At 40.2% G+C, this 57,671-nt stretch carries 54 protein-coding genes and 1 pseudogene (2 of these 55 cut by a window edge); 28 read left to right on the top strand and 27 right to left on the bottom strand.

Going from position 1 to position 57,671, the window contains the following annotated elements; translation table 11 throughout:
* From FY048_RS09855 to FY048_RS09845, 3 genes are all read right to left on the bottom strand, one after another.
* A protein-coding gene (locus FY048_RS09855) for a solute carrier family 23 protein (RefSeq protein ID WP_446091004.1) crosses the window boundary here: on the bottom strand, nt 1-313 show its 5' portion. 983 nt of this gene lie to the left of the window's left edge; only the first 313 of its 1,296 coding nucleotides appear in the window; its start codon is at nt 311-313; its stop codon lies beyond the left edge, outside the window.
* A 297-nt stretch (nt 314-610) separates the two neighbouring features.
* Nucleotides 611-3,295, bottom strand: a complete 2,685-nt coding sequence (gene ppc / locus FY048_RS09850) for a phosphoenolpyruvate carboxylase (RefSeq protein ID WP_446091003.1) — start codon at nt 3,293-3,295, stop codon at nt 611-613.
* Nucleotides 3,296-3,465: 170 nt separating this feature from the next.
* Nucleotides 3,466-4,089 (bottom strand): TetR/AcrR family transcriptional regulator, encoded by a 624-nt coding sequence (locus tag FY048_RS09845; RefSeq protein ID WP_446091002.1) that lies wholly within the window; start codon nt 4,087-4,089, stop codon nt 3,466-3,468.
* A gap of 147 nt (nt 4,090-4,236) precedes the next feature.
* Between FY048_RS09845 and FY048_RS09840 the strand changes: the two genes are divergently transcribed.
* The 4 genes from FY048_RS09840 to dnaJ all read left to right on the top strand — a co-directional run bounded on the left by FY048_RS09840 (nt 4,237) and on the right by dnaJ (nt 10,195).
* Entirely contained in the window at nt 4,237-5,343 is a 1,107-nt protein-coding gene (locus FY048_RS09840) for an efflux RND transporter periplasmic adaptor subunit (protein ID WP_446091001.1), read from the top strand.
* Complete coding sequence (locus FY048_RS09835; RefSeq protein ID WP_446091000.1) at nt 5,340-8,465, top strand: efflux RND transporter permease subunit; 3,126 nt, start codon at nt 5,340-5,342, stop codon at nt 8,463-8,465. Before FY048_RS09840 ends, FY048_RS09835 begins: the two co-directional genes overlap by 4 nt.
* Nucleotides 8,466-8,604: 139 nt before the next feature.
* Nucleotides 8,605-8,982 (top strand): hypothetical protein, encoded by a 378-nt coding sequence (locus tag FY048_RS09830; protein ID WP_016139760.1) that lies wholly within the window; start codon nt 8,605-8,607, stop codon nt 8,980-8,982.
* 103 nt (nt 8,983-9,085) lie between these two features.
* Entirely contained in the window at nt 9,086-10,195 is a 1,110-nt protein-coding gene (gene dnaJ / locus FY048_RS09825; RefSeq protein ID WP_446090999.1) for a molecular chaperone DnaJ, read from the top strand.
* A 114-nt stretch (nt 10,196-10,309) separates the two neighbouring features.
* Here dnaJ and FY048_RS09820 read toward each other — a convergent pair whose 3' ends face one another.
* Nucleotides 10,310-10,672, bottom strand: coding sequence for a hypothetical protein (locus FY048_RS09820; protein ID WP_446090998.1), 363 nt, complete (start codon nt 10,670-10,672; stop codon nt 10,310-10,312).
* 184 nt (nt 10,673-10,856) lie between these two features.
* Between FY048_RS09820 and dapB the strand changes: the two genes are divergently transcribed.
* Nucleotides 10,857-11,678, top strand: a complete 822-nt coding sequence (dapB, locus tag FY048_RS09815; protein ID WP_016139763.1) for a 4-hydroxy-tetrahydrodipicolinate reductase — start codon at nt 10,857-10,859, stop codon at nt 11,676-11,678.
* Between the two features lie 50 nt (nt 11,679-11,728).
* Nucleotides 11,729-12,382, top strand: a complete 654-nt coding sequence (locus FY048_RS09810) for an START domain-containing protein (protein ID WP_004790231.1) — start codon at nt 11,729-11,731, stop codon at nt 12,380-12,382.
* 40 nt (nt 12,383-12,422) lie between these two features.
* Here FY048_RS09810 and FY048_RS09805 read toward each other — a convergent pair whose 3' ends face one another.
* Entirely contained in the window at nt 12,423-13,613 is a 1,191-nt protein-coding gene (locus tag FY048_RS09805) for an MFS transporter (protein ID WP_446090997.1), read from the bottom strand.
* 4 nt (nt 13,614-13,617) lie between these two features.
* A complete protein-coding gene (dkgB, locus tag FY048_RS09800) occupies nt 13,618-14,421 on the bottom strand; it encodes a 2,5-didehydrogluconate reductase DkgB (protein WP_446090996.1) in 804 nt (267 codons plus the stop codon).
* A gap of 120 nt (nt 14,422-14,541) precedes the next feature.
* Here dkgB and FY048_RS09795 point away from each other — a divergent pair, with 120 nt between their 5' ends.
* Entirely contained in the window at nt 14,542-15,444 is a 903-nt protein-coding gene (locus FY048_RS09795; protein WP_446090995.1) for a LysR family transcriptional regulator, read from the top strand.
* Here the strand turns inward: FY048_RS09795 and FY048_RS09790 are convergent.
* Complete coding sequence (locus FY048_RS09790) at nt 15,428-15,802, bottom strand: hypothetical protein (RefSeq protein ID WP_446090994.1); 375 nt, start codon at nt 15,800-15,802, stop codon at nt 15,428-15,430. The two genes, FY048_RS09795 and FY048_RS09790, sit on opposite strands and share 17 nt — an antisense overlap.
* Nucleotides 15,803-15,892: 90 nt before the next feature.
* Here FY048_RS09790 and FY048_RS09785 point away from each other — a divergent pair, with 90 nt between their 5' ends.
* Nucleotides 15,893-17,317, top strand: coding sequence for an aminotransferase-like domain-containing protein (locus tag FY048_RS09785; protein ID WP_446090993.1), 1,425 nt, complete (start codon nt 15,893-15,895; stop codon nt 17,315-17,317).
* 2 nt (nt 17,318-17,319) lie between these two features.
* Here the strand turns inward: FY048_RS09785 and ahr are convergent, their stop codons facing one another.
* The 8 genes from ahr to FY048_RS09745 form a co-directional block, all read right to left on the bottom strand.
* The gene (ahr, locus tag FY048_RS09780; RefSeq protein WP_446090992.1) at nt 17,320-18,348 is read right to left on the bottom strand and encodes an NADPH-dependent aldehyde reductase Ahr; all 1,029 of its coding nucleotides are present in this window, start codon (nt 18,346-18,348) and stop codon (nt 17,320-17,322) included.
* Between the two features lie 38 nt (nt 18,349-18,386).
* Nucleotides 18,387-18,947, bottom strand: a complete 561-nt coding sequence (locus tag FY048_RS09775) for a DNA-3-methyladenine glycosylase I (RefSeq protein ID WP_446090991.1) — start codon at nt 18,945-18,947, stop codon at nt 18,387-18,389.
* 32 nt (nt 18,948-18,979) lie between these two features.
* Nucleotides 18,980-19,225, bottom strand: a complete 246-nt coding sequence (locus FY048_RS09770) for a hypothetical protein (protein WP_001287364.1) — start codon at nt 19,223-19,225, stop codon at nt 18,980-18,982.
* A 9-nt stretch (nt 19,226-19,234) separates the two neighbouring features.
* Entirely contained in the window at nt 19,235-19,771 is a 537-nt protein-coding gene (locus FY048_RS09765) for a M23 family metallopeptidase (protein ID WP_446090990.1), read from the bottom strand.
* A gap of 47 nt (nt 19,772-19,818) precedes the next feature.
* A complete protein-coding gene (mutY, locus tag FY048_RS09760) occupies nt 19,819-20,853 on the bottom strand; it encodes an A/G-specific adenine glycosylase (protein ID WP_446090989.1) in 1,035 nt (344 codons plus the stop codon).
* Between the two features lie 141 nt (nt 20,854-20,994).
* Complete coding sequence (locus FY048_RS09755) at nt 20,995-21,357, bottom strand: HIT family protein (RefSeq protein WP_005300389.1); 363 nt, start codon at nt 21,355-21,357, stop codon at nt 20,995-20,997.
* Nucleotides 21,358-21,540: 183 nt separating this feature from the next.
* Complete coding sequence (locus FY048_RS09750; protein ID WP_446090988.1) at nt 21,541-22,278, bottom strand: dienelactone hydrolase family protein; 738 nt, start codon at nt 22,276-22,278, stop codon at nt 21,541-21,543.
* Nucleotides 22,279-22,448: 170 nt separating this feature from the next.
* On the bottom strand, nt 22,449-22,607 hold the full coding sequence (locus FY048_RS09745) for a DUF1328 domain-containing protein (protein ID WP_002053759.1): 159 nt from the start codon (nt 22,605-22,607) through the stop codon (nt 22,449-22,451).
* Nucleotides 22,608-22,800: 193 nt separating this feature from the next.
* Here FY048_RS09745 and FY048_RS09740 point away from each other — a divergent pair, with 193 nt between their 5' ends.
* The 3 genes from FY048_RS09740 to FY048_RS09730 all read left to right on the top strand — a co-directional run bounded on the left by FY048_RS09740 (nt 22,801) and on the right by FY048_RS09730 (nt 25,911).
* Nucleotides 22,801-23,259 (top strand): YcgN family cysteine cluster protein, encoded by a 459-nt coding sequence (locus tag FY048_RS09740; protein WP_446090987.1) that lies wholly within the window; start codon nt 22,801-22,803, stop codon nt 23,257-23,259.
* A 108-nt stretch (nt 23,260-23,367) separates the two neighbouring features.
* On the top strand, nt 23,368-24,540 hold the full coding sequence (locus FY048_RS09735) for a PQQ-dependent sugar dehydrogenase (protein ID WP_446090986.1): 1,173 nt from the start codon (nt 23,368-23,370) through the stop codon (nt 24,538-24,540).
* A gap of 102 nt (nt 24,541-24,642) precedes the next feature.
* A complete protein-coding gene (locus FY048_RS09730; RefSeq protein WP_446090985.1) occupies nt 24,643-25,911 on the top strand; it encodes a replication-associated recombination protein A in 1,269 nt (422 codons plus the stop codon).
* A 104-nt stretch (nt 25,912-26,015) separates the two neighbouring features.
* Here FY048_RS09730 and FY048_RS09725 read toward each other — a convergent pair whose 3' ends face one another.
* The gene (locus FY048_RS09725) at nt 26,016-26,585 is read right to left on the bottom strand and encodes a LysE family translocator (protein WP_446090984.1); all 570 of its coding nucleotides are present in this window, start codon (nt 26,583-26,585) and stop codon (nt 26,016-26,018) included.
* 132 nt (nt 26,586-26,717) lie between these two features.
* On the opposite strand from FY048_RS09725, the gene FY048_RS09720 reads away from it, so the two are divergent.
* Complete coding sequence (locus FY048_RS09720; RefSeq protein ID WP_446090983.1) at nt 26,718-27,185, top strand: Lrp/AsnC family transcriptional regulator; 468 nt, start codon at nt 26,718-26,720, stop codon at nt 27,183-27,185.
* Nucleotides 27,186-27,241: 56 nt separating this feature from the next.
* Here the strand turns inward: FY048_RS09720 and purC are convergent, their stop codons facing one another.
* The 3 genes from purC to dapA are packed head-to-tail and all read right to left on the bottom strand — an operon-like array spanning nt 27,242 to nt 29,511.
* Nucleotides 27,242-27,961, bottom strand: a complete 720-nt coding sequence (purC, locus tag FY048_RS09715; protein ID WP_016139778.1) for a phosphoribosylaminoimidazolesuccinocarboxamide synthase — start codon at nt 27,959-27,961, stop codon at nt 27,242-27,244.
* 35 nt (nt 27,962-27,996) lie between these two features.
* Nucleotides 27,997-28,602, bottom strand: a complete 606-nt coding sequence (locus FY048_RS09710; protein WP_446091013.1) for a lipoprotein-34 precursor (NlpB) — start codon at nt 28,600-28,602, stop codon at nt 27,997-27,999.
* A gap of 15 nt (nt 28,603-28,617) precedes the next feature.
* Entirely contained in the window at nt 28,618-29,511 is an 894-nt protein-coding gene (gene dapA, locus FY048_RS09705; protein ID WP_446090982.1) for a 4-hydroxy-tetrahydrodipicolinate synthase, read from the bottom strand.
* Between the two features lie 328 nt (nt 29,512-29,839).
* Here dapA and pncA point away from each other — a divergent pair, with 328 nt between their 5' ends.
* Both pncA and FY048_RS09695 read left to right on the top strand, forming a co-directional pair.
* The gene (pncA, locus tag FY048_RS09700) at nt 29,840-30,484 is read left to right on the top strand and encodes a bifunctional nicotinamidase/pyrazinamidase (protein WP_446090981.1); all 645 of its coding nucleotides are present in this window, start codon (nt 29,840-29,842) and stop codon (nt 30,482-30,484) included.
* A 40-nt stretch (nt 30,485-30,524) separates the two neighbouring features.
* Nucleotides 30,525-31,487: a bile acid:sodium symporter family protein gene (locus tag FY048_RS09695; protein ID WP_446090980.1), complete on the top strand. Its 963-nt coding sequence runs from the start codon at nt 30,525-30,527 to the stop codon at nt 31,485-31,487.
* 4 nt (nt 31,488-31,491) lie between these two features.
* Here FY048_RS09695 and FY048_RS09690 read toward each other — a convergent pair whose 3' ends face one another.
* A complete protein-coding gene (locus tag FY048_RS09690; protein ID WP_446090979.1) occupies nt 31,492-31,962 on the bottom strand; it encodes a DUF523 domain-containing protein in 471 nt (156 codons plus the stop codon).
* A gap of 528 nt (nt 31,963-32,490) precedes the next feature.
* Here FY048_RS09690 and hppD point away from each other — a divergent pair.
* Nucleotides 32,491-33,546, top strand: coding sequence for a 4-hydroxyphenylpyruvate dioxygenase (hppD, locus tag FY048_RS09685; protein ID WP_446090978.1), 1,056 nt, complete (start codon nt 32,491-32,493; stop codon nt 33,544-33,546).
* 66 nt (nt 33,547-33,612) lie between these two features.
* On the opposite strand, the gene FY048_RS09680 is transcribed toward hppD, so the two are convergent.
* The 4 genes from FY048_RS09680 to fahA form a co-directional block, all read right to left on the bottom strand.
* Nucleotides 33,613-34,392, bottom strand: a complete 780-nt coding sequence (locus FY048_RS09680) for an IclR family transcriptional regulator (protein WP_003654237.1) — start codon at nt 34,390-34,392, stop codon at nt 33,613-33,615.
* 294 nt (nt 34,393-34,686) lie between these two features.
* A complete protein-coding gene (locus tag FY048_RS09675; protein ID WP_004790185.1) occupies nt 34,687-35,235 on the bottom strand; it encodes a VOC family protein in 549 nt (182 codons plus the stop codon).
* A gap of 17 nt (nt 35,236-35,252) precedes the next feature.
* Entirely contained in the window at nt 35,253-35,885 is a 633-nt protein-coding gene (maiA, locus tag FY048_RS09670; protein WP_446090977.1) for a maleylacetoacetate isomerase, read from the bottom strand.
* Nucleotides 35,872-37,179: a fumarylacetoacetase gene (gene fahA / locus FY048_RS09665; protein WP_446090976.1), complete on the bottom strand. Its 1,308-nt coding sequence runs from the start codon at nt 37,177-37,179 to the stop codon at nt 35,872-35,874. Before fahA ends, maiA begins: the two co-directional genes overlap by 14 nt.
* Before the next feature lie 354 nt (nt 37,180-37,533).
* Here fahA and FY048_RS09660 point away from each other — a divergent pair, with 354 nt between their 5' ends.
* From FY048_RS09660 to zigA, 3 genes are all read left to right on the top strand, one after another.
* On the top strand, nt 37,534-38,922 hold the full coding sequence (locus tag FY048_RS09660) for an amino acid permease (RefSeq protein ID WP_446090975.1): 1,389 nt from the start codon (nt 37,534-37,536) through the stop codon (nt 38,920-38,922).
* Between the two features lie 165 nt (nt 38,923-39,087).
* Nucleotides 39,088-39,771 carry a D-Ala-D-Ala carboxypeptidase ZrlA gene (gene zrlA, locus FY048_RS09655; protein ID WP_446090974.1) on the top strand — a complete coding sequence of 228 codons (684 nt, stop codon included), beginning with the start codon at nt 39,088-39,090 and terminating at the stop codon, nt 39,769-39,771.
* A gap of 142 nt (nt 39,772-39,913) precedes the next feature.
* Nucleotides 39,914-41,179, top strand: coding sequence for a zinc metallochaperone GTPase ZigA (gene zigA / locus FY048_RS09650; RefSeq protein ID WP_446090973.1), 1,266 nt, complete (start codon nt 39,914-39,916; stop codon nt 41,177-41,179).
* A 32-nt stretch (nt 41,180-41,211) separates the two neighbouring features.
* On the opposite strand, the gene FY048_RS09645 is transcribed toward zigA, so the two are convergent.
* A complete protein-coding gene (locus tag FY048_RS09645; RefSeq protein ID WP_446090972.1) occupies nt 41,212-42,324 on the bottom strand; it encodes an acyltransferase family protein in 1,113 nt (370 codons plus the stop codon).
* Nucleotides 42,325-42,677: 353 nt separating this feature from the next.
* On the opposite strand from FY048_RS09645, the gene hutC reads away from it, so the two are divergent.
* The 9 genes from hutC to murI all read left to right on the top strand — a co-directional run bounded on the left by hutC (nt 42,678) and on the right by murI (nt 54,220).
* Entirely contained in the window at nt 42,678-43,430 is a 753-nt protein-coding gene (gene hutC, locus FY048_RS09640) for a histidine utilization repressor (protein WP_017391094.1), read from the top strand.
* Complete coding sequence (locus tag FY048_RS09635; RefSeq protein WP_446090971.1) at nt 43,427-44,002, top strand: HutD/Ves family protein; 576 nt, start codon at nt 43,427-43,429, stop codon at nt 44,000-44,002. The genes hutC and FY048_RS09635 overlap by 4 nt, the downstream gene beginning before the upstream one ends.
* A 250-nt stretch (nt 44,003-44,252) precedes the next feature.
* Entirely contained in the window at nt 44,253-45,932 is a 1,680-nt protein-coding gene (gene hutU, locus FY048_RS09630) for a urocanate hydratase (RefSeq protein ID WP_446090970.1), read from the top strand.
* Nucleotides 45,933-46,019: 87 nt separating this feature from the next.
* A complete protein-coding gene (gene hutH / locus FY048_RS09625; RefSeq protein WP_003654215.1) occupies nt 46,020-47,558 on the top strand; it encodes a histidine ammonia-lyase in 1,539 nt (512 codons plus the stop codon).
* A 64-nt stretch (nt 47,559-47,622) separates the two neighbouring features.
* Complete coding sequence (locus tag FY048_RS09620) at nt 47,623-49,035, top strand: amino acid permease (protein ID WP_045433907.1); 1,413 nt, start codon at nt 47,623-47,625, stop codon at nt 49,033-49,035.
* A 51-nt stretch (nt 49,036-49,086) separates the two neighbouring features.
* A complete protein-coding gene (gene hutI / locus FY048_RS09615) occupies nt 49,087-50,292 on the top strand; it encodes an imidazolonepropionase (RefSeq protein WP_446090969.1) in 1,206 nt (401 codons plus the stop codon).
* A 10-nt stretch (nt 50,293-50,302) separates the two neighbouring features.
* Entirely contained in the window at nt 50,303-51,223 is a 921-nt protein-coding gene (gene hutG / locus FY048_RS09610) for a formimidoylglutamase (protein WP_446090968.1), read from the top strand.
* A gap of 254 nt (nt 51,224-51,477) precedes the next feature.
* Entirely contained in the window at nt 51,478-53,304 is a 1,827-nt protein-coding gene (locus tag FY048_RS09605; RefSeq protein WP_446090967.1) for a DUF885 domain-containing protein, read from the top strand.
* 115 nt (nt 53,305-53,419) lie between these two features.
* A complete protein-coding gene (gene murI / locus FY048_RS09600; RefSeq protein WP_446090966.1) occupies nt 53,420-54,220 on the top strand; it encodes a glutamate racemase in 801 nt (266 codons plus the stop codon).
* A 55-nt stretch (nt 54,221-54,275) separates the two neighbouring features.
* On the opposite strand, the gene FY048_RS09595 is transcribed toward murI, so the two are convergent.
* Nucleotides 54,276-55,478, bottom strand: coding sequence for a hypothetical protein (locus FY048_RS09595; protein WP_446090965.1), 1,203 nt, complete (start codon nt 55,476-55,478; stop codon nt 54,276-54,278).
* 1,092 nt (nt 55,479-56,570) lie between these two features.
* On the opposite strand from FY048_RS09595, the pseudogene FY048_RS09590 reads away from it, so the two are divergent.
* Nucleotides 56,571-56,865: pseudogene (locus FY048_RS09590) on the top strand (hypothetical protein).
* Between the two features lie 239 nt (nt 56,866-57,104).
* Here the strand turns inward: FY048_RS09590 and glmS are convergent.
* Nucleotides 57,105-57,671 carry the end of a glutamine--fructose-6-phosphate transaminase (isomerizing) gene (gene glmS, locus FY048_RS09585; RefSeq protein WP_446090964.1) on the bottom strand. The gene runs 1,272 nt beyond the window's last position, so 567 of the gene's 1,839 nt are visible here — the last part of the coding sequence; its start codon lies beyond the right edge, outside the window; its stop codon occupies nt 57,105-57,107.

Below are 57,671 nucleotides of genomic sequence, written 5' to 3'. Positions count from 1 at the left end.
CGCCCGAACCCGTAATATGCCCAGTTGCTGCTGCAACCACACCAATAAATGCAAAACTTGAACCTAAATAACTCGGAACACGACCACCCGTAATTAAAAAGAACAGGATGGTACAGATACCAGACATTAAAATAGCAAGGTTAGGATTAAAGCCCATGAGTAATGGGGCTAAAACAGTTGCTCCGAACATCGCAAACGCATGTTGAATACCTAAAATAGCACTTTGAACTGGAGGAAGATATTCATTGGTAGAGACTGGCCGATGGTCAATATCACCTTGGTAAGGCTGCCATTTTGGAAACCAATTGGACATAAAATAAGCTCGTTATTCTTTAATTGCTGCAATGATACTCTTTCTTGAGAATGCATTTAATCTCTAGAGAGAAGTATGTTAGTGAAAAATAATTATTTTTTAACGATTGGTATAATTTTATGAATTCTAAATATAAGGAATTAGTTATTTTTTTCTCATAAAGACTCATTTTTTGATTTTAAAAAAATATTCTAAAAAATAGAAAATCGAGGAAAATTTAAGAAAAATAGAGAATTTTGCAAGTAAAAAGCAGCACATCGAGATGTACTGCTTTGTCAAACGATCGGTAAAATCAGCTTAGCCTGTATTACGTAAACCAGCAGCAATACCTGCAATACTCACCATAAGTGCATGGTCAACAGGAGTATTTTCTGCCTGACGTTCAGCAAGATAATCACGGCGGCGTTTCATGAGTTCAGCCTGTAAAAGATGCAAAGGAAGTAAGTAAGGTTTACGAACCTGCATTGATTGATCAAGAACTTCGTTATTGCTAAGAAGCTTTGATTCATCTTTCAATTTAAGTAGTGTTTCAACAGCATCTTTTAAGCGCTGACGTAATTGATTACCGAGCACTTTTAAATCTTCATCTTCAGTCAAATGAGACTCGTAATAGAGTGCAATGTTGGCATCGGATTTAGACAATACCATTTCCAGCATATCAATCAGCGTCTGGAAATAAGGCCACTGCTGGAGCATTTCATCAAGCGTTGCTTTTTGCTGATCGGCAATCACTTCATTAATTGCAGCACCAGTACCTAGCCATGCAGGTAACATCAAACGGATTTGAGTCCATGCAAATACCCATGGAATCGCACGTAAAGACTCAATACCACCACTCACTTTACGTTTTGCTGGACGTGAGCCTAAAGGCAACATTTGTAATTCAAGTTCCGGCGTAACGGTCCGTAAATACTTCACAAAATGTGGGTTTTCACGCACTGTCTGACGATAAACCTTCACAGAATGATCGGTCATACGGTTCATGATTTCACGCCACTCGGCTTTAGGCTCTGGTGGCGGTAATAAGGTCGCTTCGAGTGTTGCAGCGGTATAGATTTCAAGGTTTTGCATGGCAATTCCTTCTAGACCGAATTTGAAGCGAATCATTTCACCTTGTTCTGTGACTCGGATTGCACCAGAGATAGAACCCGGCGGCTGTGAAAATAGAGCCTGTTGTGTTGGAGCACCACCACGACTAATTGAACCACCACGGCCGTGGAACAGCGTCAACTGTACGCCGTGTTTTTGAGCAATTGCAGTGAGCTCTTCTTGAGCACGATATTGCGCCCAGTTAGCTGACATGAAACCAGCATCTTTTGCAGAGTCGGAGTAACCGATCATGACTTCGTGTTTACCCTGAATATGCTGCTTATACCAATGCATATTGAACAGCGTATTCATGGTCGTTGCAGCGCCATCTAAGTCTTTTAAAGTTTCAAACAGAGGAACTACACGTAAAGGATGCTGAATACCTGCTTCTTTTTGCAATAACAACACAGCTAAAACATCACTTGGATATTCAGCCATCGAAATAATATAGGCCCCTAAAGATTCAGGCGGTTGGTCTGCCAAAGTACGCATGGTTGCAAATACTTCTTGGACATCTGGGTGTCCAATCAAACTACCTTCAGGTTCATTAATATATTTCGGTAAAAGCGGGCGCTTGCTCTGTAATTCCTGAATCAGGAAGTTTTGGCGCGCTTGTTCAGTCCAAGACTCAAAATTACCTAAACCTAAATATTCAGTAATTGCTGAAATCGCTTGGCGATGGCGTCCTGATTCTTGGCGAATGTCGAGTTTAAGTAGTTCAATACCAAAACAGTTCACACGGTAAATAAAGTCGAGAAGTTGACCATTCGCAATTTCAGGTAGGTTACTGTCGATTAAAGAGCGATAGCACAGCAATAATGGTTGTAAAAGCTCATCTTTACTTTTAATGACATTGCTGTCGTCTGCTTCTAAGCCTTGTAAGCGTTGAGCTAACCAGTGGCGAGTCGCTTTTAAGCGTTCGCGTGTTGCACGTAAATATTCACGATAAGGTTCTGCATGTTGGTTACCAATGGCCTGAATCATTTCTTCAGAACAGGTTTGGATCGAAAGCTCCCAACGTAAGTTTTCGATATCTCTTAGGTAAAGGTCGGCAGCCTGCCAGCGTGATAACCACAGCACTTCTTGGGTAATTTGATGAGTAACATTTGGGTTGCCATCGCGATCTCCACCCATCCAAGATGCGAAACGCACTGGTGCAATGCTAAGGGGTAGATCTTGTTGGCAATTTTCTTGTACCAACTCATTTAACTCACGAACAAATTTAGGTACAGCATTCCAAAGAGTTTGTTCAATGGTTGCAAAGCCCCATTTTGCTTCATCAACTGGAGTCGGGCGGTGCTGACGAATTTCGTCTGTTTGCCAAGCTGAACTAATTTGTTGCTTTAAGTTGGCAAGTGCACTTTGACGTTCACGTGGAGTGAGTTTTTGCTGATCAAGCTGAGACAAACACGCATTGATATCATCATATTTTTGAATAAGTGTACGGCGGCTGACTTCGGTTGGGTGCGCGGTAAGCACTAACTCAATATTGAGATCGCAAATTTGCTGGAACAGTTTTTCTGTCGAAATACTTTTGTCTTTAAATTTTTCAAATAGGTGAACAAGTGGATTTGGAGAATTAGCCTCCGAATCGAATTCTGCCTGTCTGCGGCTACGTACCACATGATATTGCTCGGCAATATTGGCAAAATTGAGGAAATGAGAAAAAGCGCGAGTAAGAGGGAGTAGCTCTTCATCGGGCAATTCTAAAAATAATTGTTCTAGTTGCTTTTCGGCTTCAGCTTGACCATCACGTGCACCTTTAGCAAGCGCACGGATTTGCTCGATCTGATTAAACAGTTCTTGTCCTGCATGTTGTTTTAGGGTTTCACCTAACAAATTGCCAAGTAAACGGACATCCTCACGCAGTGGCGCATCGATTTGCTGAACCATGCTATTTTCTCCTGTTCTTATTCTTATCGAATATAGCGCGATTAACAAACATTCCAAGCTGTGAGCGTAAGAAAATGTGAATTTTTGCTTAAAAAATAACATTTAATTCGCTTATTGCGTCTTAAAAGTAGACATGCACTCAGTGCAACTTTTGGCAATCGGACTTTGGTTTAATTCCGATATTTGAGCAAGAATAAATTAATCGCATCTCTAATAATTTGTTCTAGCTCTTGTGCATTAGGCACAGCAATAATTCTAAGTAGAACCTTATGGTGACGTACACCAAGCAGCAAAGTTAAAAGAAGCTCTGTTTGATAAATTGGATCATCTGCTTGGATAAAACCTAATTCAGCTGCTTTTTGGAAGAATGCGGCTAACTGATTTTGAAGTCGCGTATGCGATGCAGTAAAAAATTGTTCAGCTAAAGGGCTTTGTTCTGCTGCGAGTTCAAATAATACATGCTCGAGTTTAAGCGCTTCAGGTGAATAAATAATCTGCAAGGCGCGTGAACACACAATAAACAGTGCTTGATAAAAGTCTGCCGATGCATCTAATTCAAACTGTTTAGTGCAAAGCGATTCTTCACAGGTTTCTGTAATCGCACAGATAAATAAGTTCGCTTTGTCTTGAAAGTGATTATAAACCGTGAGTTTAGTGACACCTGCTTCCTGTGCAATCTGGTTCATGCTGGTACCGTGATAGCCAGATTTTAAAAAAATAGCTTTCGCGGCTTGTAAGATACGAGCACGTTTTTCCAGATCTTTGGGGCGCCCACTTTGATTAACTGTTTGCACAAAATCCTCTGATAAAAATTTAAAAAAAACGATTTATAAGTTTTTCTTTAATTAATGTACCCATGAGTATATTAATTAAAAAGTAAACAATTTATGATGCAAGCATATTGTGCCTTAAAAAATCAGTTTGAATAAGAGCGATAAGATATGAATCTGTTAAAACCTCTCATCATGAGTATGGTGATTGTTTGTACGGTCACATTAATGGGGTGTAGTAAAGAAGCCCCAAAAACAGAAGAAATACCCTATGTGATGGTGGCTCAACCCTTGACCACACTCAATGAACAAAAAAGCTATGCAGGGGATGTGCAGGCCAGACAACAAACGGCTTTAGCATTTCGGGTCGGTGGACAAGTTACAGCACGTTATGTAGATGTCGGTGATCGAGTTAAAGTCGGACAAGTTTTAGCAAAGCTTGACGTGGCAGATGCCCAGCTACAATTAAATGCCGCTAAAGCCCAACTGGACAATGCACAAGCTTCAGCAAAAACAGCAGCAGACGAACTTAAACGTTTTCAGCAATTATTACCGATTAATGCGGTGAGCCGTTCGCAATTTGATACGGTAAAAAATCAATATGACGCGGCGCAAGCGGCTCTACAGCAAGCTCGTTCTAACTATGAAGTTTCTGCGAACCAAACTGGTTATAACCAACTCGTTTCTAATAAAAACGGGGTAATTACTGCACGAAACATTGAGATTGGACAAGTGGTTGCTGCGGGCCAAGCGGCTTATCAACTGGCCATTGATGGAGAGCGTGAAGTTGTCATTGGCGTGCCAGAACAAGCGGTTGCCGAGATCAAGGTTGGCCAAGCAGCTTGGGTGACTTTATGGTCTAAACCGAATGACCGATTTGCTGGTTATGTGCGTGAAGTTTCCCCAGCGGCAGATCAGTCTCGTACATTTACAGTGAAAGTTGCACTCAAAGAAGGTCAATCTACTATTCAGCTTGGACAAAGTGCACGTGTATTTTTTAGCTCAACTCAAACCAATGTGATGAGTGTGCCACTTTCAAGTGTTTCAGCAACAGATAATCAACCTTATGTGTGGGTGGTTAATGCGAATCAGACTTTGCGTAAAGTACCTGTAACGATTGGTGCATATGGCAAAGATAGCGTACCTGTGTTATCTGGCTTAGCTCCAAACGATTGGGTCGTGATTGGCGGCGTACATTTGCTACGTGATAAACAGAAGATTCATCCGATTGATCGTGAAAACCGTGGGGTGAAAATTCAGGGAGCAACCCAGCCATGAAATTCAATCTCTCGGAATGGGCATTAAATAATAAAGGCATTGTCCTTTATTTTATGCTGTTGCTTGGCATTATCGGTGCAATCTCTTATTCAAAATTATCACAAAGTGAAGATCCACCATTTACCTTCAAGGTCATGGTGGTGCAGACCTACTGGCCTGGGGCGACTGCCAAAGAAGTTTCTACTTTAGTTACGGACCGTATCGAAAAGGAACTCATGACAACAGGGCAGTATGACAAGATTATGGCTTACTCCCGTCCAGGCGAGTCATTGGTCACTTTTGTAGCGAAGGATTCGCTGACTTCTGACAAGATTCCCGATGTTTGGTACAACGTTCGTAAGAAGGTAAATGATATACGCCATGAACTACCAAACGGCGTACAAGGTCCATTTTTCAATGACGAATTTGGAGACACTTACGGTAATATTTATGTACTGACAGGCAAAGACTTTGACTATGCGCTTTTAAAAGAATATGCAGATCGTTTGCAATTACAGCTTCAACGCGTCAAGGATGTTAGTAAGGTTGAACTCATTGGTCTACAAGATCAAAAAATCTGGATTGAGATTTCTAACACCAAAGCGGTACAGCTTGGTATTCCAGTTACAGCGATTCAAGATGCCTTACAAAAGCAAAACAGTATGGCAAGTGCAGGTTTTTTTGAAACAGGCACAGACCGCATTCAGATTCGGGTAAGTGGTCATTTACAAAACATTGATGAAATTAAGAAAATGCCTTTATTGGTAGGTGATAAAACCATTCAGCTCGGAGATGTCGCTGATGTCTACCGTGGTTTTAGTCAACCAGCTCAGCCACGTATGCGTTTCATGGGTGAAAATGGCATTGGTATTGCTTTATCGATGCGTAAGGGCGGTGACATTATTGCCTTAGGTAAAAATCTCGACACAGAATTTGCCCAACTGCAAAAAACTTTGCCTTTAGGGATGAAGCTCCAAAAAGTTTCTGACCAACCTGTAGCAGTACAACGCAGTATTCATGAGTTTATAAAGGTACTCGCTGAAGCAGTTATTATTGTCTTGTTAGTGAGTTTTTTCTCTTTAGGTTTCCGCACGGGATTGGTTGTCGCTTTTTCTATTCCTTTAGTTTTAGCAATGACCTTTGCGGGTATGAGTCTATTCGATGTTGGCCTACATAAGATTTCACTGGGTGCCTTGATTCTGGCGCTAGGTCTGTTGGTCGATGACGCCATTATTGCCGTTGAGATGATGGCAATTAAGATGGAGCAGGGTTATAGCCGGATTAAAGCCGCCGGATTTGCGTGGAAAACAACGGCTTTTCCAATGCTCACCGGAACATTGATTACTGCGGCTGGTTTCTTACCCATCGCTACGGCTCAGTCTGGTACGGGTGAATACACTCGCTCTATCTTTCAGGTGGTAACGATTGCCTTATTAGTGTCTTGGGTCGCGGCAGTTTTATTCGTACCTTATTTAGGTGAAAAGCTATTACCTGATTTTACCAAAACAGGTCATCAGGCCCCTTGGTATGCCCGTTTATGGGCGAGATTAACCAAAAAACCGCAACCGCAAACTGTGGCCATTTCACAGGACCATCACTACGATCCTTATCAATCTAGCTTCTATTTACGTTTTAGAAAGATGGTCGAGTTTTGTGTGACTTACCGTAAAACCGTAATTGCGACTACGGTGGGTATTTTTGTGCTATCTGTGTTGATGTTTAAGATCGTTCCTCAGCAGTTTTTCCCACCTTCGAACCGTGCCGAGATTTTAGTTGATTTAAAACTTGAAGAAGGCGCTTCTTTAACAGCGACAGAACAAGCTGTGAAAAAGGTTGAAAAATTCCTGTCTAAACAAAAAGGTATTGATAACTATGTGGCTTATGTCGGTACAGGTTCACCACGTTTTTATTTACCGTTAGACCAGCAATTACCGCAAGCCAGCTTTGCGCAGTTTGTTGTACTCGCATCATCGCTTGATGATCGTGATGAAATTCGACGCTCATTAGACACACAAATTAAGCAATTACTTCCGCAAGTTCGTACTCGCGTGTCATTACTAGAAAATGGGCCACCTGTTGGTTATCCATTGCAATATCGTGTGTCAGGCGAAGATCAAAATCTGGTACGTCAAGAGGCACAAAAAGTCGCTAAATTAGTTGGCGAAAACCCGAATACTACCAATGTGCATTTAGATTGGGGTGAGCCGAGTAAGATTATTTCAATTCAAATTGACCAAGATCGTGCTCGACAAATGGGTGTCTCTAGTGTCGATTTAGCGAACTTCATTAATGCATCAATTACAGGTAGCGCGATTGAGCAATATCGTGAAAAGCGTGAACTCATCGAAATCCGTTTACGCGGCGATCAGAGTGAACGAGTTGAAGTGGCTTCACTGGCAAGTTTAGCTGTACCAACGACCAATGGAACGACTGTGCCTTTAGCCCAGATTGCTAAAATTGAATATAAGTTTGAAGATGGTTTAATTTGGCATCGTAACCGTTTACCGACCATTACTGTTCGCGCAGATATTCGGACTCAATTACAACCCGCTACCGTGGTTGGCGAGTTAGCAGAATCAATGGATAAGTTACGTGCTGAATTACCAAGTGGTTATCTTGTTGAAGTCGGTGGAACTGTAGAAGAGTCTGCACGTGGGCAAAACTCTGTTAATGCGGGTATGCCACTGTTCTTAGCTGTAGTCATGACATTACTGATGATTCAGCTCAAAAGCTTATCTCGCGCGACCATTGTGTTGTTAACAGCTCCGCTGGGTTTAATTGGTGTGGTTTTATTCTTACTCTTATTTAACAAACCATTTGGCTTTGTGGCGATGTTGGGCACAATTGCACTATCTGGGATGATCATGCGTAACTCGCTTATTTTGATTGATCAAATTGAACAAGACAGGCAAGCAGGGCATCCAACATGGGAAGCGATTATTGAAGCGACAGTGCGTCGATTCCGTCCGATTATTTTGACTGCATTAGCCGCAGTTTTGGCCATGATTCCACTTTCACGAAGTATTTTCTTTGGTCCGATGGCAGTTGCGATCATGGGCGGCTTGATTGTTGCCACCTTACTGACATTATTTTTCTTACCTGCGCTCTACGCAGCGTGGTTTAAGGTGAAAAAAACCGCATAAAATACATAAATTTTTTGTGAATAAAGGTGCGAAATATTGAAAACTCCAATATAGTAGCACCTGTCTTTACACAAAAAATACAGGATTATTTCACTGCATAAAAAATAGGCTAAGTGCAGTGAATTGAGGTGAAATACAGATGGGGCAAGACCATATCGAACAGCATCGCCGTTATATAGTAATTTCTTATGCGTTCATGTTTCTTGCATTGTTTACGGTTATTTTTGCGGCCTTTGCTTATTTGGTCGCTCGTAAAGTGGCGGTTGTAGATAATGCAGAAGTTTGGATTCATGCGCATGCACTATGGATTATGCGAAACGGGATTCTATTTCTTTGTATGGCAATTTTTGCTGCGGTCTGGTTTATTCCGCTCTTCTTTTTTGCATGGGACAGTAACCTTTGGGTAACCGCCTCTACGGTTGCTGGTGTGGTATTTAGCGCTATTGCGTGGTTATTTCTATTAAATGCATGGTTAAAAGGCTTGTCTAAATATTTAAAAAATAAGGCAGTTTTTTAATATATCTATTTTTTAAATATTTTACCCTTGTAAATTCGGCTAAAGCCCCCCATTTAGTCGGCAATAGAGTATTGATAAAATTCCGTGAGGAGCACCGCCAAAAATGGCTAAACGTGATTATTATGAGGTTTTAGGCGTTTCAAAAACCGCAAGTGATGATGAGATCAAAAAAGCCTACCGTAAATTGGCGATGAAATATCATCCAGATAGAAACCCTGACAATGCCGAAGCTGAAGATAAATTTAAAGAAGCTGCTGAAGCTTATGAAGTTTTATCGGACAGCGAAAAGCGCAGCATGTACGATCGCATGGGTCATAATGCGTTCGAAGGCGGCTTTGGCGGCGGTGGTGGTGGTTTCGGCGGATTTAGTGCAGAAGACATTTTCAGCCAGTTCGGTGATATCTTCGGTGGTGCATTCGGTGGTGGGCGTCAACAGCGTCAACGTCGCGGATCAGATTTACGTTATGTAATGGAACTTACCCTTGAAGAAGCTGTAAAAGGGGTGAAAAAAACCATTACTTTTACTGCTCCAGCACCATGTGATGTGTGTGATGGTAAAGGCTCTAAAAATCCAAAAGATGTTGAAACCTGTAAAACTTGTCATGGTTCAGGACAAGTGCGTATGCAGCAAGGTTTCTTCTCTGTACAACAAACATGTGGTACTTGTCGTGGCCAAGGTAAAATTATTAAAAACCCTTGTCAGGCATGTCATGGTTCAGGTGTAGCCGATCGCCAGCAAACGTTGGAAGTTACAATTCCAGCGGGTGTGGATAATGGTGACCGCGTTCGTTTGAGTGGTAAAGGCGAAGCAATTCGTGATGGCCAATCAGGTGACTTGTACGTTGAAGTGGTTGTTCGCGAACACGAAATTTTCCAACGTGATGGTGCCGATCTTTATATGGATGTACCAGTAAGCATTGCTGATGCTGCACTTGGTAAAGAGCTTGAAATTCCAACATTGGAAGGTCGCGTTAGCTTGAAGATTCCTGAGGGAACTCAAACAGGCAAATTATTCCGTTTACGTGGCAAAGGCGTTCGTCCAGTACGTAGCAGCATGGTAGGTGATTTACTCTGCCGTATTGTGATTGAAACACCGGTCAACTTAAATTCTCGTCAACGTGAATTACTTAAAGAGTTGCAAGCTTCTTTTGATGGCGAAGACAGTGCTTCTTCACCAAAGAAAAAATCATTCTTTGATCGTTTGTTCGATTAATACTTGATTAGATAAGAAATTAAAAAGAAGGCGGATATTGATAAAATATCCGCCTTTTTATTGCGCTGATTCATCTTATTATTTTTATTCTGCTTAAAAGTAAATTACCTCTGCTTACTCTGTAGGGTGAGCAACATCGATGTCGTCAACACTTACAGTCGGTTCGCTAGAAGCAAGAGTCGGAGCACTTTCGATCACTGGTGCGGCTGCTGTTACTGCCTGTACGGCTACTTTAGGTACTTCTGCTGTTGTTTCGCCAATAATCGGGTCAATATCTTCAACTTTAACGTCAGTATTGGCATCGGTTGCTACGCTCGTTTGAGCTGTAGGCGTTGCTGCTTGAGTATTTACGTTAGTTGTAATACGTGCTTTAGATAAGCTTTCTAATGTGTCTCCTGGCTGGATTGCAGGCTCTGCAAACGCCACTGAACTCATAATCCCCATCATCACTGTGAAGCCAATAATTCTCGAATGCATGCTGAACTCCTTATAGTCATCTTTTTCTCATTCGTGGCTGAGTAGTGTGCCGATCAATTCTTTAACTTTTGTGAAAACAGATTAAATTTCAGCTGATATTAAAAAATAATTTTTACTTTTTATCGTGAGCAAAGAGTTTTGATATAGTAGACAAATTACGTAAAACAGAAGATTGGAAAGGATTATGTCAGCAGCTCCACGCATTGGTGTTTTAGGTGCAGGCGGTCGTATGGGCCGTACGCTTATTCAAGCAGTTCAACAGGCAGGCTATCAATTGGCTGCTGCAGTAGAGCGTCCGGAAAGTAGTTTGGTCGGCACTGACGCAGGTGAGCTTGCTGGTATTGGTTCAGTGGGTGTGAAGGTTTCAGGAAGCTTGTCAGATGTTCTGAAAGACTGCGATGTAATTATTGATTTTACTGCGCCGGTTGCGACTGCTCAGCATTTGAAGCTTTGCCGTGAAGCTGGGGTTGCCATGGTTATTGGCACAACAGGTATGTCAGATGAGCAAAAAGCTGAGTTAGACGAAGTTGCGACTCATACACCTGTGGTTTACGCTGCGAACTATTCGGTAGGCGTAAATGTATCAATCAAGTTACTTGAGCTTGCAGCAAAAGTATTTGGCGATACAGTAGATATTGAAGTGATTGAAGCTCATCACCGTCATAAAGTAGATGCGCCATCAGGTACAGCGTTAATGATGGGTGAAGCGATTGCAGATACTTTAGGCCGTAACCTAAAAGAAGTTGCTGTTTATGGACGTGAAGGACACACAGGCCCGCGTGACCGTCAAACGATTGGTTTTGAAACCATTCGTGGTGGTGATATCGTTGGTGAACACACAGTGATGTTCATTGGTGAAGGTGAGCGCGTTGAAGTGACTCATAAAGCAACGAACCGTATGAACTTTGCTGCTGGTGCAGTGCGAGCTGCGGCATGGGTTGTGGGCCGTGAAGCGCGTAAATATGACATGAAAGATGTTTTAGGATTGAACGACGTACAGGTTTAAAACCCTGTCCGTATTCCATGTGTAGCGAGAAAAACAAGATAGAGCAGAACATGAATAAAAAACAAATTGCCTTGACCACTCTTCTTTGCTTAAGCAGCCTCTGGACGGGGGCTGCTTCTACGGAAAAAGCTAAACTCAGCTTAGACCGTAATAATATTAAAGTCTGGACCTATCAAAAGACTGATAATCCAGTCTTTCAATATAAAGCTGAAACGACTTTTGATGTGCCACTTGAACGCGCTGTTGCTGTGATTTTAGATGTAAATCGTGCCGATCAGTGGGTCCCTTATATGGGCAAGGTTCAGATGTTGTCTCAAGATGAGAAAAAGGGTGAATTCACACTCTATATGCTGTTAGATTTTCCTTTTCCTTTAAAAGATCGCGATGTGGTTGTGAAAGGAAAAATGAGTAAAGCGGCTAATGGCCTCATTACCATTAAGAACACGGCGATTAATAGTAATTATCCGATACAACCTGATGTAGTGCGCTTAACACGCTATGAAGGGGATTGGACCTTCCAGAAATTAGCGAATAACAAAGTTAAAGTAACCACAAGTGGTTATGCTGACCCAGCTGGTGCGATTCCGCTGAGCTTCGTAAATATGTTTGTTCAACAACAGCCTTACCAGATGTTGCTGAAAATGAAACGGGAAGTGACGAGTCCGATTTATGAACAACCGAAATTACCAGATATTTTAAAATAAAGAATTTAAAAAAAGCGCCTGATTTCAGGCGCTTTTTTTATTAATCTGAACACTGCTGTAACGTTTGGGCGGGACTACTTTCGCGCTTGATCTGGAATAAAACCAATAACAAACCTAACCCTGCTAGCAATGCACCAGCAAATGACACTGCACTATAACCCCAACCTAAATCGAGCACTAACGCACCTGCTGCTGCGCCTACTGCGTTACCTAAGTTAAAGGCACCGATATTTACTGAAGAGGCAAGGCCTGGTGCTTCGTGAGCGACTGACATTACGCGCATTTGTAATGGTGGAACTAAAGCAAAAGTTGCAGCACCCCAGATTACTAATGCAATGGCTGCTCCAATCTGGCTTTGGGCAAGGATTGGGAAAGTCACCATCATCACAATTAACAGAACCAAGAAACCAATCAGAGTTTTGTTAATGGACAAATCTGCAAAGCGACCGCCTAAATGGTTACCCACTGAGAAACCGACACCAATCAACATCAGCATAAACGTAATGAAGGTTGGTGAAGCATGGGTAAACTCAGTCAAACTTGGCGCGATATAGGTGTAGAGCGTAAACATTGCGCCTGAACCGAGTACCGTAGTGAGTAGCGCAAGGATTACAGGAGTGCGCGTTAACACTTTCAACTCAGCTCTTACATTTGGTTTTTGGGCAACCATACCTGATGGCAGAGCTTTCCATAACGCCAGCATGGTAATCACACCAAGCAAGGAAATCGCAAGGAAAGACATACGCCAGCCAATGTTTTGTCCAACCCATGTTGCCAACGGTACACCACCAATATTGGCAATGGTTAAGCCCATAAACATGGTTGCTACAGCACTGGCCTGTTTATGTGCGGGCACAATGCTTGCTGCTACAACTGAACCTATCCCGAAGAAAGCACCGTGGTTAAGGCTTGTGATGAGACGCGCACCTAATAAGCTCATATAGCTTGGTGAAAACGCCGCTATCAGGTTACCTACCGTAAAGATCGCCATCAGAAAGATAAGCGCATTACGTCGTGCAAAACCGCCAAACCATAGGGTCATAAACGGAGCACCTAGCATGACGCCAAGTGCATAGCCCGTAATTAACATTCCGGCCGTTGGAATTGAAATCCCTAAATCATTAGCGATATTTGGCAACAATCCCATTGGTGAGAATTCCGTGGTGCCAATGGCAAAGGCACCAATTGCCAATGCCAATAACGAGAACGCCGTATTTGATTGAGTGTTCATGAGTTTAGTCCCAAACTGGTGCCCATGGCTCTGGGCTAACTTCACGACTGTTACGATCAAGTTCGGCAATCATTTGCATTTCAGCTGAAGTTAACTCGATATCCTGTGCTTTTAAGTTGCTAATCAGGTTTTCACGTTTAGTCGAAGATGGAATAACTGCAAAACCACGTTGCAATGCCCACGCAAGTGCAATTTGCGCTGTTGTTGCTTGATGTGCTGCTGCAATTTCAGCTAAAACAGGGTCTTGAAGCACTTTACCGTACGCAAGTGTCATATATGAAGTGACATCAATATTCTTCTCTTGTAAGAAATTTACAAGTTTATGGTTTTGAAGATAAGGGCTTAACTCAATCTGGTTGGTTGCAATATTTTCAGCACCAATTGTATCAATTGCTTGTTGGGTAAGCTCAATATTGAAGTTTGAAATACCAATTTGTTTGGTAAGGCCTTGTTGTTTCGCTTCAAGTAAAAGCTTCATGATTTCAGGAATCGAAACGCCTAAATCTGGTGCTGGCCAATGAATCAAAGTTAAATCGACATGGTCAGTACGAAGCTTTTCTAAGCTCTCTTTTAAGCTTGGAATAAACTTATCTTGAGCAAAATTATCTACCCAGATTTTTGTAGTTAGAAATAAGTCCTGACGTGATACACCGCTTTCGGCAATGGCTTGGCCAATTGCTGCTTCATTGTCATAAATTTGAGCAGTATCAATTACACGGTAACCTACATCTAGCGCATTTTTAACAGAATCAATGACTGCTTGTTCTTTAAGACGGAAAGTACCTAGACCAAAACGTGGAATATTCATGTGTTTACCTAAATTTGAATAATCATTTAACTTGATGTGCATTTTGCTTTTTTTATTGTTGCGAAAAAATAGATGAATAAGCAAAATATCTTTGATCATTAGTCAATAATTGAATAAGACATGAAATCAACCATTGAAGAACTCGTCGCGTTTATTGCAATCGTTGATACGGGTTCTTTTGTTGCGGCAGCAGAGCATTTAAAACAAACACCTTCGGGAGTTAGCCGATCTTTAACACGTTTGGAAGCGAAGTTAGATGTGACTTTGTTAGAACGAACAACGCGTAAATTGAAACTCACTCAAGAAGGGCAACAGTTTCTGGTAAAGGCCCGTAAAATCTTAAATGAGCTAAATGCGGCTGAAGAAGAACTACAAAAATCTGATCAGGGCACCGCGGGACTCATTCGTATTGATTCAGCAACGCCGTTTGTTTTACACGTGATTGCGCCGTTAATGCATAAGTTTCGTGAGTACTATCCAAATATTGAAATTGAGTTAAATAGTAATGATCAGGTGATTGATCTATTACAGCAAAAAACCGATGTGGCATTTCGGTTTGGGGAACTTAATGATTCGAGTCTTCATGCCAAACTGGTGTGTAAAAGTCGTTTATTTATTGTTGCGAGTCCAGAATATTTAGCGATTAAAGGAACACCAACACAACCTGAACAACTCGAACAGCATGATCTGATTGGTTTTACCAGACCTGCCTATATTAATAGCTGGCCGATTAAAGTCGGCGATGAATATTTTTTCGCACAAGCAAACATTAAAGCTTCTAGTGGTGAGACGGTACGCCAACTCACGATTAGAGGCCATGGTATCGCACGACTATCTGAATTTGAAATTTGGAAAGATATTCAAGAAGGCCGATTGATTGCATTATTCGAAGACCAAATTGAACATCAATATCAAAGCATCCATGCTGTGTATTATCAACAAGAGCATCTACCAAAACGAATCCGTTTATTCATTGAGTTTTTGGTAGAACAGTTAAAAGATGGTTTTAAAAGCGCTCTCTAAAAGTAGCATACCCATCAGTTGGAAAATGAACTTCTAAAATTGGAGTGATTTGTCCCTCTGATAAATGCTGTGCCAGAAAATAGCTTTTTTGCTGTTGTCGGCAAGTAAAATATAGTTTGGAATAGGCCGAATTCACCATGACAACTTCATTTGAGCTATTACGCTGATATTGATAATGAGAAATCGTACTAGACTCATCATCAGTGCGCTGCTCCATTTTATAGTCTTGTTGATTGGTTATTTTTAAATAACCTTCAATCAGGCTTTGGCAAACGGTATGTCTGTACTGCTCGTTTTGTGGCTCAGTTTGGCAACCTGCTAAAACAACAGTAAATAACAATATAGCTTTTAATTTCATGATCTTGCTACTATTTGAGTTGATTTATATAGCGTAAAGGTGTTCTATAAACCAGTACAGATACAGAAATTTTTAAAAAAGCAGCACAGAATGACTTTTCAATATCAGGTTCTTGCGAATCAATTAGCACATCGAATTTATCAAGATGAACTCAAGCCTCATCAAAAGCTGATTTCGTTACGAGATTTCGCTCGTCAGCACACTATTAGCTTAAGCACGGCAAAAAGTTGCTATGAATTGCTTGAGGCGAGGGGGCTTATTTATGTGAAGCCGAAGTCGGGTTATTTTGTGGTTGCTCGTACCCAGTCTAGCCCTATTCCGGATAGCCCAGACTTTTTGTCTTTACCTCGGCAAGTCTCAAATCTAGAGTTGCATAACCAAATTCAAGAAGCAGCCTTACAAAGCCATCTTGTACCGTTGGGTTCGATTCAGTTGACGCCGCATTTTATTCCCATAGAGGGTTTACGTCGTTCTATTCAACGAGCTTTAAAAAATTGTCAGCCACAAGACTTTCTCTATTGTAATAAACAAGGGCATGAGCAATTAAGAAAAGCGCTTTCTGATCATTGGCGCGAAGATGGAATCTTCATTGCAACGGAAGATATTTTCATTACCAATGGTTGTATCCCTGCTTTGTCTTTAGTGATTCAGCACCTAACAGAAGTAGGTGATAGTATTTTGATTCCGACACCTACTTTTAATGGGCAGCTACAGCTTTTAGCCAGTTTAAAACGGCAGATTATTGAAATTCCAGCGCATCATCGTGGCATTGATCTTGAACGTTTAGAGTCATTGATGCAGCAGGGTTTGGCAAAGGTTTGCCTGATGACAGCCAATTATCAGAATCCTTTAGGATATTGTTTAAGTAATGCAGAAAAACAAAAGATTGCTGAATTAGCTGCAAAGTATCAGTGCTTTATTATTGAAGACGATATTTTTGGTGAATGTGGTTACAGCAATGAACGCCCGCTACCGATTCGCTATTGGGACCGCGAAGGCTATGTCATTTGGTGTGGGTCAGTTTCTAAGTCGCTGTCGAGTGCATATCGGGTAGGGTGGTTTTGTTTAAGCTCAAAGCTACAACATTTAAGACTGGAGTTACTGGCAAGTAATATTGGCGTAAATACACCGCTACAATTAGGCCTAGCCGATTTTATTTATAGCCGTGGTTATCGAGAGCATTTAGAGCAGCTACGACCCAATCTAATGCGACAGGTCGAGCAATATCGCAGTTGTATTTTAAGAGCCTTTGAGGGCCTTTCGATTGCGTTAAGTCAGCCAGAAGGCGGCTATGCACTTTGGATACAGTTACCAAAGGAAGTAGATACCTTAGCGTTGTATTACACTGCCAAAGCTCAAGGAATTACCGTGGTACCGGGCCATGTTTTTGGTGAGGATGAACGATATCGACATTTCATTCGTTTAAATGCTGGGCATGAATTAACAGCAGATGTCCGCCAAGCAATTAGTGACTTGGCGGACTGGTCACGACGACAGATGAAAACGATGAGTTAGTTTTATTCTGCAAAGTCTGCTTTCAACACAATCCGGTAGCGTGCCTGACCTGAGTGTAAACGTTCAATTGCTTCATTGAGCTGTGACATTGGAAATAGCTCAATTTGAGGCGCAATTTTTTTGCGTGCCGCAAACTTCAAAAGTTGACGCAGGGCAGCTGGTGAACCCGTAGGTGAGCCTGTCACTGACTTAGCACCACTAATAAGTGAACCTACAGAGACAGGAACAGGTTCAAGGGTAAGCCCCAAGAAATGCAACGAACCGTTTGGTGCTAGCGTAGAAATGAAAGCACGCCAATTTAAAGTCACGTTTACTGTGCTGAGCAATAAATCAAATTTCCCTTTTTGTGCTGTTACCGCGTCTGTATCGCGGCTATTCACGACATGATCGGCTCCCATTGCTTTAAGTTCCTCTGTTTTATCAGGGTTGGAACTAAATGCAGTGATCTCACAGCCCCAAGCTTTAAGGAGCTTAATGGCGATATGACCTAAGCCACCAATGCCAATCACACCGACATGATGTGTTGCTTGAATCTTATGTTTAAGGAGTGGGGCAAAAACGGTAATGCCGCCACAAAGTAAAGGACCAGCACTTTCAGCGTCTAAATCTTCAGGGAGGGGAATAGCCCATTGCCAGCCTGCACGGACCTTATCGGCAAAGCCTCCAGCATGCCCCACGATTGTTGCAACACTTCCGCCAGTACAAAGTACTTGCTGTCCACCAATACATTCATCACAGGCTTGGCAACTTTCCGCGGTCCAGCCAATGCCGACACGTTGCCCAATTTGTAGACCTTTGGCTTCTGAACCCAAAGCAACAATTCGTCCAATAATTTCATGGCCTGCAACTACAGGGTACGCAGTTGAACGCCATTCATTGTTTAAAACAGAAACATCAGAATGACATAAACCACAGTATTCAACTTTTACCTCAACTTGATGCGGCTGCAATTCACCTGCGTCAAATTGGTAAGGAACCAGTTTCTCACCTGCCTGCATTGCAGCATAAGCCTGAATCGTATTATTGCTCATCGGAAACTCCTTAAGCGGATTTGAACCGTTATGGTGGGTTATGAAGCTTTAAATTGACAATCGTTTTCATGATCATCGACCATGCCTACTGCTTGCATAAAAGCATAACAGGTGGTTGGCCCAACGAATTTGAAACCATTCTTTTTAAGCGTTTTGGAAAGTTTTAAACTCAGTTCAGTCTGAGCAGGAGCTTGGCGGTAATCTTCAACATCATTGTTTTGTGGAGCTGCATCTACAAACTGCCAAAGCCAAGTAGGAACGTCGCCAACTTGTACTTTAAGTGCTTGCCAAGCAATCGCATTGTCACGAATGGCTTTGAGTTTACCTAAGTGACGAATTAAGCCTGCATCAGATAGTTTTAGTTCTAAAAAGTCATCTGTAAATGCAGCAATGTCTGCAATAGAGTGATTAAAAAAGTGTTCTCGGTAGCTTTCTCTTTTTTTCAGTACAGTAATCCAAGATAAGCCTGCTTGCTGGCCTTCAAGACAAAGCATTTCAAATAGTCGAGCTTCGTCATGTTCTGGTTTGCCCCATTCTTCATCATGGTAAGCAATATAGAGAGGATCGTTGGAACACCATCCGCAGCGTTGAGTTTTCATGTGATGATGCTCCTTATATTTATCTTAGAATTTTAAAGTTTAAACAGCACCCATTCATTTGGGCGCGTATCCCAATAATACAGTTCAGCTTGAGTTAAGTCTTCAAACTTTAGCCAAAAGTCTTTACCAACTTTATCTGAAAAACCGGTACTGATTAGCAGGGCATCATCACTGATTTCCATGATCCAGCCTTGATAGCTATTGCCATTTAAAATGATCTTTTGCTGATTGCCTGACTCGGCAAACTCTACTAAGCGATTGATCAGCGCTTCCGACATAAAGTGTTCCTAGCGTAAATAAGAATAAGGGTTAACAGCACCACGTCCTTTACCATCTAGATAAAGTCCGTAATGAAGATGTGGTGAAGTATAACGTGCATTGCCCGTATTGCCGACATAACCGATTAGATCACCTTTTTTGATGTAGTCACCTACATTTAAGCCACGTTTGTGACCATCAAGATGAGCATAATAATGCCATGTTCCCGCTGGGCCTAAAATCCAGATGACTTTGCCACCTAAATTATTATTACGAAGATCGGCAACGAGTCCTTCAGTTGCACTGTACACTTTGGTTCCACGTGGAGCCAAAATATCAATTCCTTCGTGACTACGACCCTGACTGCGAGCAGCTCCCCATGTGTCTTTTAATTCGTCTCGATCGACACCTTTCACTGGTACAGGCAGTCGATTTGGAAGCTGCATACTTTTGAGCTTGATGACTTGAACGGGTGGAAGAGGGGCAGGTTTTTTGGGTGCACTGGCACAGGCAGCCAATAGAAGAATCAGAAAACCAAGTGAGAAATGAGAAACAAAACGTCGCACAAAATACTCCCTGTCACAGCCATATCAAAATTATTTTACCCACTATGTCACGAACGACTCGTCGAGATCAATTTTTTCATAGCTGTTGGAACACCTTTAGCAATAGCTTGTTCTGGGCTTAGCCATTGGCCTTCAAGTTCAATTGCCAGATGTTCTTTTTGGTCAGGTTCCACGTGGAACGTGTGAGCATTAAGTAGCCATGTAAAGTGAGTGAAGCTATGACTGATTTGGAAGGTCTGCGGTTGAGGTTGCAGTTTAAATTGCTGACTTAAGCTCAGTCGCTCATGTTCCTTTTCTAAAATGGGTAAACAGATTAAACCGCCCCATAGACCATGAGCTTGGCGTTGTTGCCAAAACCATTCGTCTTCGCACTGAATAATAAGAACATCTGCGGTTCTAACAGGAGGTGTTTTTTTCGGTTTCTTAAAAGGTAATTCTTGTTCTAAACCTTGCTTGTAAGCTTGGCAATGTTCTTGCATTGGACAATATAAACATAGCGGTTTTTTGGGCGTACAGATAGTTGCACCCAAGTCCATAATGGCTTGAGTATAGTCATGGTTACGATGAGTAGGGCAAAGCTCTTCAGCGAGTTTCCACATTTCACGTTCGTGTAGAGGTTTGCTTAAATCATCTTCAATAGCAAAAAAACGGGCTAATACGCGTTTTACGTTGCCATCCATAATGACGCCGTACTGACGTAAACCCAAAGACATGAGTGCACCTGCGGTAGAGGGACCAATGCCAGGTAGTGCAATCCATTCTTCTAGTGTTTCAGGAAACTTGCCCTGCTGAGTAACAAGACCAGCTGCTTTATGCAAATTGTGCGCACGAGCATAATAGCCAAGACCTGCCCAGTAAGGCGCTACTTCATCCCAAGTTGCATGACCTAACGTCTCTACAGTGGGAAAGCGCTCCATAAAGCGGTCAAAATATTGCAGAACCGTTTTCACCTGAGTCTGTTGTAGCATAATCTCAGAAACCCAAACTTTGTACGGATCATCTGCAACTTGCCAAGGCAAATCATGACGACCATGTTGATCGAACCAGTTTAAGAGGGCATCAGAAAAAGAAAATTCAGGCATGAACAGCTATAGAAGAGAAGTAAGGGTTAAATTATAGCTGAAATTTAGATGAAATTTTGTTTAAAGCAAGCGAACAGCGAGAGTATGTTAAAACAGAGATTACCTGATAATGAACAATCTCTGTTTCATGTATAAAAAGGATTAATCCTTTTGTACACCCCAACGTTGGTCAAGTTTCAACGGTTGGTTTTTGTAGTATGGAATGACATGAATGTGGAAATGATCTGAATTTTGTCCGAATACTTCACCATCATTGAAACCAATATGGAAACCGTCTGGTTGATGGCGAAGTTGTGTTTCGTGGCGCGCAATTTCAAGAAGTGTAAGTAAGCCTTGATGTTCTTTAGAAGTGATATCAAAAAAAGAACGAACATGGCGTAGTGGTGTTACCACACAGTGGCCTTTAGATAGCGGATTAGAATCAGGCAAAATTACAGCAAATTCATTCTTATCAATGATGTCATATTCATCAAATTCGCAATACGGACATTTCTTGTCAGTCATTGTTGTATCCTCTCATGTTATTCCATTAAACCCCGAGTGCGGGAAATAAGACTAGGCTTTGCTCTAGCTCAACGGGAGTATAGTTATTGAAGTATGGTTTAAAAAATACAGTAAAAATATTGCAAAGTCATAAACATTTAAGGGAGCAAATGCGAAAAAACATTTGCTCCAAATTGGCTTCTTTTATTTTAAAGTACGATCTAACAACGCGTACATTTTAGCAAGGCCTTGTTTTTCAGCTTCGCTATTGTAGCCAAGGTCTACACCGTTTGCTTTCGCTTTTTCATCTGCAAGCGGGTTACTAAAGCCATGTTTAGCACCTTCTAAAACCACTACTTCGTGTTTAACCTCAGCAGCTTGCATCTCTTTTTCAAAATTAGCAACATCTTCTAAGGTGACCATGCTGTCTAGTTCACCATGTAGTACTAAAACTTCACCTTGAATGCTGCCTTTTTGAGCAGGTGCTTTCGGAGCTAATGTAGCATGGAACGTTATAATTGATTTAAGTGGCGCACCTGAGCGAGCAAGGTCTAATACGACTTTACCACCATAGCAAAAGCCAATTGCAGCAAGTTTTTCACTATTTACTTCTGGCTGTGCCGCTAGAGTTTGAAGCGCTGTATTGGCACGATCGGTAACCGTGTCTAAATTTTCAAATGTCTGCATCATCCATTCATAGGCTTGAGCGGCAGTCGAGGTCACTTTTTTATCGCCATACATATCAATTGCAAGCGCAGCATAGCCATGTTCAGCAAGCTCACGTGCACGTTGTTCAGTATATTCGTTACGACCCCACCATTCAGGACCAACAATCACACCCGCAACAGGTGTTTCACTATCTGGAGCCGCAAAGTAACCAATTAAATGGCTGCCATCTGGTGCAGTATATTGAATTTCACGGGTTTTAATTGCTGTACTCATGACCTTAATCCTGAAATTTAAAGAGATTTAAACACGCTTGATTAAAGCATAAAAAGATAAAAGTAATATCAATAACTGTGTAAGAATCTACATCAAAACAAAAGATAGAAAACTTCATGCAATAAAAAAGAAGGAAACTAGTTCCTTCTTTTTAGGTGATCATGATTAGGTTACGTTCTGCCTCGCGAAATGAATCCAATTACGGCGAGAATTACAGCCACAACTAATAAAATCACGGCAAAGTCTTTAGATAACCCTGCAACACCACCAAACCCTAATAGACTGGCAATGAGTGCAATCACTGCAAAAATGATAGCCCAACGGAACATATGCTGTTCTCCTTATTTTTTCATTGTCGTTTTACTATATAGCGTGTTTTTTGCACCGAATGTGTCGTTTATGTGGTTGAAATGTATATTAAACAATCATTTTGTGATGTTAGGAATACAGCTTCTTTTTTCGTAAGGATCACTTCAATGTTATACTTAGACACTGTTTTATCTCATCAGCTGCTAAAAAATTATGTCTACCGAGACCTCACTTCGTCCACTCTTCTGGAAAAACTATCCACTAGAGCAACTTACTCAAATTGAGTGGGAAGCTTTATGCGATGGGTGTGGTTTGTGCTGTCTGGTTAAGCTTGAAGATGAAGATACTCATGAGGTGGCTTATACCAAAGTGGCGTGCAAGTTACTTGATTGTGGTACAGGGCGTTGTTCAGACTATTCAAATCGTCAGCAGCAAGTACCTGACTGCCTGCAATTAACGGTTGAATCTTTAAAAACAATTCACTGGTTACCATCGAGCTGTGCTTATAAACGTTTGAATGAAGGTAAAAACCTACCTTCTTGGCACTATTTGAATACAGGCTCTAGACAAAGCGTAGTTAACGCAAAAAAGTCAGTTGCAGGACGTTGTATTTCTGAAGTCGATGTTCATGAAGATGATTTTGAAGATTACGTTGTAAGATGGGTGCGTTAACATGCTCGTGATGGGCATTTTTAATTACAACGTATTATAAAGTAACATTTTATCGTAAATTTTTTGCTCATCTCCGTTATATAACAATAAAAACAAAAGGAGATAAAAATGATGAGACGACTAACAGCCTCTTTATTATGTAGTAGCTTTCTTTTGTTAATGGCGTGTGGGTCTAATAATACAAATTCAAAAAACCTTGAACAAAATACGGCTGCAAAAACAGAGCAGACCGCCTTAACCAAACAACTTTATCAAACTGAAATATTTGCTCAATTCAATCAACCTTGGGCGATTATCAGCTTGCCTGATCAGCGTTTATTAGTAACTGAACGGCAAGGTAAATTAAAAATTTTTAATCCTAAAAATAAACAAATGCTGGATGTTCAAGGCATTCCAGCGGTTAATTATGGCGGACAGGGCGGTTTAGGGGATGTAGCTTTACACCCAGACTTTGCCAAAAATCACTGGATATATCTCAGTTATGCAGCCAAAGGGCAAGGCGGATCTGGTGCTGTTATTTCACGTGCTAAATTAGATTTATCTAATGCCAATCAGCCAAAACTTACAGATGTGAAGCAGATTTGGCAGCAAGTACCTAAAGTTTCAGGACAAGGCCATTATGGACATCGTATGCTTTTTGGCGCAGACGGTAAGCTTTGGGTCAGTTCAGGTGAACGACAAAAGTTTGACCCTGCTCAAAATATGAAAAGTAACTTGGGTAAAATCTTGCGTTTAAATGAGGATGGTTCAGCGGCTGTAGATAACCCTTTTTATAAGCAAGGTGGGGTCACTGCTGAAATATGGTCGCTTGGACACCGTAATCCCTTAGGTATGGCTTTTGACCGCCAAGGACAGCTCTGGGTGGTTGAAATGGGGCCTAAAGGTGGTGATGAGCTTAATATCATCGTAAAAGGTCAAAATTATGGTTATCCAATCGTTTCAAATGGAGACCATTATTCAGGCCAACCTATTCCAGATCATCACACTCGCCCAGAATTTAAAGCACCTGAAATTGACTGGACTCCCGTAATCTCTCCATCGAGCCTAATCATTTATCGCGGACAACAATTTCCTGCTTGGCAAAATAAAGCCTTAATTGGCGGGTTATCTTCTGAAGCCATTATTGTGGTGGATTTACAGCAGAAACCCGTGAAAGAAGTGCAAAGACTAGATATGAAAAAACGCATTCGCGGGTTACATGAAGCACAAGATGGCTCGATTTGGGTCATTGAAGACGGTTCAAATGCACGATTACTGAAGCTGAGTAAGAAGCCCTCTTAATGCCAACCAGCCTGTAAATAACGGACGTGTCTCATAGATTCAAATTGTAGATTTCTGTGAGACACAATAGACTATAGTGAAAAGACGATAAAGCCATTTGAGATGTCAGACACCCATATTCCACTTCCTGAACGCCTGCGCCCGAGAGACTTGTCTGAAATTATTGGGCAAGATCATTTGTTAGGTGAACATGCGCCCTTACGTCAAATGATTGATCAGGGGCATTTGCCTTCTATTATTTTTTGGGGGCCACCTGGCGTTGGTAAAACAACAATTGCTTTGCTTTTGGCTCAGGCGATAGATCGCCCATTTGTGAGCTTATCTGCGCTGAATACGGGTGTAAAAGAATTACGTGAAATCATCGCAGAAAGTGGTGATTTACTGACACCTGTGGTTTTTATTGATGAAATTCATCGATTTAATAAATCACAGCAAGATGCTTTATTGGGTGCAGTTGAAAAAGGCAAAATTACTTTAATTGGAGCGACCACTGAAAACCCATCTTTTGAGGTGAATAGTGCGCTTTTATCTCGCTGTCAGGTCTATACCTTAAATAGTTTAGACAGTGAGGCAATTCAAACACTCCTTAATAATGCACTTCAAACCGATAAATTCTTAAAAGATCGTTACATTCATGTTGAAGAATATGATGCTCTCATTCAGTTTGCAGCAGGTGATGCGCGTAAAGCACTGAATTTACTTGATCTGATTGCCAGTACCTTTGAACCAGAAATTGAAAACACGATTACCAATGCAGTTGTGGTGAAAGTTGCTCAGCAAAATATTGCGCGTTATGACAAATCTGGTGAGCAGCATTACGATTTAGTTTCAGCCTTTATTAAATCAATTCGTGGTAGTGATCCAGATGCAACCCTGTATTGGATGGCACGTATGCTCAAAGGCGGAGAAGATCCGGTTTTTATTGCAAGACGTATGCTGATTGCAGCCTCAGAAGACATCGGAAACTCTAACCCTAATGCGCTATTGCTAGCAGGTGAGTGTTTCCGCTCTGTACAAGCGGTAGGGATGCCTGAGGCTCGAATTATTTTGGGTCAAACCGCGGTTTACTTAGCAACGAGTGCAAAAAGTAATAGTACTTATTTAGCGATTAATAAGGCCTTGGAACTTGCTGAAAAAACGGCAAATTTACCTGTGCCTTTGCATTTGAGAAATGCGCCGACCAAGCTTATGAAACAACAAGGCTATGGAATTAACTATCTCTATCCGCACGATTACCCTGAACACTTTGTACTGCAAGACTATTTGCCACCTGAGTTAAAGGGAAGCAAACTCTATGAGTCTGCAAGAAACAAGCGTGAGGTTGAAGGTGAGCGCTTACAGCAAAGACGTTGGCAGCAACAACAGCAATAAAAAGCTAAATTTTGATTTGTCCTTTGTCTAATGATTCAGAATTGGGCTGCTCAATAAGCATGTTGGAATTGTTTTATGATGTGATGAATTTACTTTTAGTATGGCTAAATTACTATGTTCATTATCTGTAGCGCTGCAGGTAATACGGCGATTAATAAGGTAATTGCCATTGTGATATTAAAGGTTAAAGCAAATATGGGTTTTATCAAGAATTGCCGTAAGAAAATACCACCAACAGCCCATATTGCAACACATGGAATAGAAACGAGCATCAAAATAAGAGCAGCATTGATGAGATCGCTTAAGTGACTGTTGAAGGAGATATAGGTTGCGATTGTGCTAATGGCAATAATCCATGCTTTGGGATTGATCCATTGAAAAATTGCACCTTGTACAAAGCCCATAGATGGTTTTTGTTCCAACTCTATGTTTAGTGGACCGCTAGATGCAATTTTCCATGCTAACCAAATAATATAAATAAAGCTGATTAAGCTTAAAATAAATTGAAACTGTGGGTAAACATGAAAAATTTGTTTCATCCCTATGCCAATAGCTACAAGTTGAATACCAATACCAAAAGCAATACCTAAGACTAAAGGGAAGGTTCTGAGTATGCCAAAGCGAGCACCAGAAAGCATTACTAATATATTATTTGGACCAGGAGTACATGTCATAACGATACAGAACAAAAGATAAGATACAAAAAGTGAAGAGTTCATGAAGTTAGTGAAATAATTAGGATAAATATAATTTTATTGTTTATTCTGCGCAATTTGATTGTATATTAATCATAAAAATAGAGTTTAATGCAATTAATGATTGAATTGGATCGATTGGACCGAAAGATATTGTGTGAGCTTGAGCGAGATGCACATTTAACTAATATTAAGTTGGCTGAACGGGTTGGTTTATCTCCCTCAGCTTGCTTACGAAGAGTTCAGGAATTAGAAAAAGTTGGAATCATTCAAGGCTATAAAGCGATTATTGATTATTCACTTTTAGGCATTGGATTTATTGTATATGTAACCATTGGGCTTTCTAATCATTCAAAAGCATCTTTAAAATATTTTGAAGAAGTGATTTTGGCTTCACCTGAGGTGACAGAATGTCATACCATTACTGGTTCTGTTGAATATTTACTTAGGGTAGAAGTGGCCGATATTAAGGCCTATAAAAAGTTTCATACAGATGTCTTAGGGACTATTCCATCGATTACATCAATTACCAGTTTTTTAGTGATGGATACCACTAAAAATAAATACACTCATATATAAGATATTGAAAAATAAAAAACCGGGCTAAAGCCCGGTTTTTCATAAAGTTTGAACGATTAGATAGCAGATAAATCTACGCCTAAACGAGCAGCAACTTCTTCATAAGCTTCAACAACACCGCCTAAACCTTGACGGAAACGGTCTTTGTCGAGTTTCTTCTTAGAATCTTTATCCCATAGACGGCAGCCGTCTGGAGAGAATTCGTCACCAAGCACAATACGGTCATGGAAAACACCGAATTCAAGCTTGAAGTCTACCAAGATCATGTTGCCTTCAGCAAATAATGCTTTTAATACATCGTTTACTTGGTAAGTTAACACTTTCATTTGCTCTAATTGTTCAGCAGTCGCCCAATCTAAAGCAATCGCTTGAGATTCGTTAACCATTGGGTCGCCTAGACCGTCATCTTTATAGAACAATTCAAATGTAGGAGGAGTTAACTCTTTGCCTTCTTCTACACCTAAACGACGGCATAGAGAACCAGCTGCGTAGTTACGAATTACACATTCAACTGGAATCATTTGAAGTTTTTTAACAAGCACTTCAGTTGGAGAAAGTAATTTTTCAAAATGCGTTTCAATACCCGCAGCAGCAAGTTTTTCCATAATGAAGGCGTTAAAAAGGTTGTTCACCTTGCCTTTACGATCTAGTTGTTCGATTTTTTCGCCGTTGAACGCAGAGGCATCATCACGAAAGACTAAAATCAGATGGTCGGCATTGTCTGTTTCATATACAGATTTTGCTTTACCAGTATAGAGCAAGGTTTGTTTTAACATGAGGGAACCTTTTAAAAAAAATGCCTAGTAAACGACTAGGCTGGCCAATTTTGGTAAATCTGGTTTAACACTTCAGCAGCCACATCTGGGCTTGCAAAAGTATTGTCTACATTAAATAGAGCAAGAGTATGACTTGAACCCACACCAGTGAGTTTAAGCACATAAGTATTGTCATTTACTTTAATCGTCGCCTGATTACTACCTTGAGCGATGATGTTGTAATTTAAAGTACTTAATGTCGCTTTGGTGTATTGCCAGATCTCGGTCGTATTCCCATCAACTTTTAATAATGGGTTTTTATTACCGTCGGTCACAAGCTGAGGACGTCCAAGCGCAGTTGTCGTTTGAGCAGATGTATCTGCTGTTGCATTGTTACCCTGAGTTTGTTCAGGGCGTGGCAATGCAAAACGGTTACCACGCTGGTTTTCAAACTTCGGCGCGTGCTCGATAGCGAGCTGGTCAACAGTTGGTGCAGGGTACAAAGGCGTCACTGGTCGTACAGTTGCGTCGGCAGGATACTCAAGCGGGGCAAGTTGCTTGGCATTTTTATAATCTAAAGAGTGATTATTAATTGCGAAGCGACCACAACCAGCTAAACTCAAGGCTGAAACTGCAAGGACTAAACCAAGACGTAATTGCATCATAAATTGCTCTTATTAAATAATTCCCGCATCTTTTAGGGCATTGCGGAGAGGTTCGCGATATTGCTCAGCGAGAGGAGTGAGTGGTAAACGAATACCAGTATCAATCAGTCCCATCTCATGTAGTGCCCATTTCACAGGAATTGGGTTTGATTCGCAAAATAGAATATTGTGTAAATTTGCAATCTTATTGTTAATCGTCTTCGCTTCTTGTTCATCTTTGGCAATTGCAAGAGCACATACTTCGCTCATTGCTTTAGGCGCAACGTTTGCTGTCACAGAGATATTACCGTCTGCACCAAGAAGCATAAGTTCCCATGCAGTATCATCATCACCTGAATATACAGCCATCTTGCCGTTTAAAGCCTCGATTAAAGCTTTACCACGAGGTACATCACCTGTTGCATCTTTAATACCGACAATATTAGGGATCTCTGCTAAACGTACAGCTGTATCATTTGCAAGATCTACACCCGTACGGCCAGGTACGTTATAAAGAATAAGTGGTAATTCTACGGCTTCAGCAATCGCTTTATAGTGTTGGTAGAGGCCTTCTTGAGTTGGCTTATTATAATATGGTGTAACAAGTAGGGCTGCATCTGCGCCAAGATCTTTAGCCGCTTTAGTTAGTTCGATTGCTTCACGGGTTGAGTTTGCACCAGTACCGGCAATAATTGGAATACGTTTATTGGCTACACGAATAATTTCTTTAATAACCTGTGTGTGCTCTTCCATGCTCAATGTTGAGGCTTCGCCGGTTGTACCGACGGCTACAATACTGTTTGTACCTTGTTCTATGTGCCACTCAACCAGCTTCTCAAGACCCTTCCAATCTACACCGCCGTCTTTCAACATAGGTGTGACGATTGCGACGATTGAGCCTTGAATGGTCTGTGCTTGCTGAGTCATTTTTAAAAATATCCTATTTATCCATCCGAATCTAAGGTAAGAAAAACAAAATGTGGGATGGTTGCAGTATTTTGATTGTCCAGTTCTAACAATAACAGATTGTTGAATGACAATTATGCAAATTATGACTGATCAGACGCATAAGAACAATACGCCTAACGGATAATCGCGATGTAAACTTGAGGAAAAGATAGGATGTGTTGGTATTGCAGGGGTGAGAAGGGTCAGTAAATATAACAATACGGCTTGATTCGACTGAGCCTTACTTAATATGGGCTTTTTTTATGGCAAGATAGAATGCAATTTCCCGATTGGGATTGAAGATGACATGAAAATGAATAAACAGCCAAAAAATGCGGTTTTAATCGTAGTTGATGTACAAAATGGTTTTACACCGGGTGGAAATTTAGCAGTTGCCGATGCTGACACAATTATTCCAGCGATTAACCAACTTTCTGATTGTTTTCAAAATGTTGTTCTAACGCAAGATTGGCATCCCGATAATCATATCTCTTTTGCACAAAACCATTCGGGCAAGCAGCCATTTGAAACCATTGAACTCGACTATGGACCACAAGTGCTTTGGCCTAAGCATTGTGTACAAGGCACCCAAGATGCCGAGTTCCACCCGAATTTAAATATTCCGAAAGCTCAACTGATTATTCGAAAGGGCTTTCATGCTCATATTGATAGCTACTCGGCTTTTATGGAAGCAGATCATGCCACAATGACGGGTTTAACGGGTTACTTAAAAGAGCGTGGCATTGATACGGTTTATGTAGTCGGAATTGCGACGGACTTTTGCGTGGCATGGACTGCTTTAGATGCAGTTAAGCAAGGTTTTAAAACTTTAGTGGTTGAAGATGCTTGCAAAGCTATTGATTTAAATGGCTCGTTGGAACAAGCATGGCAAACCATGCAGCAACAAGGTGTTGACCGCATTCAATCGATTGATCTGTTGAGTGGGCGCTAAGTCTATTGGTCTAGTATTTTAATTTTTAGGGATAGAAAGTATGTCTGCATTACTGCGCTTTACCCAATTTATTCAAAAAACGTTTGCCCTATGGGTGATTGTTTTTGCAACACTAGCGCTATGGCAGCCTGATTTTTTTGTTTGGCTCAAAGCATACATTCCAGGGATTTTGGGCATTATTATGCTTGGTATGGGAATGACCATGACTGTAGATGACTTTAAAGGTGTATTGCAAAGCCCTAAAGCTGTGTTGATTGGGGTTGTTGCCCAGTTTGTGGTGATGCCCGGTTTAGCATATGTTCTATGTAAATTATTTAATTTGCCCCCTGAAATTGCGGTGGGTGTGATTTTGGTGGGTTGTTGCCCAGGTGGAACGGCTTCAAACGTGATTACCTACATGGCCAAAGGCAATGTGGCTTTATCAGTAGCCTGTACATCGGTATCTACGCTTTTAGCACCCGTATTAACACCTGCTATTTTCTATCTGCTTGCTAGTCAGTGGTTAAAGATTGATGCAGCTTCGATGTTTATTTCGATTTTGCAGGTGGTGTTGCTTCCTATTGTCGTTGGTCTAATTTTAAGAACATGGCTCAAGCGTCAAGTCGAATCCTATATTCAAGTCATGCCATTAGTTTCAGTGATTGCAATTGTAGCGATTGTGGCAGCCATTATTGGTGGGAGCAAAGCAGCCATTCTACAATCGGGCTTGCTCATTTTGGCTGTAGTGATATTGCATAATGGATTTGGGTATTTGTTAGGTTTTGCAGCAGCACGGTTCTTTAAATTGCCTTATGCGGACAGTAAAGCCATTGCCGTTGAGGTAGGGATGCAAAACTCAGGTTTAGGTGTTGCGCTCGCAGCAGTACATTTTGCGGCTTCCCCGATTACCGCAGTGCCAAGCGCGATTTTTAGCCTTTGGCACAATATTTCTGGGCCTGCACTGGCGACTTATTGGGCAAGTCGTACGCAGGTAGACAAACCCATTCAAGTAAAAGCTGACTAATTCATTAAAGAGGATGGGTTACTAACCAATCTTCAATCTCATTTTCAGAAATCACCTCAAAACCATGGCGCTGTAAAAGCGCTGTGGTAATCCCAACTCCCGAAATTTTCTCTCCTTGAAAAGTCCCGTTATAAATTTTTTGACTACCACAAGAAGGGCTATTTTCTTTTAAGACGACACAGCTTGCTTTTATGTGCTGTGCAATTTCTAGAGTGCGGTAAGCACCTTTTAAATATAACGTTGTTACATCTAAACCAGATGAATCGGTAATTTTTGCTTTGCCATCTAGAACATCTTGTCCTGTACCTCCCACAATTTCTGCGGGTAAGCGCGGAGTGGTAAAACCACCTAATAACTCTGGACAAAGAGCATGAGCTTTTTTATTGATTAACAGCTGCTTAAGTAAAATATTTAGGCAAGATTTACCGTCATAACGAACAGGTTCGCCAATTAAACATGCGCTGATTAAAAGCATAGTTTTCCAAACTCAAAGCAGGTGAGATTTTTGAAGATTAAGAATCATAAACAGAATATGGAATATGACAATTCATTTTAAAAACAGACAAATTAAAAGATTACTAAAATTATGCAATTCATAATCAAGTTATGTATTGCATAATTTAATTGTTTTTAGTAGCATCTGTTTTAAGGTAAATGGCCATTGGAGATCCAACAAGGATGTTGGTCTCCATAAATCTATAAATGATTTTTAGGAAAAGACGATTTTTAAGGGTTTAGTGAAAAATCTCAATCGTACTTTTAGATAAGAAAGGACAGTGTATATGGAAAATAAACACCAAATGGAACGGGAATTAATCATCAAAAGCTTCACGCTCATCATATCTTCGTTTTAGTGATTCGTTTTTTTCTCATAGGATGCGTTGGGTTAAGGCATTTTGACGGTTCAAAGACCTAGCCAATAAATACGTATTCTATAGAGAAAGGAGCTGAATTGATCAGCAATAGAGATAAACGGAACAGGTAATCACCCGAGGGAAACTAGATGGATATTTTAGAGAACCCATTAGAATTATGCGGTTTTGCATTTATTGAGTTTGTTTCAAAAGAAAATGAATTAGATCCAGTTTTTGAAACAATTGGCTTTTCAAAAGTAGCCAAGCATAAATCGAAAGAAGCGTACTTATGGCGTCAAGGAAATATCAATATTATCCTGAATTATCAGCCAGAATCTTATGCTTCATTCTTCTTTAATGAACATGGTCCATCGGCTTGTGCGATGGGCTTTAAAACACATGATGCAGCAAAAGCTTTCCAGAAAGCAGTAGAGCTTGGTGCTGAACCGATGTATTCAAAAGTTGGGCCAATGGAGCTTAACATTCCCGCAATTAAAGGTATTGGTGGCATGCCAATCTTTTTAGTTGACCGCGATATTTATGAAAATGACTTTGTTTTCTTTGATGATGCCCAAAGACATCCAGTGGGTGCAGGCTTAAACGAGATTGACCATTTAACTCATAATGTCTACAAAGGCCGTATGGAGTATTGGGCAAACTTCTATGAAAAAATCTTTAACTTCCAAGAAATTCGCTACTTTGATATTAAGGGCGAATATACAGGCTTAACGTCTAAAGCATTAACAGCGCCAGACGGCATGATCCGCATTCCGTTAAACGAAGATTCAGACAAAGGAAACGGCCAAATTGCAGAGTTCTTGTCTGATTTTAATGGCGAAGGTATTCAACATATCGCGTTTATTTGTGATGACTTAATTTCGACTTGGGATAAGTTAAAGGACCTTGGTCTGAAATTTATGACACCGCCGCCAAACACCTATTATGAAATGCTACCAGAACGTTTACCTGAGCATGGTGAGCCGACTGACGAGTTAAAACAGCGTGGTATTTTGCTAGACGGCAATACTAAAGATGGTCAGAAGAAACTGTTATTGCAAATTTTCTCTGAAAACATGATTGGTCCAGTCTTCTTCGAATTTATTCAACGTAAAGATGATGATGGCTTTGGTGAAGGTAACTTCAAGGCGTTATTTGAGTCAATTGAACGTGACCAGATTCGCCGTGGTGTTCTCGAAACTAAATAAGCTGAGCTTTGTTTCTGATCTAAAAAAACCAAGAGTTTGATCTCTTGGTTTTTTTATAGCTGTTAATTAGCGACTTTTAATATATTGATTGATGAGCTTCACTTCATTTTTTAAGATTTCAATCGTTTTACTTTGTGGGTCAACTGGTAAAAACATTTCGCTATCAAGCGCAACAATACAAAACTCGATGCTCTGATTCGAGTTGAACACAGGTAAACCAACAGCGTTAATGCCTGTTAATAAATCACCTTTCGCTGCTGACATTTCTTGCTGGCGAATAGTTTCTTTAAGCTCTGTAAATGCCTGCCAGTTTTGTGGCGCAATGTTAAGACCAAGTTCTTGATGCTTTTGCCATTCTGCTTCCATTAAGGGGCGAACAAAATGCTCAGGAAGATAAGAAGCAAATAAACGTCCCGCAGCAGAATTGACTAAAGGCATGATCGAGCCGACTTTAGTGACAATTGAAATAGGATGGTTTGATTCAATCGATTGAACAACTACAGGACCTTTCGGCGACCATTTACTAATTTGTATGCCGCAACCAATTTTGTTTTGTAGGTCGTAAATTAAATGCTGTACTAGCTGTAGTGTGTCGCTATGCTGAACACAGTTGAGACCTAAGCGCCATGCCTGATCACCTAAAGCATATTGCCCATCATCAAGTTGTTTTGCATATTCCATGCGAATAAGGCTGACTAGATAGCGGTGCACTTTGGCAGGATGCATTTCTAGCTTGCTCGACAGATCTTTGAGAATAATAGGTTGATTGTGCTCTAAAAGGGCGTTTAGTACAGATAAACCGACTTCAAGTGATTGAACCCCCCCAGATACTTTTTCTTCAATCATTTAAATACCCTTAATAAAGTTACTTCAGCTGTTAAACAGCGCTGTTCAAAACATAAATTGAAATTGCTGCGATTTACATCATGCCTGAGCCCAGTGAGAAATAGAAATCACCTTTTTCTATTAGCGAAATTGGCATGTTTAATAATCAACAATTTTCTAAAGTCACGGCACTCTCATTTATAGCGCGATTTTCTAAAAATTTAGCAGTTTTAAATAATATAAATCGGCATTGATATAGAACCGTTCATTCAAACAATTCTAATCAATGCCGACTTTTTAGTTTGCTCTTTTAAATTAGGTTCCTAACTCTGCTTCATGTAAGAAATGAGTGTGGTGTGGAGCGCGTTTGGTTTTGCTCCATTCCTCTAGCATTTCAGCTTTCATTTCTTCAGTAATTTTTGCAATTTTTTCTTCAGCATGAACATCGTTATAAGTCAGTTCTAAACGATGACCATTTGGATCGAAGAAGTAAATTGAGTGGAAAATGCCATGGTTGGTTACGCCCAAAACTTTCACGCCATTTTCTTCTAAATGTTGCTTGGCAGCCATTAGGGCATTTAAGTCTTCAACTTCAAAAGCAATATGTTGTACCCATTGCGGGGTATTTTCGTCTCGGCCCATGTCTGGTTGAGTCGGCAATTCAAAGAAAGCCAAAACGTTGCCTTGTCCTGCATCTAAGAATAAATGCATGTAAGGGTCAAAGGCTTTAGTTGAAGGCACATGGTCTTCAGCAAAAGCTAAAATAAAGTCCATGTTGAGCATTTTTTTATACCACTCAACAGTTTCTTTCGCATCCTTACAACGATATGCAACGTGATGTATTTTTTTAATGGCAAATGTCATATTAAAACTCCTTTTTACTATTCCCAATCTGGTTGTTGTTCTGGTGCCGCGTTATAGAAGGCTGGGATAGACAAACAATGGTGATAAATCGATTCAATTTTTGGAAACGCAGATAAATCAATCTTGAAGCGTTTCGCGTTGTAAACCTGTGGAATCAGACAGCAATCGGCAATTGTTGCTTGATTTCCAAAGCAAAATTGTCCATTTGAATCTTGAAGTATCTGTTCAAGATTTTGAAAGCCTTCAATAATCCAATGCTGATACCAATAATTTTTCTGCTCATCTGAAACATTTAAGTCATTTTTTAAATATTTCAGTACACGCAGGTTGTTTAATGGGTGAATATCGCAAGCGATTGCTTGGGAAAAAGCACGGATTTTGGCTCTCTCTTGCACATCACTTGGAAGTACTTTGATTTCTGGATATTGCTCATCCAGATATTCCAAAATACTTAACGATTGAGACAAGGTTAAATCGCCGTCAATTAAAGTCGGAACGAGAGCACTACGGTTTAACTTTAAATAGTCTTCGCTTTGCTGTTCGTTTTTTACCAGATGAACTGGAACAGTCTCATAAGCTAAACCTTTAATATTTAGACCAATCCGTACTCTGTAGGCTGCAGAGCTACGAAAGTAACTATACAGCTTCATAGTCTGGCTCCGAAGTTTCTGCAAAGTCGAAAGTTAATGCAGGAAGAACCGTGTTTCGAACTTCACCAAAGCCAATGCGAATACCATTTTTCTCACTGTGACCTTTCATGATGAGCGTATCGCCGTCTTGTAAGAAACCACGAGTTTCGCCATTAGCAAGTGTCAGAGGTTTAGTCGTGTTCCATGTAAGCTCAAGCAAACTGCCATAAGAGTCAGGTGTAGAACCTGAAATCGTGCCTGAACCCATCAAATCACCTACTTGAACGTTACAGCCTCCAATGGTGTGGTGAGTGAGCTGTTGAGACATAGACCAATACATATATTTAAAATTGGTTTTACAAATCACATCGCTTTGTGCGGATTTCGGACTTTGAATTTCAACACTCAAATTAATGTCGTAACTATTCGCGATATTTTCTTGTAAATAAGCTAAAGGTTTAGGTTCTTGTTTTGGGCCTTCAACTTTAAATGGTTCAAGTGCTTCAAGTGTTACCACCCAAGGTGAGATCGCACTGGCAAATGATTTTGAATTGAATGGACCTAGAGGAACATATTCCCATTGCTGGATATCGCGTGCTGACCAGTCATTGAGTAATACCATTCCAAAAATATGGTCCCAAGCATTTTCAATCGAGATCGGCTGGCCAAGCCCCGTCGGTTTACCAATAACAAATGCTGTTTCAAGTTCAAAATCGAGTTTACGCGATGCAGAAAAAACTGGGCGCTCTTCATTTGGAAGTTTAATTTGTCCAGACGGACGCACGACTTGAGTGCCACTGACTACAACAGAGCTAGCACGACCGTTATAACCAACAGGTAATTCAGTCCAGTTTGGCAGTAAAGCATTTTTAGGGTCGCGGAACATACAGCCTACATTGGTCGCATGTTCTTTAGAAGAATAGAAATCGGTATAACCAGGCACTTGAAGAGGTAAGTGCAAAGTAACGCTGTCTTGTTTAACTAAAACTTCTTGGCGTAATGCTTCATTTTCTTGAAGTGTTAAATTTTCAACTGAAAGAAGAGACTGTAGTGTCTTACGAACTTTTGACCAGTTAGCTTTGCCAGACTCAATAAATTTATTCAGTGTCGGTTGATTAAAGTATGTGTCTTGTTCTGAGAGTTTTAAAAGACCGTGCTTTTCAAGAGCAGCGAGATTAATCACCCAATCACCAATAGCTACACCAACCTGACGCTCACCATCAGCTGTTTTACTAAAGATACCATAAGGCAAATTATGAATAGTGAAATCTGATTGAGGTGAAACTTCAATAAAAGAGTTTAGTTTTTGTTCCATTTTCGCGTCCTTGTCTTTATCTCGGGTCTTATACAAATAAAAGTTCGGTCTAGGACTGAGCTACTCAATAAGTTTTTAACCTTTGCTTAGATCATCTGTCTTATGAGTTTGATATAGACCGAGCACAACCAATTGCTTCATGTCTCTATAATACTGAATTCATAAAATTACGCAATACATAATTTAATTACACATTTCATAATAATTGTCATTTCTTGTATTTTCTGTTTTCATTCGCGGTCATGAGAAAAGTCACGCAATTATTTTTTCATGAATCTCTATGAAAGTTTGATTAATTTATGATATACGTAATTTATTGGAAGAAAATTACGTGACAAGGATGAGAATAATCATATGTCAGCACAAGAGCAAGGAAACCTGAAACATGGTTTGAGTAATCGGCACATCCAACTTATTGCATTGGGTGGGGCGATTGGTACAGGGCTTTTTCTTGGTATATCACAATCGATTAAATTAGCAGGTCCATCGGTCATCCTTGGCTATGCAATTGCAGGATTTATTGCTTTTTTAATGATGCGTCAGCTTGGTGAAATGGTGGTTGAAGAGCCTGTAAGTGGGTCTTTTAGTCATTTTGCCTACAAATATTGGGGACCATTTGCTGGGTTCATGTCGGGATGGAACTATTGGGTACTCAATGTCCTCGTCTGCATGGCTGAATTAAGTGCAATTGGTCTTTATATTCAATATTGGTGGCCACAAATTCCAACGTGGGCATCTGCTTTAACCTTCTTTGTCTTAATTAATGGCATTAATCTGCTACACGTTAAGTTTTTTGGCGAAATGGAATTTTGGTTCTCTATTGTCAAAATCTTGGCGATTGTGGGAATGATTGGTTTTGGTTCATATTTACTTGCAACCGGTACAGCAGGTCCACAAGCAAGCATTTCTAACCTTTGGGCACTTGGTGGTTTCTTCCCATTTGGTGTTGAAGGTTTAGTTATGGCAATGGCTGTCATTATTTTTGCTTTTGGTGGTATCGAACTTTTCGGTATTACTGCGGCTGAAGCACGTGACCCTGATAAAACTTTACCTAAAGCTGTGAACCAAATTATTTACCGTATTTTGATTTTCTATATTGCGACACTTTTTGTTTTATTCTCGCTATTCCCGTGGAACCAGATGGCAGAAGGCGGCAGTCCGTTTGTGATGGTATTTGCTTCTTTAGATAGCCAAGGGATTGCAACGTTGCTGAACTTTGTAATTTTGACTGCTGCGGTTTCAGTTTATAACGGTACGAGTTATTGCAGTAGCCGTATGCTATTGGGTCTTGCACAACAAGGAAATGCACCAAAAGCATTTGCACACATTAATAAACGCGGTATTCCAACCAATGCAGTGATCCTTTCTGCTGCGGTGACTCTTTTATGTGTACTGTTAAATTATATTTTCCCTGAAAAAGCATTTGGTTTGCTCATGATGCTCGTAGTTGCAGCCATTGTGATTAACTGGGTTGTGATTTCATGGACACATTTAAAATTCCGCAAATATATGCAGAGCCAAGGTCAAACCACGAAGTTCCCAAGCTTTATGTATCCATTTAGCAACTATTTATGCATCGTGTTTATGTTGGGCATTTTAATTGTGATGTCTTTAACACCAGATATGCGTACTGCAGTCATGATGATTCCTGGTTGGATCTTGTGTTTGATGGTGGCTTATCAATTTAAACGCCGAAAATTAAAAGCTGAGCAGTCTTTAACTGCTGTAGAAGCAGATATTTAATAAGATAGTAAGTTGTAGCTATAAAAAGGACGTATCTCATACGTCCTTTTTTATTTTTAAAATTTAGCAACAGAAATTAAAGGATTTTATTGTTGTTATAATATAACATTTCTTGAATTTAATGATGAGCAATTTTCCCATTTTTGGTGAAGATAGAGCATATTTATGAAGCGTTATTTAGGTTTAATTTTATTATCTCTCACGGCTTGTAGTACTCAAATGCCCAAGCCAACGGATTCTAGGCATTCTCACTCTTTGCCTCAGCCTTCTAAAACAGTGGTCAGAATAAAGCAGCAACCCGAAGATTATGTTGCATGGTTAGCAACAGCAGATCATCGACCATCTGCACAAGCTTATAAGCAATTCCTTAAGCAAAAAGGGCTTGCCGATTTAGTCCCAGATTATGAGTTATTACGTTCAGCTCGAGATTGGCAAAAATGTGGAGTGGAGCCGTATGCGGTGCCCCCGCGGGAGGTTTGGTCCAATATCGTTCCGACACTTAGCATCTTAAAAGCATTAGTTGACGATGGCGTGATTAATGATTTTGAAGTGACATCCGCCTATCGAGCTTTATCTTTAAACCGATGTGCTGGTGGTGCCGATGCATCTCGACATGTCTTTAATGCAGCTCTCGATTTTCGAATTGGACCAGAACAGCCTAGCGATTTAGACCAGTTCAATATTCAGCAAACTAAAACCAAACTTTGTCAGTTCTGGGCGACAAAAGGTCAAACACTCAATATGGGACTGGGTGTTTATGCTTCGGGACAAATTCATATTGATAGCCAAGGATTCCGTGCATGGGGACCTGACCATCGCTATAAAACCTCAATGTGTCAGGGCTTTTAAAAGTAATTTTTTCAAAGACTAATTTACTGGCGTAAAGGAAGGAGAGATAAAAAACTTGCTTAATAGTTATGTTATAACATAACATTATTATGGTTTAGAAATAGATTACGCCTGTGATCTGGCCATACTTAAGTGGCCAGCCATGATCAGTTTAAATATTATCCAAAGAGATCAAGCCATGCACACTGCAATCGCCAACTCATTTGCCAAGCTTCCCGTTACTGTTTTATCTGGCTTTTTGGGTGCAGGAAAGACCACATTACTCAACCATATTTTAAATAATCGTGAAGGCCGCCGTATTGCCGTGATTGTCAATGATATGTCTGAGGTGAATATTGATGCGGCGTTAGTACGTGAAGGTGGGGCGGAGCTTTCAAGAACAGATGAAAAGCTGGTTGAAATGAGTAATGGCTGTATCTGTTGTACGCTACGAGAAGATTTATTGGTTGAAGTTAAGCGCTTAGCCGATGAAGGACGCTTTGACCAATTGGTGATTGAGTCAACTGGCATTTCGGAACCGCTGCCTGTTGCAGAAACCTTTACCTTTGAAGATGAAGATGGAAACTCACTCAATGAGTTTGCTCGACTCGACACCATGGTTACGGTAGTCGATGCTTTTAACTTTCTTAAAGATTATGGTTCAATCGACTCCCTGCAACAACGTGGTGAGTCCTTGGGCGAACAAGATGAGCGAACTGTGGTCGATCTTCTTATCGATCAGATTGAGTTTTGTGATGTGATTGTGCTGAATAAAATTGATTTGATTGACCAAGCTCAGCAAGAGCAGCTCACCGCAATTCTAAAGACATTAAACCCACGTGCCCGAATTGAAATTGCTCAATTTGGAAAGATTGGTTTAGATAAAATTTTAAATACACAGTTATTCGATTTTGATGAAGCAGCACAAGCGCCAGGATGGTTAAAAGAATTGCGTGGCGAACATACGCCAGAGACCCAAGAGTATGGAATCAGTAGCTTTGTTTACCGTGCGCGTCGACCTTTTCATCCAGAGCGTTTTTATGATTTGGTACAGGCTGAATGGCCGGGAGTCGTCCGTTCCAAAGGCTTTTTCTGGTTGGCTGCCGAACCGACATTGGCTTATTCATGGTCGCAAGCGGGCGCAATGGCAAGGCACGGCTTAGCAGGTTATTGGTGGGCGGCCGTTGCAGAAGAAGACTGGCCTAGTGACTTAGACAGCATCGAACAAATTAAAAAGGTTTGGGATGCTCAAACAGGTGATGCAAGGCAAGAGCTGGTTCTCATTGGTATGCAAATGGATGAGCAAGCTTTGATAGAAAGATTAGACCATTGTTTATTAAGTGATGAAGAAATGGCTTTAGGGCCACAAGCTTGGCAGAGCTGGTCTAACCCTTTTAAGCAAGATGATGAAACTATGTTGATCGCTTAATTAAAAAGCCCCTATTTTAAAGGGGCTTATTTTTATGATTTGTCTTTAATGAAAATCTTTCGAATGTAGCTGTTAAGCGGTGTCGAATAATATTTTTCAATTACTGCGCTAATGATGAAAGTTAGAATCAGATAGCCAATTAAAAGCATAATTTTGATGCTAGAGTCGGTTTGAGCTGGAATAAAAGTAACCTTCATGAGACCCAGTACAACCAGATGAAACAAATAAGTTTCATAACTTCTCTGCCCCAACCAAACCATAACTTTTGTAAATAGACTATGCGCTTGCGTTCCCGTAGGATGCTGAAAGCACAAAATCAGTAAGCCTGTGGCAAAAGCAAATAAGCTGATACCCCAAGTACTAACTTCTTTAATTGGCGCATATAAATAAAGAGCGACCATGCTCAAAATAATTAACCACGAAAGAGGTTTTTTATAAGTCCAATCCGGTCGATATGTATGAGAAAATATCGCTGTTAAACAACCAATGGCTATGCCGTCAAAACTAGAAAAATAATGATATAAATAGGCACCGCTTTCTTCTCCAAAATGTAGAGATCTAAAATAAGGTCCGTATAAAATTACCCCAACAAGTACAGCAATAAATACCTTATTACTACGCGTAAGCAGGCACAATAATGGAAACACAAAGTAGAAAACTTCTTCTACAGAGAGTGACCACAACACGCCCAAAGCGTAGTTTACCCAACCAAATTTTATAATCAGGATATTCATCCAGAAGGTTAAAGCGGCAAATATGGTTAAGGGATATGAGACCTCAATGCCATTGGGAGCTTGGTTTACAAAGGGTTTTAAGTCAAATGACCCAAGTATGCTTACGCCTAAAATGAGTAAAACCAGACACGGTAAAATGCGGGCTGCTCGTCGGATATAAAAATGTTTGAGGTTAATTGCGGAGAATTGTTTGTCTCTTTTTAAAGTGTGATGGGTAATTAAAAAACCCGAAATCACGAAAAACATGGTGACACCATAATTTCCGTTTCTTGCGATTAAAGTGCTAAATGCTTCGCCTAAGAAATTAAAACCTAACCATGTATCTTTAAGTTTATAGGGAATATTAAAATGATGTAAAAGAACCAACAGGATAGACATTCCTCGAAGAATATCTATTTTATAATTACGCATTCGATGTGCTTCCAGTTTTATTAATATACTGTGTGGCAGAAGAATACTATCGATCAGTTATTTTAAATAAAATTTTTAAGCATCATTTCGTAAACCTAAAAGGATCATACTTTTTTCATCTTTGAATGGAGCAAAGGCATAGCAGAAATAATTATTAAATAAATATTGATAAAACCTTTATATATTTGAATTTATCTACATAAAACTTTAAATTAGCTCTTGTTGAGCTATGTTTATTTTTTAAACTTTTTAAAATCTATTTAATTCATAAATTAACATGTTGTATGTGGTTGTATATACATAGCATGTCAACTAAAATATGATTTTGCCTGCTGCCTTTTTGAGTATTTGTTATGCCCAGAACATCAAAACAAGAACATGCTGAGCTTTCGATTGAAGCTGATAGTCCAGTTCCTTTATATCAACGCGTAAAACAGCTGATTTCACAAAAGATTTATGAAGGCTCTTGGGCTGTAAATAAAAAAATTCCTTCTGAAAGCGAGTTGGTCAATCAACTTGGTTGTAGTCGAATGACAGTCAATCGTGCGCTACGAGAGTTAACGACTGAGGGTTTATTGGTACGTATACAGGGTGTTGGTTCTTTTGTTGCTGAAGGGCAAGGCCGAACTGCGCTTTTTCAAATTAATAATATTGCCGAAGAGATTGTTGCACGAAACCATAAGCACCATGCTGAAGTTTTAATTTTAGAACAAATTTATGCAAATGCAGAGCAAAGTGTATTAATGCAGACTCGTGAAGGGCAAAAGCTGTTTCATTCAATTATTGTGCATTATGAAAATGATGTGCCAGTTCAAGTCGAAGATCGTTTGGTTGATGCAGCACTCATTCCAGATTATTTAGAACAAGACTTTAAAACGATTACCCCCAATGCATACTTAATGGCGAAAGCACCTGTGACAGAAGGTGAGCACATTGTTGAAGCCGTTTTAGCATCTCCGCAAGAGTGTAAGTGGTTAAAAATCACTAAAACTGAACCATGTTTACTCATTCGCCGTCGTACATGGTCCAATAAGCAACTCATTTCTAGTGCCCGTCTGACTTATCCCGGCAGTCGTTATTATCTCGAAGGCAAATTTACGCAATGATTGAAGTACTCAAGGCAGACCAATATACAAAAATGCTTTGGAAAAATGGTGCAGGCTATACTTTGGAAATTGCGCGAAGCCTAGGTGATCTTGATTTCGACTGGCGAATTTCGATGGCAGATGTGACAACTTCTGGACCATTTTCTATTTTTCCCAATAAGCAGCGAATTATTACTGTACTTGATGGGCAAGGCATCGTATTACATGTCGATGATCTGCCTGCTAGGTCGTTAAAGCTAGGCGATATTTTTGCTTTTCATGGTGAAAGTCAGGTGCATAGTGAACTGGTTGCCGGTGCAATTCGAGATCTAAATTTAATTTATGATCCTGTAAAATTTCATGCTCGCTTTCAGAGAGTAGATGGTACAGAAACACAGACTTTTTTAAGTTCGGCAGACCTGATTTTCATTTTTAATAGTGGTTCTGACACTGAAGTAGCGATTGAAGAAAAAGCCTTTTTACTTGCTGCCCACGAGACTCTAAAAATTGAGAAAACCACTCCGATTACATCAGTTCATTTCCCTCAAAATTGGGCAAAAAATTGTTATGTTATTGAGTTAATTCAACGTTAAAACTAAATAAGTTATTTTTTAAAAGCACATATCTAGTGAAAAGATATGTGCTTTTTTTATGCAAAATATAAAAATAAACTATTTTAATTCATTGGCTTATTAAGTTTTTTTTAAAAAATATGAGCAAGCCTCTTCACGCCGTAAAATATTTGTGTAGTATATGGATGTATATACAAGTTAATACATTACTATACAAATGCAGAAACAAGTGATGTTCTGCTGATGTAAGCTCAAAGGAAGGAGTCCGCCTGTGACAACAACAACGACAACAAAATTTCGTGATGTAGAAATTCGTGCGCCACGCGGCACTGAATTGACGGCTAAAAGTTGGTTAACTGAAGCTCCATTACGTATGTTGATGAATAACCTTGATCCGGACGTTGCAGAAAACCCGAAAGAGTTGGTTGTATACGGTGGTATTGGCCGTGCAGCACGAAACTGGGAATGTTTCGACAAAATTGTAGATACTTTAAAAAATCTTGAAACTGATGAAACTTTATTAGTTCAATCAGGCAAACCAGTCGGTGTATTTAAAACTCATAAAGATGCACCACGCGTTTTAATTGCAAACTCAAACCTTGTGCCGCACTGGGCAAACTGGGAACACTTTAACGAGTTAGATGCAAAAGCACTCGCAATGTACGGTCAAATGACAGCAGGTTCATGGATCTATATTGGTAGCCAAGGTATTGTGCAAGGGACTTACGAAACTTTCGTTGAAGCAGGCCGCCAACACTACAATGGTGATTTAAACGGTCGTTGGGTATTAACTGCTGGTTTAGGCGGTATGGGTGGTGCTCAGCCTTTAGCTGCAACGCTTGCAGGGGCTTGCTCTTTAAATATCGAATGCCAACAAGCAAGTATCGATTTCCGTTTACGTACGCGTTATGTAGATGAACAAGCAACTGATTTAGATGATGCTTTAGCGCGTATCGACCGTTACACGAAAGAAGGCAAGGTTATTTCAATTGCACTTCATGGTAACGCTGCTGAAATTTTACCTGAGCTTGTGCGCCGTGGTGTACGTCCAGACATGGTGACAGACCAAACAAGTGCACACGATCCACTCAATGGTTACTTACCAGTAGGTTGGACTTGGGATGAATACCGTGAACGTGCGAAATCAGAACCAGAAGCTGTTGTAAAAGCTGCAAAACAGTCGATGGCGAAACACGTACAGGCAATGCTCGATTTCCAAAAAATGGGTGTTCCAACATTTGACTATGGTAATAACATTCGTCAAATGGCGAAAGAAGAAGGCGTAGCAAACGCTTTTGATTTTCCTGGTTTCGTACCTGCATATATTCGTCCATTGTTCTGCCGTGGTATTGGTCCATTCCGTTGGGCAGCACTTTCTGGTGACCCAGAAGACATTTATAAAACAGATGCCAAAGTTAAAGAGTTAATCCCTGATGATGAACATTTACATCACTGGTTAGACATGGCACGTGAACGCATTAGCTTCCAAGGCTTACCAGCTCGTATTTGCTGGGTGGGTTTAGGCTTACGTGCAAAACTTGGTTTAGCTTTTAACGAAATGGTTCGTAGTGGTGAATTATCTGCACCAGTCGTAATTGGTCGTGACCACTTAGACTCAGGCTCAGTTGCTAGTCCAAACCGTGAAACTGAAGCTATGCAAGACGGATCAGACGCAGTATCAGACTGGCCTTTATTAAATGCATTGTTAAATACAGCAGGCGGGGCAACTTGGGTGTCTCTACACCATGGTGGCGGTGTAGGTATGGGCTTCTCTCAACATTCAGGCGTTGTGATTGTGTGTGATGGTACAGATGACGCTGCTGCACGTATTGCTCGCGTACTGACCAATGACCCTGCAACAGGTGTTATGCGTCATGCCGATGCCGGTTATGAAATTGCGATTAACTGTGCGAAAGAGCAAGGCTTAAACTTGCCAATGATCACTCAATAAAAATACATGGAAGAACTGGCGGTGCTTTTTGCAATTGTGAAAAGCACTGTCTCAGCAGAATATAGTGCAAAAAATTAGGAAGCCAACATGGAATTACTGATCCAACCGGGAAAATTAACCTTAGCTGATTTACGTCAAGCTTACCTCAACCCGATTAAAGTTAAATTAGATGACAGTGCTTCAGCTGCAATCAACGCAAGCGTGGCTTGTGTAGAACAGATTGTAAATGAAGGGCGTACAGCTTATGGCATTAACACAGGCTTTGGTTTACTTGCTTCAACCAAGATTGCTCCTGAAGATTTAGAACAATTACAGCGTTCATTGGTTCTTTCGCATGCAGCAGGTGTAGGTGAGCCACTTGATGATGCAATGGTTCGTTTAATTATTCTATTGAAAGCAAATAGCTTGGCACGTGGTTTCTCAGGTATTCGCCGTAAAGTCATTGATGCGTTGTTGGCTTTAATTAATGCAGAAGTATATCCGCATATTCCTCTTAAAGGCTCAGTAGGTGCTTCGGGTGACTTGGCACCACTTGCGCATATGTCATTGATTTTGTTGGGTGAGAGTAAAGCGCGCTATAAAGGTGAATGGATACCAGCAGTTGAAGCTTTAAAAATTGCAGGCTTAGAGCCAATTTCTTTAGCAGCTAAAGAAGGCTTGGCACTTCTAAACGGTACACAAGTTTCGACCGCTTATGCTTTACGTGGTTTGTTTGAAGCTGAAGATTTATTTGCTGCTGCAACTGTATGCGGTGGTTTAAGTGTTGAAGCAATGCTTGGTTCACGTTCACCGTTCGATGCACGTATTCATGAAGTACGTGGTCAACGTGGTCAAATTGATGTGGCTGCGGCTTATCGTGACCTCTTAACAGAATCAAGTGAAATTGCACATTCACACGAAGACTGTAGCAAAGTTCAAGATCCGTATTCTTTACGTTGCCAACCACAGGTCATGGGTGCATGTCTAACTCAAATCCGTCAGGCTGCTGAAGTTTTAGCAATTGAAGCAAACGCAGTGTCTGATAACCCTCTTGTTTTTGCAGCAGAAGGTGATGTGATTTCAGGCGGTAACTTCCATGCAGAACCTGTAGCAATGGCGGCAGATAATCTGGCATTGGCAATTGCAGAAATTGGTTCACTTTCAGAACGTCGTATTTCGATGATGATGGACCGCCACATGTCACAGCTTCCACCGTTCTTGGTCGCAAATGGTGGCGTTAACTCAGGTTTCATGATTGCTCAAGTTACAGCAGCAGCGCTTGCGAGTGATAACAAAGCACTTGCACATCCTGCGAGTGTTGATAGTTTACCGACTTCAGCGAATCAGGAAGACCATGTTTCGATGGCGCCTAACGCGGGTAAACGACTTTGGCCAATGGCCGATAACGTGCGCGGCATTCTAGCTGTTGAATGGTTAGGCGCTTGTCAGGGTTTAGATTTCCGTGAAGGCCTAAAAAGCTCGCCTAAACTTGAACAAGCCCGTAAAATCTTGCGCGCTCAAGTGCCGTACTACAGCGAAGACCGTTTCTTTGCTCCTGATATTGAACAGGCAAGTGAATTACTTTCGAGTGGTTGTCTAAACGAGTTAATTATTCCAAACCTACTCCCTAGTCTATCTGAAGTGTGATTAATAAAACGGTCACATGGAGTGGCCGAATCTAACTAAATATCCTCAAGGATTGGAGATTATAATGTCACAAAACTCCACACTACAGCGGGGGCTGAACACCCGTCACATTCGTTTCTTGGCATTGGGCTCAGCAATTGGAACTGGGCTTTTCTATGGTTCGGCAACTGCCATTAAAATGGCCGGGCCTTCAGTATTACTAGCGTATATCGTTGCAGGGATTGCAATTTATATTGTTATGCGCGCACTGGGTGAAATGGCTGTCCATAATCCAGTATCCGGTTCATTTAGTCACTACGCATCACAATACATTAGTCCACTAGCTGGTTTTACCACAGGTTGGACTTATGTTTTTGAAATGGTGATTGTTGCACTTGCTGATGTCACTGCTTTTGGTATTTATATGGGATTCTGGTATCCCGATGTGCCACGGTGGATCTGGATTTTATCGTTAATTATGTTTTTAGGCGCTATTAACTTAATTCACGTTAAAGTCTTTGGTGAACTCGAATTTTGGCTGTCCATTATCAAAGTTACCGCCATTGTTGCCATGATTGTAGGCGGTTTAGGGCTTATGTTCTATGGCTTCCAAGCTGATCATAGCAATATCGTGCCAGGCATTTCGAACCTATGGATTTATGATGGCTTTATGCCGCATGGTATTGCAGGCTTGGTGGCATGTTTATCTGTAGTGGTATTTGCTTTTGGTGGTATTGAGATTATTGGTTTAACCGCAGGCGAGTCTCAAGATCCGAAAACGACTTTGCCAAAAGCAATTAATGCGGTTCCGGTTCGTATTTTACTTTTTTATGTACTTACCATTTTTGTTTTGATGTCGATTTTCCCATGGAACCAAATTGGTAGCCAAGGTAGTCCATTTGTCCAAATTTTTGAAAATTTAGGCATTAAATCAGCAGCAAATATTTTAAATATTGTGGTAGTAACCGCTGCGATTTCAGCAATTAATAGTGATGTATTTGGCGCTGGTCGTATGCTTTATGGTATGGCGAACCGTGGTCAAGCACCTCGCATATTCCAAAAGTTATCGCGTAATGGTGTGCCATGGATGACCGTTGTAGTCATGGCTGGTGTGCTGTTAATTGGTGTGGTGCTGAACTACCTGATTCCTGAAAATGTATTCATGATCATTGCGTCAATTGCAACTTTTGCAACTGTATGGGTTTGGCTCATGATTTTGCTTTCACAAGTTGCGATGCGCCGTAAATTATCTACTGCTGAAATTAAAGCACTTGATTTCCCTGTATGGGGTTGGCCATATGCACCTGCGTTCGCGATTGGTTTTATGGTGTTCATTTTAGTCATGATGGGTTATTTCCCTGATTCACGTCCTGCAATTTATGTAGGTATAACATGGCTTGTACTCTTAACTATTGCTTATCGTATATGGGTAAAACCAGAGCAAAATCTGGGAAAGGAAAGTAATCCTATCCAGCAAAATGTTGAGATAGAAAGCTAACAAATGAACTGCCCAATGGTTTAACTATTGGGCAGTTTTGAGGAAAGGCTCATGAAAAAACTTTGGCAAAACTGCCACATTGCGACCATGCAAAATGGGCAATACTCCTACATTAAAGATGCTGCAATTGTCACAGAAGGGCATCTCATTCAGTGGATTGGAAAACAACAACAACTTCCTACCGACACATATTCCGAAACAGTTGACTTAAAAGGCGCTTGGGTAACCCCAGGGTTTATCGACTGCCATACGCATAGTGTATTTGGTGGCAACCGTAGTGTTGAGTTTGAAAAACGCTTGCAAGGTGTAAGCTATGCTGAAATTGCAGCAAGCGGTGGCGGTATTGCCAGTACAGTGCGTGCAACGCGTGAAGCAAGCGAAGAACAATTATTAAATTCGGCACTTAAGCGCATTCGCTGTATGCAACAAGACGGTGTAACGACCATCGAAATTAAGTCTGGCTACGGACTCAATTATGAAAATGAGCGCAAAATGCTGCGTGTGATCCGTCAAATTGGTGAAGCTTTACCGATGACGGTAAAAAGTACTTGTTTGGCTGCTCATGCTTTACCGCCAGAGTACAAAGATCAAAGCGATGCTTATATCGAGCATATCTGTACAGAAATGCTGCCTAAACTGCATGCTGAAGGTTTAGTCGATGCTGTAGATGCGTTCTGCGAACATTTAGCCTTTTCACCTGCTCAGGTCGAACGTGTTTTTAAAACGGCACAATCATTGGGTCTACCCGTTAAACTTCATGCTGAGCAGCTCTCATCGCTAGGTGGCTCAAGCTTGGCAGCACGTTACCATGCTTTGTCGGCTGACCATTTAGAGTACATGACCGAAGATGATGTCAAAGCAATGGCAGAGTCGGGTACGGTTGCTGTGTTATTGCCGGGCGCCTTTTATCTATTGCGTGAAACACAATATCCACCGATTGAAAATCTCATTAAACATGGCGTGCGTATTGCGCTGTCGAGTGATTTAAATCCGGGTACATCTCCAGCACTTTCTTTACGTTTAATGCTGAATATGGGCAGTACACTCTTCCGTTTAACGCCTGAGCAAGCATTAGCAGGTGTCACCATTCATGCTGCACAAGCGCTCGGTTTAGAGCAAACACACGGCAGTTTGGAGCAGGGTAAAGTCGCTGACTTTGTGGCTTGGGATATTGAGCATCCATCTGAAATTGTTTACTGGCTTGGCGGAGATTTGCCTAAGCGAGTCATTCAGCATGGACAAGAAGTTATTTTTTAAACGGTGTCACATGAATCACACATTTAAATGGCAAGGCCGCCATGATGGCGAAGGTGAAGCACACCAACGTATTCACCATATTATGAATAAAACCCAACATGCTGAATTTGCGCTGATTGGTTTTAGCTCTGATGAAGGCGTGAAGCGTAACAAGGGTCGAGTCGGTGCTGCCGATGCGCCAGACGCAATCCGTAATCAGCTTGCCAATTTACCGATTCATCGTCCAGTGAGTATGGTCGATTTGGGTACGGTGACCTGTGAATATGACAATTTAGAGCAAGCCCAAACCGAGTTGGCGGAGCAAGTCGCAAATAGCTTACAAAATGGTTTAAAACCGATTGTATTGGGCGGTGGACATGAGGTTGCATTTGGCAGCTTTAGTGGTCTGTTCCAATATGTACAAGCCCACGCGCCAGATAAAAAAATAGGCATTATTAATTTCGATGCCCATTTTGATTTGCGTGAAGCAGAGCATGCAACTTCTGGAACACCTTTCTTACAGGCAGCTCGACTTTCAGAACAGCATCAAAAACAGTTTAATTATTTATGTATTGGGGTAGCTAACCATGCCAATACTAAAGTTTTGTTTGATACAGCCGATGCTCTAAATTGTTCGTATTTGCGCGATCATGAGGTTAATATTTTTAACCTACCAAACGTGCTTGCAGCGGTTGATGCTTTTATTGAAAAAGTAGACTGCTTGTACGTTACGATTGATTTAGATGTCTTCGTGGCCGCGGTTGCACCGGGAGTCAGTGCGCCTGCTGTAAAAGGAATTGATTTAGCCACTTTTGAGGCAATTTTTAAGCATATTCAAGAGACTGGCAAAATCAAACTTTTAGATATTGCCGAGTGCAATCCCAAGTTTGATTTAGATAATAGAACTGCAAAACTGGCTGCATATATTGTTTATCAATATTTGTTTTCTTGAGAAAGAATTTTTAATTTAGAAATAAAAAAAGTGCACTGAGATCGCTCATGTGCACTTTTTTTTGACTTTCTGGTAAATTAAAGTCAGATTCGGAATAAAGATAGCAACTATAAATAATTTAATTAAAAAGAAAATTAATTTATAAAATCATTGAGTTAAAAAATACTCGATTTTTACATCATTTTATAGGCTGCTTGGCACGTAATTTGTTTTGTCTATATTTTAAACTTCGTTAAATATGTTTGGATAATTAAATGAAAAACAGAACCTTACATTTGGCTTGTATCAGTGTTTTATTTTGGATGTCTCATTCTTCTGATGCTGCAACCCCCGAAATTAATTCGAATACCATCGAAAAATCACAATCTAAACAAAAGAGTGATGTCTCTGTTCGGGTGAAAGCTTTAAACCAGCTTTTACAAGACCAGTGGGAATACACTTTGAGAAATAACCCTGAAACTGCAACGACTTTAGGAGATTTACGCTACAACAATCGTTGGACCGAGGTTTCAAAAAATCAGATCGAGAAAGATAAAAAAACTACTCAAAATTTTTTAAAACGTTTTGAAGCGACTGATAGCACAGGATTTTCAGCAACTGATCAACTAAATAAAGACTTAATGATTTATCAGTTGAAAGAGACACTTAAAAATTATGACTTGAAATTGTATGAGATGCCTTTCAATCAAATGTGGGGACTACATTTACAATTTCCGGGATTTATTAGTTCGATTCCATTTAATAATGCTAAGCAGTATCAAGACTATATTGCTCGTTTAAAACAAATCCCTCTTATTCTTGATCAAGGGATTCAGTTAGCAAAGCAAGGGCAAAAAGATGGCTTAATACCACCCAAGTATTTAATTGAAAAGATAGCAAAGCAGATCGATAGCATTGCAACTCCAGCAGGGAAGGACAGTGTTTTTGCTTCTCCATTAAAACAATTTCCAAAAAACATTTCGAAAGCAGAACAAGAGCGTTTAAGCCGTGAAATACTACAGGCCATAGATCAGAATGTACGGCCTGCTTATCAAAAACTCGGCACGTTTATCCAGAAAGATTACTTACCTTATGGACGACAACACGAGGGAATATGGAGCTTGCCAAACGGTGACGAGCTCTATCGTTTTTATGTAGAAAATAATACGACCACGTTGGAAAGCCCTGAAAATATTCATCAGCTCGGGTTAAAAGAAGTTGCTCGCATAGAAGCGGAAATGCTTAAAATTGCCAAAGCACAAGGTTTCAGCGACTTAAAAAGTTTCCAACAATCCTTAAAAACGAATCCAGCCGTTTTTCCAAAATCTCGTGAAGAAATTTTAGAGATTTATCGTGGGTATATTGCGCAAATGCAACCAGAGTTGCCGAAGCTATTTGGGTTATTACCAAAAAATAAAGTCGAAGTTTTACCTGTAGAGCAATATCGAGAAAAAGAAGCGGCAGGAGCGGAGTATCATCAAGGCACGCCTGATGGTTCACGCCCTGGACAAGTTTATGTGAATACAGGAGATTTCTCTGAACGTTCAAAAATATCAATGGAAGCGACTGCTTACCATGAAGCAATTCCGGGGCATCATATGCAGATTGATATTGCCCAAAACCTGCCAAATTTACCGATGTTCCGAAAGCAACCCAACCATACTGCTTATATTGAAGGATGGGCGCTTTATGCAGAGCAGTTGGGTAAAGATGTGGGTTTCTATAACGACCCGCTTTCAGACTATGGAAGACTATCGAGTGAGTTGTTCCGTGCTTGTCGTCTAGTGGTCGATACGGGTGTACATTATAAAAAATGGCCCCGTCAGCAAATGATTGATTTTATGAGAGAACATTCTGCGTTAGATGAACCAGATATTCAGGCAGAGACAGATCGCTATATTGCTATTCCTGCCCAAGCATTAGCTTACAAGATGGGCCAACTCAAAATTTTAGAGTTACGAGAGTTAGCGAAACATGAGCTTGGAGATCGTTTTGATATAAAAGCATTCCATGACATGATCTTAAATGCAGGAACCTTGCCTTTAAATATACTCGATGCCCGTATTAAAAATTGGATTAAGGAACAAAAAGCGGCAGCTTAAAACAAAATTCGAAATTTAGGTCAGGTCCTCGTTGGGCCTGATTTAAAAACCAATATAAAACAGAATATAATAATGAAAAATATAGTTTCTTTTAGAATTTAAAATTGGAAAAATAATGAACCAGAAGAATAACCCGATTGGAATGATTGACTCTGGTTTAGGCGGGTTGTCTCTCTTTAAGCATATTCGGCAGGCCCTACCGAATGAAGACATTATCTATTTCGCTGACTCGAAATATGTCCCTTATGGAGACAAAGAAAGCGACTGGATTGTTTCACGAACCACGCATTTAATTTCAAACTTAGTTGCTCAGGGTAAATGCAAAGCGATTGTGATTGCTTGTAACACCATGACGGCTGTAGCGATTGAAACGATTAGAGCACAAATTAATGTGCCACTTATTGCAATAGAACCCGCCGTAAAACCCGCAGTAGCAATCACTCAAAGTAAGCATATTGCTGTCTTGGCAACTGCCACCACAGTGAAGGGCAAAAACTTAAAAAGTTTAATTGAAACGTATGCGCAAGATATTAAAGTGTCTTTGGTGCCTTGTATTGGCTTAGCCGAAAAAATCGAAACGGGCAAAGCACATACCGCGGAAGTTGAAGATTATTTAAAAAATATTTTGGCGCCGTTGGTTGAACAAAAAGTGGATACAATTATTTTAGGATGCACACACTATCCGTTTGTCTCAGATACGATTCAGGAAATTGTAGGCCGTGATATCCAAATTATTGAGCCTTCGGAAGCTGTAACAGCGCAATTAATACGGCAGCTTAATCAATATAAGTTAAGTTCTGAAAGTCCAAATGAGGGAAATCATATTATTTGGACCAGTTCAGACCCGTTGGAAGTTGCGGATGTTACTTTTTCTTTGTTAGGTACGCATTTACCTGTAAAAGATATAGCAATATAAATTTTATAAAGATGGTAAGAGCATTTTCTCTTACCATCTTATGTACTAGCTCAAATTAAGCTCTTTTAAGTTCCCAGCGCTGTTTTGGGTCATTAGATCGTTGACTAATACCTACAGATGAACCCCAAGTATGTGTCAGTACTGCATTTGGTTGGCCTTCTACAAAGATATAACCATCTTCAAATGCCCAACTAGTTTGGTACTGGCGACCTGCTCCTTGCAAGAAAATATCGCCACTATGCCAATGAACTGCTTGCGTCTCTTTATCATTTATACTTTTTAATGCTGTTTGCAGTTGTTCAAAAGATTCATTTGACTTTAAACCTGTCTGTAAAATCTTTTTGGCAGTATTCATATTTTTTTCATCAGTATGTAAATTTAGAGTTTTTGTAAGCTCTAGAATAATTTTTACTGCTTCTTTTTGAGGGTCTTCTACATCTTGAAGCTCTGTCCATACCTTTTCTTGTAGTTCCCCAAGCTGCTCTTTTTTAATTTTTTTTAGAAGCTCATCAATATTGTAACGGCGTAAATACAACCGGAACACTGAATCTGATTGCCAATCTTTTTGATCTAAAACATCTAATTGCACAGAGGCAAGAATTATTTTATAGAGTTGTTCATCAAGTTCAGGAATACCTTTAAAATCAGGAATATTTAAACTTAGCCAAGGAGCGGAAGCAAGTTTATAGAACTTTTGCTCAATGCTACGAATTGATGCATGAGCGAGGACTGGATTTAAATATTCATCAAATTTTTTATCGTCGAGCTTACCCACAAGCTCAGATTTAATAGTTTCTTCGCCGTTAATATGGATAAAATCGCTTAATAAATCAGTAATATCGAGGCCATCATTGGTTCTTAAGTGGGCTAGTGTTTCTTCATCTTGCTTTGGTAAAAGACTAATAAAGTTTTCTAAGTCTTTGTCATGCAGTTTAAATCCAATTACTTTTGTTTTAACGTAAGCACCGAGCACCCAACTAGATCGGATATCTTTAACTTTGTTGAATAGCTTATTCTCTCGCCCACTGCGATATACGTGGCTGTTAAAATACCAAAGTTCTTCTTCTATGTTTTTAACCTTGTCATGTACCGTAAATAGTCGGTCGTTTGTATGAGAGTAAGGTAAGACACCCGTTTCACCACGTGCAGTTACAGCATCTTGTAAGCCATGTGTCTGGCCACCATACAGACTTGAAATACATGCACCTGTTTCTTTGTTAACGATTCTAAAGTTTCCTTCTGGGAATCCATTAGCCATGATAAGTCGCTCCTTATAATTAGAAAGTTTTTGTAATAGTCGAAATTAATAGTTATCAAGTAAATTTCGAAGCGTGATTTATACCATAATTTCATATGTATAAATCCGAGTGTTTTTGTTGGTTTTTGTATATAAGATATTGATTTAGATATATTTATTAGAATATCTTAATAAAAGCCAGAAACTATACTTTAGAGCTTTATGAGCACAATAAAAAGCCCAATATACTTTTAAATCTGTACAACGTATTGATGTTACTTTTTCTTTGTTAGGTACGCATTTACCAGTAAAAGCTGTAGGAAAATAAGCTCTCGAACAGATGGTAAGAGGTGGGGAATAGCATCTTTGGAGTAAGTGCTTTCTATAAGTTGTTTCTATGTCTCGCTTTTTCTCATCTTATATATTTACATAAACTGTTAAATTAGAATTAACGATCAATCTATTTTATTAACCAAATATATATAACTCAATTTTATATTTTAAATTTAATTAAAAGTCATGAATATAACAAAGAGGATAATATTATTTAAATATTAATAAAATTATTATATTTAAAATTTTTTATTAAAATAAATTGACGTAATTAAAATCACCGATTATTATCTCGTTGCTGGCCTACATTGCCAGACGGTTTTGACAGACCGTAAGTCCCCATAGCGGATTATAGTTCTACTATAAGTCGTTAGACCCTTGCGTCCCCTTTCTTTGCGGTAGGACGGAAGGGGGACGCCCCGTGCGTGCTGGTCTCTATGGGCACCAGTCTGTCAACCCTCTTTCGTTCTACCACCATAAATTAATTCGCGGTGATCTGGTGGTAGGACTCCATTTTTAAGGAGTTGGCTATGCCACTATTCAAACTCATTTTCTCTCTTATTTAATTATTTTATTTATTTAAAATTTGGGTTTTTTGCGACCTGATTTTTTAAATTTATAAATTATTTTTATTTTAAAATTTTAATTATTTTAATTATTTTAATTATTTTATTTTCCTATATTTGTGGGAGGGTTAATTATTATTTAAAAAATTATTTTAATATTTAGGGTAATCATATTTTTATTTTATTTAAAGATATAAATAATCATGAGAATAATATGAAACTTCATAAATTTATATTAGTTTTAAACCTTATGTTCGGTGCTTACAGTATTACAAATGATGATGCCAATGCTCAGCAGGAATTTAAAAGAATTTGTTTGTCAGGTGAACACATGCAAGCCAGTTGCAATTGTGTTTGCCAACAGCTTGCACAGATGTATTCGCCTCAAACCGTACAACGTTTAAAACACACCAGTTTGCAAAGTCCTGATCTCCCACAGGACTTTGCCCCTAACTTGTTCGGCATCATTCGACGCTGCGACAAAACTGAAATGGGCTAAGTTCGCTTAGCTCCTTTATCTCTGTGTCGCAATGATCTCTCAAACTTTAAATCAGCGCAAAAGTAAAAAGTCCGTTGTGACACGGGGGCCTAGGGGACTTCTCTATTATTAAACTCGATTTTCTTTCACGGGAAAGGGGCTGTATAGCCGTATGAATGCAATAAAAAAGCCCGATATGCACTTACACATATCGGGCTTAATCAATCAGTTATTAAAGCAGGGGATGCCTTAATAATGATCTTTTTTGAATTACTCTACAGTTACTGACTTCGCCAAGTTACGTGGCTGGTCAACGTCTGTACCACGTAATACAGCAACGTGATAAGACAATAGCTGAACTGGTACGCTATAAACAATTGGAGCTAGCCATTCGTTTACTGCTGGAATATGCACAACGTGTTGACGGTCTTTTTCATTGATTCCGCTATTTTCATCAGCGAAAACAAATAACTCACCACCACGTGCCTGAACTTCTTCCATATTTGATTTTAGCTTATCAAGCATTTCATCATGTGGAGCAAGAATCACGATTGGCATTTCATTATCAACAAGTGCTAATGGACCGTGTTTTAACTCGCCCGCTGCATAGCCTTCAGCATGAATATATGAAATTTCTTTTAGCTTTAATGCGCCTTCCAATGCGATTGGATAATTCGTACCACGGCCTAAGAATAAGCAGTGATTTTTTTCAACGAATAATTCAGACAAACGCAAAATTTCTGGATCATGTTTAAGCGTATCAAGAATAACTTTCGGGCTGTGCCATAGCTCACGTGTAATTTCTTCAAGAATAGCAGGACTAATACGTTGTTTAAC

The sequence above is a fragment of the Acinetobacter sp. 1124_18A genome (assembly GCF_052824995.1).
Note: the sequence above shows the minus strand (reverse complement) of the source record. Positions and strands in the feature narration are given on the sequence as shown.

Excerpts from the sequence above, each read along its gene's own strand:
- zigA (WP_446090973.1), top strand. The coding sequence starts at position 39,914 with ATGATCAGTTTAAATATTATCCAAAGAGATCAAGCCATGCACACTGCA.
- fahA (WP_446090976.1), bottom strand. The coding sequence starts at position 37,179 with ATGGAACAAAAACTAAACTCTTTTATTGAAGTTTCACCTCAATCAGAT.
- FY048_RS09790 (WP_446090994.1), bottom strand. The coding sequence starts at position 15,802 with ATGAAATTAAAAGCTATATTGTTATTTACTGTTGTTTTAGCAGGTTGC.
- FY048_RS09635 (WP_446090971.1), top strand. The coding sequence starts at position 43,427 with ATGATTGAAGTACTCAAGGCAGACCAATATACAAAAATGCTTTGGAAA.
- FY048_RS09725 (WP_446090984.1), bottom strand. The coding sequence starts at position 26,585 with ATGACATGTACTCCTGGTCCAAATAATATATTAGTAATGCTTTCTGGT.
- FY048_RS09820 (WP_446090998.1), bottom strand. The coding sequence starts at position 10,672 with ATGCATTCGAGAATTATTGGCTTCACAGTGATGATGGGGATTATGAGT.
- dkgB (WP_446090996.1), bottom strand. The coding sequence starts at position 14,421 with ATGAATATTCCACGTTTTGGTCTAGGTACTTTCCGTCTTAAAGAACAA.
- FY048_RS09730 (WP_446090985.1), top strand. The coding sequence starts at position 24,643 with ATGTCAGACACCCATATTCCACTTCCTGAACGCCTGCGCCCGAGAGAC.
- pncA (WP_446090981.1), top strand. The coding sequence starts at position 29,840 with ATGAAAATGAATAAACAGCCAAAAAATGCGGTTTTAATCGTAGTTGAT.
- FY048_RS09605 (WP_446090967.1), top strand. The coding sequence starts at position 51,478 with ATGAAAAACAGAACCTTACATTTGGCTTGTATCAGTGTTTTATTTTGG.
- zrlA (WP_446090974.1), top strand. The coding sequence starts at position 39,088 with ATGAAGCGTTATTTAGGTTTAATTTTATTATCTCTCACGGCTTGTAGT.
- FY048_RS09835 (WP_446091000.1), top strand. The coding sequence starts at position 5,340 with ATGAAATTCAATCTCTCGGAATGGGCATTAAATAATAAAGGCATTGTC.
- FY048_RS09740 (WP_446090987.1), top strand. The coding sequence starts at position 22,801 with ATGTCTACCGAGACCTCACTTCGTCCACTCTTCTGGAAAAACTATCCA.
- FY048_RS09680 (WP_003654237.1), bottom strand. The coding sequence starts at position 34,392 with ATGATTGAAGAAAAAGTATCTGGGGGGGTTCAATCACTTGAAGTCGGT.
- FY048_RS09745 (WP_002053759.1), bottom strand. The coding sequence starts at position 22,607 with ATGTTCCGTTGGGCTATCATTTTTGCAGTGATTGCACTCATTGCCAGT.
- FY048_RS09595 (WP_446090965.1), bottom strand. The coding sequence starts at position 55,478 with ATGGCTAATGGATTCCCAGAAGGAAACTTTAGAATCGTTAACAAAGAA.
- FY048_RS09720 (WP_446090983.1), top strand. The coding sequence starts at position 26,718 with ATGCAATTAATGATTGAATTGGATCGATTGGACCGAAAGATATTGTGT.
- mutY (WP_446090989.1), bottom strand. The coding sequence starts at position 20,853 with ATGCCTGAATTTTCTTTTTCTGATGCCCTCTTAAACTGGTTCGATCAA.
- FY048_RS09795 (WP_446090995.1), top strand. The coding sequence starts at position 14,542 with ATGAAATCAACCATTGAAGAACTCGTCGCGTTTATTGCAATCGTTGAT.
- FY048_RS09645 (WP_446090972.1), bottom strand. The coding sequence starts at position 42,324 with ATGCGTAATTATAAAATAGATATTCTTCGAGGAATGTCTATCCTGTTG.
- hutC (WP_017391094.1), top strand. The coding sequence starts at position 42,678 with ATGCCCAGAACATCAAAACAAGAACATGCTGAGCTTTCGATTGAAGCT.
- FY048_RS09755 (WP_005300389.1), bottom strand. The coding sequence starts at position 21,357 with ATGACTGACAAGAAATGTCCGTATTGCGAATTTGATGAATATGACATC.
- hutG (WP_446090968.1), top strand. The coding sequence starts at position 50,303 with ATGAATCACACATTTAAATGGCAAGGCCGCCATGATGGCGAAGGTGAA.
- FY048_RS09675 (WP_004790185.1), bottom strand. The coding sequence starts at position 35,235 with ATGACATTTGCCATTAAAAAAATACATCACGTTGCATATCGTTGTAAG.
- purC (WP_016139778.1), bottom strand. The coding sequence starts at position 27,961 with ATGTTAAAACAAACCTTGCTCTATACTGGTAAAGCAAAATCTGTATAT.
- FY048_RS09775 (WP_446090991.1), bottom strand. The coding sequence starts at position 18,947 with ATGAAAACTCAACGCTGCGGATGGTGTTCCAACGATCCTCTCTATATT.
- hutI (WP_446090969.1), top strand. The coding sequence starts at position 49,087 with ATGAAAAAACTTTGGCAAAACTGCCACATTGCGACCATGCAAAATGGG.
- hppD (WP_446090978.1), top strand. The coding sequence starts at position 32,491 with ATGGATATTTTAGAGAACCCATTAGAATTATGCGGTTTTGCATTTATT.
- FY048_RS09785 (WP_446090993.1), top strand. The coding sequence starts at position 15,893 with ATGACTTTTCAATATCAGGTTCTTGCGAATCAATTAGCACATCGAATT.
- FY048_RS09810 (WP_004790231.1), top strand. The coding sequence starts at position 11,729 with ATGAATAAAAAACAAATTGCCTTGACCACTCTTCTTTGCTTAAGCAGC.
- FY048_RS09805 (WP_446090997.1), bottom strand. The coding sequence starts at position 13,613 with ATGAACACTCAATCAAATACGGCGTTCTCGTTATTGGCATTGGCAATT.
- murI (WP_446090966.1), top strand. The coding sequence starts at position 53,420 with ATGAACCAGAAGAATAACCCGATTGGAATGATTGACTCTGGTTTAGGC.
- FY048_RS09690 (WP_446090979.1), bottom strand. The coding sequence starts at position 31,962 with ATGCTTTTAATCAGCGCATGTTTAATTGGCGAACCTGTTCGTTATGAC.
- FY048_RS09660 (WP_446090975.1), top strand. The coding sequence starts at position 37,534 with ATGTCAGCACAAGAGCAAGGAAACCTGAAACATGGTTTGAGTAATCGG.
- dapB (WP_016139763.1), top strand. The coding sequence starts at position 10,857 with ATGTCAGCAGCTCCACGCATTGGTGTTTTAGGTGCAGGCGGTCGTATG.
- ahr (WP_446090992.1), bottom strand. The coding sequence starts at position 18,348 with ATGAGCAATAATACGATTCAGGCTTATGCTGCAATGCAGGCAGGTGAG.
- FY048_RS09735 (WP_446090986.1), top strand. The coding sequence starts at position 23,368 with ATGATGAGACGACTAACAGCCTCTTTATTATGTAGTAGCTTTCTTTTG.
- hutH (WP_003654215.1), top strand. The coding sequence starts at position 46,020 with ATGGAATTACTGATCCAACCGGGAAAATTAACCTTAGCTGATTTACGT.
- dapA (WP_446090982.1), bottom strand. The coding sequence starts at position 29,511 with ATGACTCAGCAAGCACAGACCATTCAAGGCTCAATCGTCGCAATCGTC.
- FY048_RS09840 (WP_446091001.1), top strand. The coding sequence starts at position 4,237 with ATGAATCTGTTAAAACCTCTCATCATGAGTATGGTGATTGTTTGTACG.
- dnaJ (WP_446090999.1), top strand. The coding sequence starts at position 9,086 with ATGGCTAAACGTGATTATTATGAGGTTTTAGGCGTTTCAAAAACCGCA.
- FY048_RS09620 (WP_045433907.1), top strand. The coding sequence starts at position 47,623 with ATGTCACAAAACTCCACACTACAGCGGGGGCTGAACACCCGTCACATT.
- FY048_RS09710 (WP_446091013.1), bottom strand. The coding sequence starts at position 28,602 with ATGCAATTACGTCTTGGTTTAGTCCTTGCAGTTTCAGCCTTGAGTTTA.
- ppc (WP_446091003.1), bottom strand. The coding sequence starts at position 3,295 with ATGGTTCAGCAAATCGATGCGCCACTGCGTGAGGATGTCCGTTTACTT.
- FY048_RS09770 (WP_001287364.1), bottom strand. The coding sequence starts at position 19,225 with ATGTCGGAAGCGCTGATCAATCGCTTAGTAGAGTTTGCCGAGTCAGGC.
- FY048_RS09695 (WP_446090980.1), top strand. The coding sequence starts at position 30,525 with ATGTCTGCATTACTGCGCTTTACCCAATTTATTCAAAAAACGTTTGCC.
- FY048_RS09750 (WP_446090988.1), bottom strand. The coding sequence starts at position 22,278 with ATGAGTACAGCAATTAAAACCCGTGAAATTCAATATACTGCACCAGAT.
- maiA (WP_446090977.1), bottom strand. The coding sequence starts at position 35,885 with ATGAAGCTGTATAGTTACTTTCGTAGCTCTGCAGCCTACAGAGTACGG.
- FY048_RS09830 (WP_016139760.1), top strand. The coding sequence starts at position 8,605 with ATGGGGCAAGACCATATCGAACAGCATCGCCGTTATATAGTAATTTCT.